This is a genomic window from Flavihumibacter sp. UBA7668, from assembly GCF_002483205.1.
Lineage (GTDB): Bacteria > Bacteroidota > Bacteroidia > Chitinophagales > Chitinophagaceae > Flavihumibacter.
Map to the genome: position 1 here is coordinate 489,841 of NZ_DLHM01000001.1, position 57,671 is coordinate 547,511.

At 42.2% G+C, this 57,671-nt stretch carries 45 protein-coding genes and 1 pseudogene; 16 read left to right on the forward strand and 30 right to left on the reverse strand.

Features of this window, described 5'->3' with window-relative positions:
• Positions 1-42: 42 nt before the first annotated feature.
• From B2746_RS02100 to serS, 4 genes are all read right to left on the reverse strand, one after another.
• Complete coding sequence (locus B2746_RS02100; RefSeq protein ID WP_290790495.1) at positions 43-1,239, reverse strand: DUF1501 domain-containing protein; 1,197 nt, start codon at positions 1,237-1,239, stop codon at positions 43-45.
• Between the two features lie 14 nt (positions 1,240-1,253).
• Positions 1,254-2,669 (reverse strand): DUF1800 domain-containing protein, encoded by a 1,416-nt coding sequence (locus B2746_RS02105; protein ID WP_290790496.1) that lies wholly within the window; start codon positions 2,667-2,669, stop codon positions 1,254-1,256.
• A 50-nt stretch (positions 2,670-2,719) separates the two neighbouring features.
• Positions 2,720-3,331 (reverse strand): outer membrane beta-barrel protein, encoded by a 612-nt coding sequence (locus B2746_RS02110; protein WP_290790499.1) that lies wholly within the window; start codon positions 3,329-3,331, stop codon positions 2,720-2,722.
• 161 nt (positions 3,332-3,492) lie between these two features.
• The gene (gene serS / locus B2746_RS02115; protein WP_290790502.1) at positions 3,493-4,761 is read right to left on the reverse strand and encodes a serine--tRNA ligase; all 1,269 of its coding nucleotides are present in this window, start codon (positions 4,759-4,761) and stop codon (positions 3,493-3,495) included.
• Positions 4,762-4,813: 52 nt separating this feature from the next.
• Between serS and B2746_RS02120 the strand changes: the two genes are divergently transcribed.
• The 6 genes from B2746_RS02120 to B2746_RS02145 all read left to right on the forward strand — a co-directional run bounded on the left by B2746_RS02120 (position 4,814) and on the right by B2746_RS02145 (position 8,133).
• Entirely contained in the window at positions 4,814-5,158 is a 345-nt protein-coding gene (locus B2746_RS02120; protein ID WP_290790505.1) for a hypothetical protein, read from the forward strand.
• Positions 5,148-5,846, forward strand: coding sequence for a peptidylprolyl isomerase (locus tag B2746_RS02125; RefSeq protein ID WP_290790508.1), 699 nt, complete (start codon positions 5,148-5,150; stop codon positions 5,844-5,846). The genes B2746_RS02120 and B2746_RS02125 overlap by 11 nt, the downstream gene beginning before the upstream one ends.
• Positions 5,847-5,918: 72 nt before the next feature.
• Positions 5,919-6,296, forward strand: coding sequence for a glycine cleavage system protein GcvH (gene gcvH, locus B2746_RS02130; protein ID WP_290790510.1), 378 nt, complete (start codon positions 5,919-5,921; stop codon positions 6,294-6,296).
• An 8-nt stretch (positions 6,297-6,304) separates the two neighbouring features.
• Positions 6,305-6,847 carry an RNA polymerase sigma factor gene (locus B2746_RS02135; protein WP_290790513.1) on the forward strand — a complete coding sequence of 181 codons (543 nt, stop codon included), beginning with the start codon at positions 6,305-6,307 and terminating at the stop codon, positions 6,845-6,847.
• Complete coding sequence (locus tag B2746_RS02140; protein ID WP_290790516.1) at positions 6,844-7,692, forward strand: anti-sigma factor; 849 nt, start codon at positions 6,844-6,846, stop codon at positions 7,690-7,692. The genes B2746_RS02135 and B2746_RS02140 overlap by 4 nt, the downstream gene beginning before the upstream one ends.
• Positions 7,693-7,701: 9 nt before the next feature.
• A complete protein-coding gene (locus B2746_RS02145) occupies positions 7,702-8,133 on the forward strand; it encodes a VanZ family protein (protein WP_290790518.1) in 432 nt (143 codons plus the stop codon).
• A gap of 485 nt (positions 8,134-8,618) precedes the next feature.
• Here the strand turns inward: B2746_RS02145 and prfA are convergent, their stop codons facing one another.
• Positions 8,619-9,683 (reverse strand): peptide chain release factor 1, encoded by a 1,065-nt coding sequence (gene prfA, locus B2746_RS02150; RefSeq protein WP_290790521.1) that lies wholly within the window; start codon positions 9,681-9,683, stop codon positions 8,619-8,621.
• A 77-nt stretch (positions 9,684-9,760) separates the two neighbouring features.
• Between prfA and B2746_RS02155 the strand changes: the two genes are divergently transcribed.
• On the forward strand, positions 9,761-10,903 hold the full coding sequence (locus B2746_RS02155) for an amidohydrolase family protein (RefSeq protein ID WP_290790524.1): 1,143 nt from the start codon (positions 9,761-9,763) through the stop codon (positions 10,901-10,903).
• Here the strand turns inward: B2746_RS02155 and recO are convergent.
• On the reverse strand, positions 10,900-11,637 hold the full coding sequence (gene recO / locus B2746_RS02160) for a DNA repair protein RecO (RefSeq protein WP_290790527.1): 738 nt from the start codon (positions 11,635-11,637) through the stop codon (positions 10,900-10,902). The two genes, B2746_RS02155 and recO, sit on opposite strands and share 4 nt — an antisense overlap.
• A 5-nt stretch (positions 11,638-11,642) precedes the next feature.
• Positions 11,643-13,874: a two-component regulator propeller domain-containing protein gene (locus B2746_RS02165; protein ID WP_290790530.1), complete on the reverse strand. Its 2,232-nt coding sequence runs from the start codon at positions 13,872-13,874 to the stop codon at positions 11,643-11,645.
• 96 nt (positions 13,875-13,970) lie between these two features.
• Between B2746_RS02165 and B2746_RS02170 the strand changes: the two genes are divergently transcribed.
• The 4 genes and pseudogenes from B2746_RS02170 to B2746_RS02185 all read left to right on the forward strand — a co-directional run bounded on the left by B2746_RS02170 (position 13,971) and on the right by B2746_RS02185 (position 22,800).
• Positions 13,971-16,301: an efflux RND transporter permease subunit gene (locus B2746_RS02170; RefSeq protein WP_290790533.1), complete on the forward strand. Its 2,331-nt coding sequence runs from the start codon at positions 13,971-13,973 to the stop codon at positions 16,299-16,301.
• Positions 16,302-16,538: 237 nt separating this feature from the next.
• On the forward strand, positions 16,539-19,658 hold the full coding sequence (locus B2746_RS02175; protein WP_290790535.1) for a SusC/RagA family TonB-linked outer membrane protein: 3,120 nt from the start codon (positions 16,539-16,541) through the stop codon (positions 19,656-19,658).
• A 17-nt stretch (positions 19,659-19,675) separates the two neighbouring features.
• Positions 19,676-21,274, forward strand: coding sequence for a RagB/SusD family nutrient uptake outer membrane protein (locus B2746_RS02180; RefSeq protein WP_290790538.1), 1,599 nt, complete (start codon positions 19,676-19,678; stop codon positions 21,272-21,274).
• A 314-nt stretch (positions 21,275-21,588) separates the two neighbouring features.
• Positions 21,589-22,800 (forward strand): annotated as a pseudogene (locus B2746_RS02185) (transposase).
• Between the two features lie 442 nt (positions 22,801-23,242).
• On the opposite strand, the gene B2746_RS02190 reads toward B2746_RS02185, so the two are convergent.
• The 6 genes from B2746_RS02190 to alaS form a co-directional block, all read right to left on the reverse strand.
• The gene (locus B2746_RS02190) at positions 23,243-24,736 is read right to left on the reverse strand and encodes a RagB/SusD family nutrient uptake outer membrane protein (protein ID WP_290790541.1); all 1,494 of its coding nucleotides are present in this window, start codon (positions 24,734-24,736) and stop codon (positions 23,243-23,245) included.
• Positions 24,737-24,755: 19 nt separating this feature from the next.
• Positions 24,756-27,968, reverse strand: a complete 3,213-nt coding sequence (locus B2746_RS02195; RefSeq protein ID WP_290790544.1) for a SusC/RagA family TonB-linked outer membrane protein — start codon at positions 27,966-27,968, stop codon at positions 24,756-24,758.
• Between the two features lie 433 nt (positions 27,969-28,401).
• Complete coding sequence (locus B2746_RS02200) at positions 28,402-29,586, reverse strand: TlpA family protein disulfide reductase (protein WP_290790547.1); 1,185 nt, start codon at positions 29,584-29,586, stop codon at positions 28,402-28,404.
• 10 nt (positions 29,587-29,596) lie between these two features.
• The gene (gene gatB, locus B2746_RS02205) at positions 29,597-31,072 is read right to left on the reverse strand and encodes an Asp-tRNA(Asn)/Glu-tRNA(Gln) amidotransferase subunit GatB (RefSeq protein WP_290790548.1); all 1,476 of its coding nucleotides are present in this window, start codon (positions 31,070-31,072) and stop codon (positions 29,597-29,599) included.
• A 135-nt stretch (positions 31,073-31,207) separates the two neighbouring features.
• Positions 31,208-32,266: a PDZ domain-containing protein gene (locus B2746_RS02210; RefSeq protein WP_414655269.1), complete on the reverse strand. Its 1,059-nt coding sequence runs from the start codon at positions 32,264-32,266 to the stop codon at positions 31,208-31,210.
• Positions 32,267-32,386: 120 nt separating this feature from the next.
• Positions 32,387-35,002 carry an alanine--tRNA ligase gene (alaS, locus tag B2746_RS02215; RefSeq protein ID WP_290790551.1) on the reverse strand — a complete coding sequence of 872 codons (2,616 nt, stop codon included), beginning with the start codon at positions 35,000-35,002 and terminating at the stop codon, positions 32,387-32,389.
• A 103-nt stretch (positions 35,003-35,105) separates the two neighbouring features.
• On the opposite strand from alaS, the gene B2746_RS02220 reads away from it, so the two are divergent.
• Positions 35,106-36,077 (forward strand): M23 family metallopeptidase, encoded by a 972-nt coding sequence (locus tag B2746_RS02220; protein WP_290790554.1) that lies wholly within the window; start codon positions 35,106-35,108, stop codon positions 36,075-36,077.
• 44 nt (positions 36,078-36,121) lie between these two features.
• Positions 36,122-36,751 carry a MerR family transcriptional regulator gene (locus B2746_RS02225; RefSeq protein ID WP_290790556.1) on the forward strand — a complete coding sequence of 210 codons (630 nt, stop codon included), beginning with the start codon at positions 36,122-36,124 and terminating at the stop codon, positions 36,749-36,751.
• 3 nt (positions 36,752-36,754) lie between these two features.
• On the opposite strand, the gene B2746_RS02230 is transcribed toward B2746_RS02225, so the two are convergent.
• Positions 36,755-37,435: a Crp/Fnr family transcriptional regulator gene (locus tag B2746_RS02230; RefSeq protein WP_290790559.1), complete on the reverse strand. Its 681-nt coding sequence runs from the start codon at positions 37,433-37,435 to the stop codon at positions 36,755-36,757.
• 99 nt (positions 37,436-37,534) lie between these two features.
• Between B2746_RS02230 and B2746_RS02235 the strand changes: the two genes are divergently transcribed.
• Positions 37,535-39,211, forward strand: coding sequence for a chloride channel protein (locus tag B2746_RS02235; protein WP_290790562.1), 1,677 nt, complete (start codon positions 37,535-37,537; stop codon positions 39,209-39,211).
• Here the strand turns inward: B2746_RS02235 and B2746_RS02240 are convergent.
• The 7 genes from B2746_RS02240 to rsfS all read right to left on the reverse strand — a co-directional run bounded on the left by B2746_RS02240 (position 39,208) and on the right by rsfS (position 45,424).
• Entirely contained in the window at positions 39,208-40,296 is a 1,089-nt protein-coding gene (locus B2746_RS02240; RefSeq protein ID WP_290790565.1) for a mechanosensitive ion channel family protein, read from the reverse strand. The two genes, B2746_RS02235 and B2746_RS02240, sit on opposite strands and share 4 nt — an antisense overlap.
• Positions 40,297-40,309: 13 nt before the next feature.
• Positions 40,310-41,125 carry a hypothetical protein gene (locus B2746_RS02245; RefSeq protein ID WP_290790568.1) on the reverse strand — a complete coding sequence of 272 codons (816 nt, stop codon included), beginning with the start codon at positions 41,123-41,125 and terminating at the stop codon, positions 40,310-40,312.
• On the reverse strand, positions 41,122-41,880 hold the full coding sequence (locus B2746_RS02250; protein WP_290790570.1) for a UDP-2,3-diacylglucosamine diphosphatase: 759 nt from the start codon (positions 41,878-41,880) through the stop codon (positions 41,122-41,124). Before B2746_RS02250 ends, B2746_RS02245 begins: the two co-directional genes overlap by 4 nt.
• A 16-nt stretch (positions 41,881-41,896) precedes the next feature.
• Positions 41,897-42,307 carry a gamma-glutamylcyclotransferase family protein gene (locus B2746_RS02255; protein WP_290790573.1) on the reverse strand — a complete coding sequence of 137 codons (411 nt, stop codon included), beginning with the start codon at positions 42,305-42,307 and terminating at the stop codon, positions 41,897-41,899.
• Between the two features lie 10 nt (positions 42,308-42,317).
• On the reverse strand, positions 42,318-42,971 hold the full coding sequence (locus B2746_RS02260; protein ID WP_290790576.1) for a LutC/YkgG family protein: 654 nt from the start codon (positions 42,969-42,971) through the stop codon (positions 42,318-42,320).
• 4 nt (positions 42,972-42,975) lie between these two features.
• Positions 42,976-44,997 carry an ATP-dependent zinc metalloprotease FtsH gene (ftsH, locus tag B2746_RS02265; protein WP_290790579.1) on the reverse strand — a complete coding sequence of 674 codons (2,022 nt, stop codon included), beginning with the start codon at positions 44,995-44,997 and terminating at the stop codon, positions 42,976-42,978.
• Between the two features lie 64 nt (positions 44,998-45,061).
• Positions 45,062-45,424 carry a ribosome silencing factor gene (gene rsfS, locus B2746_RS02270; protein ID WP_290790582.1) on the reverse strand — a complete coding sequence of 121 codons (363 nt, stop codon included), beginning with the start codon at positions 45,422-45,424 and terminating at the stop codon, positions 45,062-45,064.
• A gap of 122 nt (positions 45,425-45,546) precedes the next feature.
• Here rsfS and B2746_RS02275 point away from each other — a divergent pair, with 122 nt between their 5' ends.
• On the forward strand, positions 45,547-46,290 hold the full coding sequence (locus tag B2746_RS02275) for a biotin--[acetyl-CoA-carboxylase] ligase (protein ID WP_290790585.1): 744 nt from the start codon (positions 45,547-45,549) through the stop codon (positions 46,288-46,290).
• Here the strand turns inward: B2746_RS02275 and B2746_RS02280 are convergent, their stop codons facing one another.
• The 9 genes from B2746_RS02280 to B2746_RS02320 all read right to left on the reverse strand — a co-directional run bounded on the left by B2746_RS02280 (position 46,291) and on the right by B2746_RS02320 (position 57,044).
• The gene (locus B2746_RS02280; protein WP_290790588.1) at positions 46,291-46,644 is read right to left on the reverse strand and encodes an eCIS core domain-containing protein; all 354 of its coding nucleotides are present in this window, start codon (positions 46,642-46,644) and stop codon (positions 46,291-46,293) included.
• A gap of 159 nt (positions 46,645-46,803) precedes the next feature.
• The gene (locus B2746_RS02285) at positions 46,804-48,498 is read right to left on the reverse strand and encodes a hypothetical protein (protein ID WP_290790590.1); all 1,695 of its coding nucleotides are present in this window, start codon (positions 48,496-48,498) and stop codon (positions 46,804-46,806) included.
• Between the two features lie 31 nt (positions 48,499-48,529).
• Positions 48,530-49,801, reverse strand: coding sequence for a vanadium-dependent haloperoxidase (locus tag B2746_RS02290; protein ID WP_290790593.1), 1,272 nt, complete (start codon positions 49,799-49,801; stop codon positions 48,530-48,532).
• A gap of 81 nt (positions 49,802-49,882) precedes the next feature.
• Positions 49,883-50,746 carry an alpha/beta fold hydrolase gene (locus B2746_RS02295; protein WP_290790596.1) on the reverse strand — a complete coding sequence of 288 codons (864 nt, stop codon included), beginning with the start codon at positions 50,744-50,746 and terminating at the stop codon, positions 49,883-49,885.
• A gap of 29 nt (positions 50,747-50,775) precedes the next feature.
• Positions 50,776-51,423, reverse strand: a complete 648-nt coding sequence (locus B2746_RS02300; RefSeq protein ID WP_290790598.1) for a response regulator — start codon at positions 51,421-51,423, stop codon at positions 50,776-50,778.
• Positions 51,424-51,477: 54 nt separating this feature from the next.
• A complete protein-coding gene (locus B2746_RS02305) occupies positions 51,478-54,546 on the reverse strand; it encodes a ligand-binding sensor domain-containing protein (RefSeq protein ID WP_290790601.1) in 3,069 nt (1,022 codons plus the stop codon).
• A 44-nt stretch (positions 54,547-54,590) separates the two neighbouring features.
• The gene (locus B2746_RS02310; RefSeq protein WP_290790604.1) at positions 54,591-54,746 is read right to left on the reverse strand and encodes a hypothetical protein; all 156 of its coding nucleotides are present in this window, start codon (positions 54,744-54,746) and stop codon (positions 54,591-54,593) included.
• Positions 54,747-54,833: 87 nt separating this feature from the next.
• On the reverse strand, positions 54,834-55,298 hold the full coding sequence (gene bcp, locus B2746_RS02315) for a thioredoxin-dependent thiol peroxidase (RefSeq protein ID WP_290790606.1): 465 nt from the start codon (positions 55,296-55,298) through the stop codon (positions 54,834-54,836).
• 45 nt (positions 55,299-55,343) lie between these two features.
• Positions 55,344-57,044 carry a M23 family metallopeptidase gene (locus B2746_RS02320; RefSeq protein WP_290790609.1) on the reverse strand — a complete coding sequence of 567 codons (1,701 nt, stop codon included), beginning with the start codon at positions 57,042-57,044 and terminating at the stop codon, positions 55,344-55,346.
• 228 nt (positions 57,045-57,272) lie between these two features.
• Here B2746_RS02320 and B2746_RS02325 point away from each other — a divergent pair, with 228 nt between their 5' ends.
• A complete protein-coding gene (locus B2746_RS02325; RefSeq protein ID WP_290790611.1) occupies positions 57,273-57,488 on the forward strand; it encodes a hypothetical protein in 216 nt (71 codons plus the stop codon).
• Positions 57,489-57,671: the final 183 nt, after the last annotated feature.

Here is a 57,671-nt window from a genome sequence, read left to right on the forward strand (position 1 = left end):
GGTCGGGTGGCACCGGTCGGGTGGTACCCGACCGGTGAAAAATCAAATAAAGCCGAGGGGTTCGAAGGCAGCGCCAAGGATCCGCTCCGCTTTTACGTTTAGCCATCGCTCCAGGACAGTTGCATAAACCCGTCGGAAATCAATTTTATATTGAAGATCGCCGGCACGTAAACTGGTGAGATCATCCAATTCATTCAATATTCCCTGCTGCTTTAAACCGCCTGATATAAAAAACATATTATTGGCAGTTCCATGATCGGTTCCCTTGCTTGCATTTTGGGCTACCCTTCTGCCAAACTCAGAAAAGCTCATAACCAATACATCTTCGAAACGATTGTTCTTTTTCAGGTCCTCAACAAATGCCTTCAACCCTTCATTTATCTGCTTGAATAGACGGGTCTGCTGCACATCCTGGCCAACATGCGTATCAAAACTTCCGATTGAAACATAATACACTTTGGTATTGATATCCGAAAGTATCAGGGATGCTACCGTTTTTAAATTGCGGCCAAATTCATGGGATGGATAAACACCGGTTGCTACCTGCCTGCTTTGCTCAAAAATATAGGAAGTACTCTTTTTTGTATCAGCCAGTGTTTTATATAAATAAGAAGCCGTGTGCTCAGCGTGTTCCCTATCATGTGCATTCAAAAGATCATCCAGCAATGGAGATCGGCTCGCCTGATACAACCTGCGGGGATCTTTAAATGCAAAGCCATTCCTGTTATTGCCCTTTAGAGCAAGACTCAGCATATCATCGATTTCCACAGCCTGCGTGGAATGTTCACAATTCTTACATTGTTCATCCAATAATCTTCCTAACCATCCGGTCTGCCAGTATGCTTTGGATCCACTGGCAGAATGCCAGATATCCATACTTCTGAAATGAGAACGATCCGGTTCCGGATAACCCACATTATTCAGTACACCTAACTCGCCTTCCTGAAACAGATGTCCCAGATAATCCAGAGAAGGATGCATGCCTGCTTCGTCCGTTAGCCTTATTGCTTTTTCTTTTGCAATTCCAATAACTGGTCTGGACTTGTAATAAATATCATTTCGATATGGTATGATTGTATTAAGTCCATCATTGCCTCCGCTCAGCTGAAGTACAACCAACACTTTATTACCAGGTGGAACTTTTTCTTCCGTTCCAAATGCATGCAGAAAACGAGGCATCAACAGAGATGCCGTAGCCAGGCCCGAGCCCTTTATAAATGATCTTCTTTTAATCAACATGGTTCATGTGTTGGTTAACAATATTGGTATTCCGGACACTGCATCAGTAAAAGAGTACGACTTGAAATCATTGCTTCCCTGCTGACTTCCTTACTATGTTTTTTCAATACAGCTTCCGATGGTGTTGATAAGGTCTGTAACAAAAAAGAATTGATGGTTTCAGGCAGATCTTTCAAATCAATTCCTGAATACGTCTGAAAATAAAGTGGCCATCGAATAGTGGCTGTCAACCCTTTTATGGGTTTAACCGCCTTACCCATCTGCGTATCATCATCTGCTTTCGGAAGAACAGTAAAATCAGTTCCGGCACTTAATATTTTTGGCAATTGTAATCTGTACATAAGAGAACTGCTGTCTATCCAGGCATTACCGGAAGGCCAGCCCGCCACATTCGGCGGATTAAAAAGCACCTGTCCCATTATTCGTTGAAATCCTAATGCAGCGTCGGGATTACCAAATTGCATGGGTAATTGCCGATTGATGCCAACCCATAATTCAATGGGAGATTTAATCCTGTTTCCAATATTTTCTGTTTTATAAAACCAATCAGATGAAAAAATAGTTTGCAACAATTGGCCAATATCATACCCCGATTCATAAAATTCCTTCGATAACCTGGTAACTATTTTTTCATCCGGCTGCTCATTGACGAAAAAACGGTAAATCTTCTCCGTTATATGTTGAGCAGTTCCTCTTTGATTCAATAAAATAGTCAACACATCATCACCATTGAATTCACCGGATTGCCCCAATATTTTTTTTGAACCCGTATCATGCTGACCCGGATTGAATACAAATTCTCCAATATAATTGGCATTCCATCCGGTAAGTGCACGAGCTGCTTCTTTTATATCAACTTCGGAATACTGTCCTTTTCCAACTGTAAACAATTCCATTACTTCTCTTGCGAAATTTTCATTCGGCTGGTTCTTTCTGTTCTGATTGGCATTAAGATAATTTATCATCGCAGCAGACTTACTTACTTCCATCAATAGATCAGAAAATTTTCCAAGGGCATGCTTTCGCAGTATATTCAAATATTTTTGAAGATGTAAGGAGTTTCCGGATCTGCAGGAAAAATGATCGTGCCAGAAAAAAACCATTTTTTCTCTAAGCTGAGCTTTGCTGTTTATCATTTCCTGAATCCAGAACTGATTCAATGATTTAATCCCATTCTGGTGAAAGGTTCTAAGTGATTTGCGCTCTTCCTCTGTGGCTTGCTTTAGCTTTTTCGATACTTCCTGAATGGTCATCCCTTCAAAAGGATTTTTGACCACTTCAATTTCCAAAGGAGCTTCCCGGGAGGCCATCAAAAACCGACTCCTGAATTCCTTTAGGCTCGATTTTCTGATTGGACGAAGCTCTGCAGCAGCCGGACCAAATCCCGCTCTCCAGCAGAGGTGCTGTATATTAATTTGCGAATCTGTCAATTGTTCTTATTTGATTCAATAGGACCAACTCTATGCCAAAAAGTTTAATCTTATTTAATTATAAAATCAAACCCCAACTGAAAGGTTTGAAATAAGCTTAATCCCAGACTCCGGTTTTTAGTAATCCGGTCATTGGTTTCATCCTCTGATCGGCTGGTTTGGTATTGCAAGCCACCAAACTCCACATTGATCAGCATTTTTTTTCCTGCCTGGTAGTAAAGTCCCGGGGTTACACCCGTAGTAAACTCTCTATTATTAGTTTCGACAATTTCTCCGATTACATTTCGATAATCATTTTTCCCTGCTGCAATACTGGCACCAACTTCGGGATACCATCCAAAGGCATTTTTAATTGGTATGAGCTTTTTCGCATAAAGTCCCAGGCTAAAACCATTGTTTTTAGCTTTATCCCCATTGTAATATTCCGTTTGGCTAAAACCAAATCCTGTTTTAAAACTTAGTAACGTATTTGTTGCAATTGCATAACTGATTCGCGGAGCTATTGAAAAATTAGAACTGCTGGTATTTGAACCGGAACCTGATGAGGAGGTGTTAGACCCTAAACCTAAACTTCCTCCAACTAATAAACTTCCCTGGGGAACCTGTGCATTAGCACTAAAAACAATTCCTGAAAAAGCAAGGCAAGTAATCATTTTTTTCATAACATAAAATTTTGCTCAAAATCTACATTCCATTCCAGAAATACAATGCCCGGCTTCCTTTTAACCTCGAATTATGTTAGATGGAATACAAATTTCGAAACCCATGCAGCAAAAAAAATCCGTGGATGTCTCCACGGATTTTCAAACTATTAAAAAAGGTATCAATTAATAAACTCTGCGCCAAAATAAGGCTGCACTGCTTTTGGCAATCGTATGCCAGCTGAAGTCTGGTTATTCTCCAACAAAGCTGCAACAATTCTTGGCAACGCCATGGAACTTCCATTGAGAGAATGCACTAACTGTGTTTTACCGCCACCATCTTTAAAACGGATTTTCATCCGATTGGTCTGATAGGCTTCAAAATTGGAAACCGAACTCACTTCCAGCCATTTTTCCTGCGCTGCACTATATACTTCAAAATCATAGGTGAGTGCAGATGTGAAGCCCATATCACCACCGCATAAACGAAGCATGCGATAGGGCAGCTCCAGATTTTGCAACAGTTTTTCTACATGCAGCACCATCTCTTCCAATACCTCATAACTTTTATCGGGATGTACCAGTTGAACCACTTCCACTTTATCAAACTGATGCAGGCGATTCAATCCCCTTACATCTTTACCATAACTACCGGCCTCACGACGGAAACAGGGCGTATAGGCCGTCATCATTACCGGGAGGTCATTAGCATTCAGAATTTCATCGCGGTAAATATTCGTCACGGGTACTTCCGCAGTAGGGATCAGATAAAAATTATCTGCTACGGCATGGTACATCTGTCCCTCTTTATCGGGCAACTGTCCGGTTCCATAAGCCGATGCTTCATTCACCATATGCGGGGGCAAATATTCTGTATAACCGGCAGCCGTATTATAATCCAGGAAATAACTGATCAGTGCGCGCTGCAGTTTGGCTCCTTTGTTTTTATAAACAGGAAAACCGCTTCCGGTAATTTTATTGCCGAGTTCAAAATCAATCAATCCGTATTGTGAAACCAGGTCCCAGTGTGGCTTTGACCCCGCTTCCAATACGGGTATTACACCGCCTTCCCGAACCACTACATTATCTTCCGGAGTACGACCAATAGGTACAGATGCAGCCGGAAGATTAGGCAACTGCACCAATATGGCATGCACCGCAGATTCCAATTCAGCCAGTGCGGAGGTATCTTCGATCTTCACTTTAATGGCCGCAACTTCTGCCTTAAATGCTTCTGCTTCTTCTTTTTTCCCTGATTTCATCAACAGTCCAATTTCTTTCGAAGCAGCATTCACTCTGCTTTGCAGCTCATCGCGTTCAAACTGGAGTTTTCTTCTTTTTTCATCAAGGTCAATCAGCTCATCGATCAGATTCAACCGGGCAAAATGTTTTACTGCCAGTCGTTCCTTTACGAAATCAGCGTTTTGCCTGATAAAATTCACCTGTAACATCTATTTTGAATTTGACGCAAATATAAGCGACCCACGCGGTTATCTTTGTACCATGAATGTACAAGACGATTTACAGGTACGTTGGTGGAGCCTGGAAGCAAAGCTGGTGGAGCGTTTCGGAAAGAAACCGGATATGGAAACCATTTTATTCCTGATTGGAATTCAGGAATTCGGAGATATAAAAGACAAATTCAGCAAGGAACAGAAGCAGGACCTTATGCATATAGCCGTTTGTTCACTCCTGGCACAAAGTGGTTTTTATGAATTGGAAGGGGTTGATGGCGATGGCTGGCCTCATTTCCGGCAACTAAAAGATCTTCCCATCCAGCCTCCACATGAGCAGGAATTATTTCTGAAAGATCATGTTTTACTTTATTTTGATAAACATGGAATATAAATGGCTTCTCTTTTTAATCGTGCTGGCAGTTGGCTGCAGTCCGAAAATCGGACAGCCACTCCCCAACCGGCTTAAAAACAGAGATGTTGAACTCATCACTACCAAAGGAACCATCCGCCTTCGTTTATACGATGATACGCCGCAGCATCGGGATAATTTTCTGAAACTTGCACGCTCCCATTTTTATGATGGAATTCTTTTTCACCGGGTGATCCAGGACTTTATGATACAGGCCGGAGATCAGAAATCAAAAAATGCGGGTGAAACCACCCGACTGGGAAATGGTGGCCCTTCCTATACTATACCGGCAGAAATTCGCCCGAACTATTTTCATCATAAAGGCGTGTTGGCAGCAGCCCGAACCGGTGATCAGGTGAATCCCCAACGAGCCAGCAGTGGAAGTCAGTTTTACATTGTTCAGGGCAGGGTTTTCAATGATCAAAGCCTCGATTCGGTAGAAACCCACCGACTGAATGGAAAAAAAATTCCACAATCGCACCGGGATATTTATAAAACGATCGGAGGCGCTCCGCATCTCGACCAGGCCTATACTATTTTCGGAGAGGTAATCAGCGGAATACCGGTTATAGACTCTATTGCCGCGGTAAAAACCAGTGGGCAAAGCGGCGGCGATCGCCCCCTTGAACCGGTTAAAATCATCAAAGCCCGACTCATCCGCAGGAATTAACTTCCAACTTCCAACATCAAACTTCCTAATTCCACAATTTCGTCCTTTATTTGCAAGACAAAATTTCATAGTATGAATATCCCCGCAACATTACGCTTTACCAAAGATCACGAGTGGGTTAAACTGGAAGGAAATATCGCAACCATCGGCATTACCGATTTTGCTCAGGGCGAGTTGGGCGATATCGTATATGTGGAAATTGAAACAGTTGGCAAAAACCTGGAAGCAGAAGCTGTATTTGGTACAGTCGAAGCGGTTAAAACCGTATCGGATCTTTTCCTGCCGGTTTCAGGTACCATCAACGAAGTAAATCCTGCTTTGTCTGCCAATCCGGAATTAGTAAATTCAGATCCTTACGGTGAGGGCTGGATGATTAAAATGACGGTTGCCAATCCGGCTGATGTGGAAGCATTACTGGATGCGGAAGGATACCAGACACTGATCGGATAATCCACCCATTGACAACTGCTATCACATATCAGGAACCAGAATTGGTGGCCTTATTGAGGCAAAAAGAGGAAACGGCTTATCGTTACCTCTACGACCACTATGCGGGTGCTTTGAATGGAGTAATCCTGCAGATTATTCCTGACCAGGCCCTTGCTTCTGATGTGTTGCAGGAAGTATTTTTAAATATCTGGCGCCGGATCGAAACCTATGACTCCACCAAAGGACGGCTATTTACCTGGATGCTGAATATTGCCCGGAATGCGGCCATTGATATGACGCGTTCAAAAGCCTATCAGAATAACCAGAAAAACCGGGAACTGGATTCCAACGTAGATAGAAATGTTGACGGAACAACCAACAGTCAGATAGATCATATCGGTTTATCAAAAGTGATTGGCCAGCTTAAAGAGGAACATCGTGTTCTGATTGACCTGTCCTATCTTAAAGGTTATACGCATGATGAAATAGCAACGCTGCTACAGATACCCCTTGGAACCGTAAAAACAAGGATTCGTGCTGCCTTGCTGCAACTTAGAAAATTATTAACGTGAACGTGCAGGAATACATAGAAAGTGGCAGCATTGAAAGCTGTGTGCTGGGACTGGCGGATGCCGCCGAACAGCAGGAAATGGAGCGCATGTGCGCAGCCTATCCTGAAGTTCAGGCTGCCCGTGAAGCCTTCGAAGCCAGCCTGGAAGCCAGTGCTATGGCCGGGGCTGTTGCTCCGCCCGCTGCGCTGCGCGATTCACTTTTTACTGCTCTTCAAAAAGAAAGCCAGCAATCGGGATCTACTCCTTTAGCTTCAGCAAAAATTACTCCGGTTATTTCTGAAAAGACTAGTCCAGTTATTGAAATGAAGGCCGTTAAAGAATCCGGCTGGAAAAAATACCTGGCAGCAGCCAGCATTATTTTATTGGCCGGAAGTGCTGCACTTAATATTTACCTTTACAACAGATACCAACGCTCCTCCCTGCTGTACCAGGATTTACTGGCGCAGCAACAACAGCTGGCCGAAAATAACAGCACCATCCAAACCCGGGTGAATGAACTCGAAAACGATTTGGGCAGGATCCGAAACCCGAATGTGCAACCCATTAAAATGACAGCGGTTAACAATACCAATAGTCTGACGACCGTATATTGGGATTCCACCTCCGCTGAAGTATATCTTTTGGTAAACCAGTTACCGAAACCTGCTGCTGGTAAACAATATCAGCTCTGGGCAATCGTTGATGGTAAACCAGTTGATGCCGGCATGATCGACCTCAAACCGAAAGAGGGCCTTGTGAAAATGAAAAACATTCCGAAAGCGGAAGCATTTGCCATCACCCTGGAAGAAGCAGGGGGCAGTCCCAGCCCGACCCTCACTGCCATGTATGTGCTGGGAAAAGTATAACTAATAGCAATGTTGCATTCGTTTTTTGAGAAAAGGAACTTTCCTCTGATTTGGCTGGTACTCGTTCATTTTCTCCTCTTATTGCCCGGAACAAGTTTCTCTGAAGAAAAAGTTGTTTTAATACCGCATGCAGATAAGCTGGTACACTTCGGACTTTATTTTGTGATGGTAGCCAGTTGGGTATTATTCTTCAATCTCAAGGATGATCTTACCAATAATCAGAAAAAGACCTGGAATTTGATTGTCGTATTACTCGCTGTAGGCGATGGCGTTATCATTGAATTTATTCAGGCATCCCCCCTGATTCACCGCGATTTCGACTGGTATGATGCACTTGCTGATTCCGCGGGTGCAATTGGTGGATTATTCGGCGGGCTCTGGATTACCAAAAAAATCAAGCGAACCGAATCCAACATCTCACCTCTAACCTCTAACCTCTAACTTTCACCTTTACCTTTCACGTCTCACCTTTCACTTTTCACCATAAGAAAGGCCCCTGTGGAAACAGGGGCCGTAACCAAAACTAACTGCTTATGAGAAAATTGACTGCTTAAGTGAGAGTCAAAAATTTAAATCTGCTTTGTTTAATATAGAACGATTAAAACATCCAAATAGTGTGCTCCGAATCGTTAAAGAACTTTGAAATTTACCGTCTTCACTTTTTCTCTCTGCTCTCTTTCTTTGATAACACAAAGTAACGACAGTATCTCCGCTCTTTAATCAGTGCCTGTTTGATTTTTAAAATAATTAACACGGAGCCCGCACCACGACTGCTTTCGTAGGGATTACGCAAACGATTGATATACCCTAAACCGGGTATTAGCTACCCAAAAAACAAGATTTAGATGTAAATAATACAGTTAATCTGTATCAACCTGCTTTCCTATTGAATTTACCACAATTGAGTTGAAATAGCAAAATTTATTTTACTGCTGCTGCGTCATTTTTTCTGCATTTTCAGCAAACTGTAAGCGATCTATGAATTCCTGAATATCTCCATTCAAAACCGCATCAAGATTGTAAGAAGTATAATTAATCCGATGATCGGTTACACGACCCTGAGGGAAATTATAAGTGCGGATTTTAGCACTCCGGTCGCCACTACTAACCAAACTTTTTCTATGTCTTGAAATTTCATCTTCCTGTTTACGCACCTGCTCCTCATATAATTTGGTACGAAGCATCTGCATGGCTTTTTCACGGTTGGCCAACTGCGTTCTTTCTGTCTGACAGATAACCACCGTCCCGGTTGCCAGATGGGTCAATTGCACTTTGGTTTCCACTTTGTTTACATTCTGTCCGCCTGCTCCACCACTTCGCGAAGTTTCCATTTTCACATCCGCATCCCGGAGCTCAACATCCACTTCTTCAGCTTCCGGCATCACCGCCACCGTGGCTGCACTGGTGTGTACCCTGCCACTGGCTTCCGTTGCCGGTACCCGTTGTACCCGATGTACCCCGGATTCGAATTTTAAGATCCCATACACATCCTCTCCAATTACCTCAACGTTTACTTCCTTATAGCCTCCAACAGTTCCTTCACTCTCGCTTAGAATCGAAGTTTTCCATCCCTTGCTGTTGCAATAACGTAAGTACATATTCAGAAGAGATCCGGCAAATAGCGAAGCCTCATCACCCCCGGTTCCCGCCCTGATCTCAAGTATAGCATTTTTATCATCCTGCGGATCCTTTGGAATCAGCATTTGCCGGATAGCCGCCTGCAGCGATTCTTCTTTTTCCTCCAAAACCGGAAGTTCTTCTTTGGCTAATTCACGCAATTCTTCATCATCCCCATTAAGGGCTTCCCGGTAGGTATCCAGATCGGCCAAGACAGCACGATAGGTATCATATTGCTTCACAATCTTTTCCAGACTCCGGTATTCCTTGCTGAGTGCACTGAACTTTTTATTATCGCCAACAATCTCCGGGTTGGTTAAGGCAACACCCAAATCAATAAATCTTGCCTTGATCGCTTCCAGCTTATCTAACATAGTGCTTACTTTTATACCCTGGTTACCGGAAATTTGATCCGGTTAAAAAGGATGGCAAAATTAACAGAAAAGCAGGGATGAGTTATCGAAAGTTCAAAGCAGCGCAAATTTTTACCGGAAATTCCTGGGCCCCGCCCGAATCCGTGCTGATAACCAGCGAAAACGGACAGATTGAAGCTATTATTCCAATGGCTGATGCAGGAGAAAATGTACTTGAACTGGATGGAATTTTATGTCCCGGTTTCATTAATGCCCATTGCCATCTTGAACTAAGCCATATGAAGGGCCGGATCGCTCCTTCCACCGGCATGGTTCCCTTCCTGCTGCAGGTGATGAGCAGGCGGCAGGCTGCAGCAGAGGAAATCGAAATCGCCATGCAAGAGGCTGATCAGGCCATGTGGAACAATGGAATTGTTGCAGTGGGAGATATTGCTAATACAGCCGATAGTCTGACAGTTAAAAAAAACAGTAGGATCCATTACCATACTTTTATTGAATGCAGTGGTTTTATTGGTTCAACAGCATCCATACGTTTTGATCAGGCTAAAAAAATCAGGGAGGAATTCAACAAAATCGGGCCATCGGGAATTGTACCACATGCTCCCTATTCTGTTTCTCCGGAATTGTTTAGACTGATAAGGGAATATGATTCCGAAGCTATCCTGAGTATGCACAACCAGGAATCAGTTGCAGAACAGGAATTTTTTCTGAGCGGCTATTCAGCCATGAATGATTTATACAATTCAATTGGTGTTGACATCGGTTTTTTTCAGGCTCCCGGAACAACAAGCTTGCGAGCTGTCTTTCCTTTTCTGAAAAACAGCAGGAAACTTATCTTAGTTCATAACCTCACCACTTCAGAGGAAGATTTGAATTTTATTACAAAGGAAAGCAGTAGTACTATATATTTCTGTTTATGTCCATCTGCCAATAAATACATCAATGAAAAATTGCCTCCTGTAGATTTATTGCAATCATATAACGATAACATTATACTTGGAACAGACAGCCTGGCTTCCAACTATCAGTTATCAATAATTGAAGAAATAAAATTGCTGTCAGTTTCCTTTCCAACAATCAAGCTGGGTCAGTTATTAAAATGGGCTACACTGAACGGAGCAAAGGCGCTTGATATGGATCATACCCTGGGAAGTTTTGAAAAAGGTAAACTGCCTGGTATTGTTCAATTGCAGGACTGGAAATCAAAACGGGTGATTTAACTCAGAACTTCCTGTAACACCAGCATGGAGCGCAATTGCCCAAAATCTGTTACATGCAATGCATAATACAGTTCAAGCTGTTGTAATAAATACCTGCGTGTATTTACAGGCATATGAATCTGCTCCAATTCATCCGGTTGCATAACACGTAGAAACTGCGCAATCACTTCACTGTTGAAGCCGTCCAGATAGTATTGATGAACAGGATGTTCTTTAACAAAAATTCCTTCCTGTAAATCAAGTATTGAATTTTTATTATCAAACTCATCCACCATGCGGAAACCGAAAAAATTGGCCAGATGCAGAGAGAAAAACAAGGGATAATTGGCCACAATTTTAGGCGATGCCTTATCCAGATGCAGCAACGCATCTTCCATAAAATAAAATAAATCGGGATGAGGTTCTGGCTGCTTCAGGCATTTCTGCAACAACTCCACCATATATGTGGCAACAGCACCTTTAAATACATCAAAAAACAACTGCTGATACAGAGTGGCCCAGCGATGTTCTTTTATTCGTTGCAGGTTTTTTTGTTCATTGTGATACACAACAAGATCCAGCAAAGCCACTGGCTGAAAAAGATTCGCTTTGGTGCCTGCTTTTTTTGAGGAAGTTCGTACACCATTTACGATATAAGACTGCATACCAAAGAGCTCGGTAAAAATGGAAACGATCACACTCGTTTCTCCATACTTCACGGTTCTTAATACGATTCCTTTGGTATGAAAATTCATGCTTACTATTGAATAAAAACAATTTTTGTAACGGCCTGTTCTTGCCTGCTATCATCACTGATCCAAACCAGGTAAACACCGGTCGAAACCCTCTTGCCGTTTAAATCCAAACCATTCCAGATGGCTTGTCCACCCAACGCTCTCCCCTGATAAACCAGTCGCCCGTTTAATTCTGTAATCTTAACAACCGCATTATTCACCAGTCCGCGAATAGCAATTGGTCCGGTATAACCCGGTGTTACCGGGTTCGGATATGCAAGAACATTAGAGCTAGTTGTTCCTCCTTCGGTTGCGGTGGATTGATAACTGACCAAACCCTGTGCTGTTGAAATAAGCACGGTTCCTGTTTTGGGGTCGATGGCAATTTTATGAATATCATTATCGGGCAATGGACTATTAGCTGTTGTAAACCGTAGCAGGGTTTCATCGCCACTTGCACTGATCAGCCATATTCCATTTTTGGTCCCGATCCATTTCCGGTTGGCACCATCCACCGCCATCGCCTGTACTGCTTCGCCCTTAAAAAGATAACCGGCAAAATTATCGGTTTGCACTACCGGCAACAGCACTTCACATCCCTGTCCGGAAAAAACCTGTTCCGGGCATTGCAGAATTCCGATTCCATCGCTTGTGCCCAGCCAGATAAAACCAAATTTATCCTTCACCATACTCAGTACCTGATTGGATGGAAGATTTCCTTTTCCGGAACCTGCCTGATAATAGCGCCACTGATCATCACCGGTATTTTCAATGGAAGCTCCCTGATTAAAACAAAACAATCCATTGCCCGGAGCCGCCAACCATTTCTGATTCAGGTCATCTATAAGAAGCTCGCTTAGCCGAAGAGAAGGATAAAAAAAAGGAATCTCAAACGACTTGCTGTTTCCATCCGGGAATCGAACCACCAATCCTTCTGTGGCACCATCATTGGTAATCCAGAGCCGCTGTTCTGCATCCAAGGCCAATCCGCCAACTTTATAATTACCGGGCTCCTGAACCGATGCAGAAAGAATGTTTTCCTTAAACACCTGAAATCCTGACTCATGAAGATAACAAAGTCCCTGGCTGGAAGAGCCGGCCCAGAGGGTGCCGTCCAATGCTTCCACCAACGGACCGATGGGGCCAAATCCCGCAGGCCAGTTTTGATCGGCAGCCTGATAGCCTTTCCAGTTCCCTTCGGTGAACTGATTAAGCTTCTCCCCTGTTGCCATCCACCAACCTTTTTTTCCGGCAAATAATCCTCCGCTTCCAATACCGGCCGGAGAATTGGGGATAAGTCTGTTGAGATTATTTCCATCAATCTGCAATAAGCCGTTGATAGAATCGGCTACCCAATACTGCTGCTGAAAAAAAAGCGACTGTTTAGGCCATTGGATTAATGGATGCTCTAGTTGATTTACCGGATTGGCTGATTCATTTAACAGCAGCACCCTTGCATTTCCTGCACTCCGTTGTGAAATCATCAGCGCAGTTTCCGAGACATCAATTGTATTCCATTGCCATTGATCCTGATACCAGAGAGAAAAATCAGTTCCCACCTGTTTATAAATCCGGTTGTTTTGCTGAACATAAATGGAGCCCTTCCAGAAAAGTACCTGCTGAAACTGGCCGGAAGGCAATCCATTTTGTCCACTTAACAGTGTCCAGTTTCTGAAATCAGCGAGGTTTAGTCCGGCACGTGGTGCGCGGTAAAATCCGGATTCACCGGCAGAATAAAAATATTGCTGATCAGCAGTTACTGCATTCATTTTCGAAAAGGCACCGCCGGAGGCAATCAGGTACACATCCCCAATTTCTGCTTTTTCCAGATTCAGGACAGCCAATCCAAATCCGGTTGCAAGCAGGCATTGGGCATTCTCCATCCAGATATCGTAAATGCGTTTATCGGCTGTAATTGAACTGAGTCGTATGGTATTAACGGAACGGGTCGTATTGTTTTCAAGCAGATCCAACTGACTGTTTCTATATGCTATCACGGTCAGCGATTGGTTATTACTGATTGTCTGAATACCTGTTTCTGACAAGCCATTTATTTTGGTAATCCGTTTGAATTCTTCTGAAGAAGGGTCATACTGAAAAAGGGCCTGCGGACTGGCGGTTATCAGCTGATTACCGTTGGTACCAACCGAAATGGCAGAATGAAAGGAAATATGTTCCTGCCAGCTTCCAATTGGTTGGGTATAGCAGCTAAGGGAAAGCAGGAAATTGATCACAAATAAAAAGCAGCCAGGGCGCATATTAGCTCAAAGTTAACCGCTTCAGTCCTGCTTTTAACCGGTTAATAGCGGTAAAATGGCTTTCTTTGCGGGCAGTAACAGCAAAACCTCGTGTTAATGTGGCAACAACTGGGCTCCTTTGTTTTAAAAAATAGATTGGTTTTAATCATCGGGTTAGTTCTGGCAACCGCTTTTATGGGATACCATGCCAGTAAAGTGCAGATGAGTTATGAATTTGCAAAAGCGATTCCCACCGATAATCCGAAATACAAGGCCTATATCGCCTTTAAAAAGCAGTTTGGAGAAGATGGAAATCTGCTTGTTATTGGAATTCAAACCGACCGCTTATTCCAACAATCGGTATTTGAATCCTATCGCCTGCTTCAAAAGGAACTGAAACAGGTAAGGGGAGTTGAATCCATACTCGGTATTCCGGGTGCGGTGAATCTGGTAAAAGACAGTGCTTCTGAAAAATTAAAATCTGTTCGCATATTTCCTGATAGCAGTGCCAGCCAGGCCACCCTTGATAGTGCCTATGCATTATTCAGGAGTTTGCCATTTTACCGCGGACTCCTGTACAATCCGGAAAGCCAAAGCTGGCTGATGGCATTAGGAATGAACAAGGATATCATGGCATCTCCGGAACGCACCAAGGTGATTCAGGAGGTGGTGAGCCGGGTGGATGCATTTGGAAAGCAGCACCAGCTGGATATACATTACAGTGGATTGCCCCTGATCCGGACCCAGATTGCGGATCGGATTGCCAAAGAAATGAAATGGCTGCTGATTGGCTCCCTGCTATTATCGGCAGTTATTCTTCTGTTGTTTTTCAGGAGTATCAGTGCCATGCTGATTTCACTTGCAGTGGTGATAATGGGAGTAATCTGGAGTGTGGGATTGCAGGTACTGATTGGTTATAAAATTACGCTGCTAACCGCTTTGATTCCTCCGTTGATCGTTGTGATCGGGATCCCAAATTGTATTTATTTCCTCAATAAATACCATGTATCCTGGAATGAAACCGGGATACAGAAAGAAGCCATACGCACCATGGTAGGCAAAATGGGGATTGTAACGCTGTTTTGTAATATTGCTGCTGCTATTGGATTTGCCGTATTTGCCCTTACCAAAAGTGCCGTACTGAAAGAGTTTGGAGTGGTTGCCGGCATCAGCATCATGATCATCTTCCTAATTTCTTTCATTTTTATCCCGGTTGTACTCAGTTATCTGCCTGCGCCAAAAACCCGGCATACGCGATACCTGGAGAACAAATGGCTGCAGGCTGTGCTGGATCGGCTCGAACGCTGGTCGCTCAATCACCGGAGGTTTATATATGGAGCAACCATAGCTATAACCGCAGTAGCTGTTATTGGGATAATGCGATTGAAATCAGAAGGATTTATCGTAGATGATCTTCCCAAAACAGATAAAATCTATACCGATTTAAAATTCTTTGAAGAACATTTCAAGGGGGTCATGCCGCTTGAAATTGTGGTGGATACAAAGATCAAAAACGGGTTACGTCGTCAGCCCTTACAATTATTTGAGCGGATTGATTCGCTTACTACTTATATCAGCAGTTTACCTGAAATGGCCAGGCCCTTATCGGTTGTGGAGGGCATGAAATTCGCGCGACAGGCTTATTACGATGGAGACAGCAGCAATTATGGATTGCCGAATAGTTTTGATATCAGTTTCCTCGCCGGATATTTAAATATGAAGGGGTCGGACAGTAAAAACGATCAACTGGGACAGTTGGTACGCTCCTTTATGGATGAGGACAAGCAACAGACCCGGATCAGTGTGAATATGAAGGATGTGGGAAGCAAGCGGTTGCCAGAACTGCTGGATTCTATTGAAGCCAAAACGAATCAGTATTTCGATACCAGTCATTATAAGATAACTCTCACCGGCAGCAGCATTACTTTTTTGGAAGGGAGCACCTTCATTATAAATGGATTGAAGGAAAGTATCTTCTGGGCTTTTCTGTTGATAGCGCTTTGTATGCTTTATCTCTTTAAAAATGGCCGGATCCTGCTATGTTCATTGATTCCCAATCTGGTACCGCTGGTCATTACGGCCGGTGTAATGGGTTGGGTTGGAATAGCTTTGAAACCTTCTACTGTATTGATTTTCAGTGTGGCCCTTGGGATTGCGATTGATATCACCATACGTTTTCTGGTGAATTTCAAGCAGGAACAGGGAGGTTCGGAGATGGACAGGCAGCAGGTGGTAATTGAAACGATTCATTCCACCGGGATCAGCATCATATATACTTCCCTTGTATTGATAGCCGGATTTGTGATTTTTTGTTTCAGTGGATTTGGGGGTACCCAGGGATTGGGCTGGCTAACTTCACTTACCCTGGTAATTGCTACGATTACCAACCTTGTTTTGCTGCCAGCTTTGTTAATTGACCTAACAAAACCGCGAAAAAAAGCCAGATAAGATTAGAATCTCATTAGAAAAAGAGGGGTAATACATTTATTGTGCTACCCTTTATTTTTTAACACTATTTTAATTTATTGGATATCAATAATCTATATATGTGATATTATATATACCGCATTTAATTTACAATTCACCGAATTTTTCTACAATTTACCGTTGATGGTGCATCATTAACCGTTCATCAATTGTCTTATTTTTAACACTTCATTAATTAGTAGTCAAAAATTAACGCACATGAGAAAATTAGTCTTGTTACTACTGGGCATACTTATGCTCGGTGGTGAGCTATTGGCCCAGTCACGTACAGTGACGGGTAAGGTTTCAGATGCATTGGGAAAACCTGTACCAAATGCATCCATTCTGGTTAAAGGCAGCAGTATTGGCACATCCACGCTGGAGGATGGCAGTTTTTCGATCAATGTACCTGAAAATTCAAAAACGCTGGTAATTACAGCAGTTGGTATGCTGCAACGGGAAATAAATATTACCAACAAAAACACTGTCAGTATTGATCTTCAAACAGACAACCGGGATCTTCAGGAAGTTGTGGTAGTTGGATATGGAGTCCAGAAAAAAAGAACAGTTACTGCTGCAATCGGTAAAATCGGAGGAGATAAAATCTCCGATCTTCCAACAACCTCATTTGACCGACAGCTGGCAGGTCGGGCTGCAGGTGTGCAGGTAACTCAATCCAGCGGACTAGTAAGTGCACCTCCAAGAATCAGGATCAGGGGTGTTAACTCCATATCTCAGGGTCGGGATCCGCTGTTTGTAATTGATGGCGTCCCCTCATATACCGGCGGAGCTTCCAGTTTTGCCAATACCAACGTGTTGGCTGATATCAATCCAAACGATATTGAATCCATTGAAGTATTGAAAGACGGAGCTGCCACTGCAATTTATGGCAGCCGGGCTGCCAATGGCGTGGTTATGATTACAACCAAAAAAGGGAAATCAGGCCGGCTGAATGTAAACTATGATATGTATATGGGAGTAAGTTCAGAATTTAACTCTCCCGACTTGTTGAATGGCGAACAATTTGTAACAATTGCCAATGAAAAACTAACAAATGCAGGTCTTGCTGCAGGGGCCAATATGAGTGCAGAAGGAACCAATACCGATTGGCTTCGCGATGTGATTTATAAAAAGAACCCATTTGTCCAGAGTCATACCATCAGTGCAGCAGGAGGAAGTGACAAAAGTACCTATTACATGAGCCTGAACTACCTTTCGCAGGAAGGGATTATTCAAACAAACAAAAACCGTCGTTTCAATGTCCGTGCAAACATGGAACACAAAGCAAACAAATGGCTCAAAATTGGAAATAACATTACGCTGAGCAGAACGGAAGATTTTGATCAGAATAATGGAGGTAATGCATTGAGTGGGGCAATGGGTGCAGCACAAAGAGCGTTGCCCAACGTTCGAGTCTTCAACGCTGATCATCCAACCGGCTACAATATAACACCGGATAATTCAGCACTTGGTTCAGATGCCAATACACGAAATATTGAAAACAACTATGTGAATATTGCATATGTACTTGCAAAAAATAAATTCAGCAATGATCGATACCGCATAATCAACAACTTCTTCCTGGAACTTAGCCCGATTCGCTCTGTTCAAATTCGCACACAGGCATCCGTTGATTATACCAACTCAATAGATTTTCAATCGCTGGATCGTGTACATGGAGATGGCAGAGGTGCACAGGGTAGTTTAACCAATCAGAATATCCAATACAGCATTTACACCTGGCAAAATTATGCAACCTGGACTGAACAATTTGGTGATCATGGTGTGACAGCAGTTGGTGGAGTAGAAATGCAGCGTGTAACAAATCGATCCTTTTTTGGACAGGGAACAACCATCTCAGATCCATTTTTTCAATCAGACAACCTCATCAGCAACACCATTGCAAATCAGTTTTCAGGCGGAGGAATCACCAAAACAGGATTTCAGAGCTATTTTGGCCGTTTGAATTATGACTATGCCGGAAAATACTTTGCACAATTCTCTATCCGAAGAGATGGAAGTTCAAGACTTGCTCCTGACGTTCGTTACGGCAATTTCTTTGGGGCTTCAGCAGGCTGGAATATCAGTGCTGAAAAATTCTGGTCGCAAAGTGGCATCGCCAACGTAATCAATGATTTTAAGATCAGAGGAGGTTATGCCGAAGTTGGAAATGAACTGTCAGCTTCATTCCCCTGGTTAAGTACCTACGGACCGGCACAATATGGTGGTGTGGCAGGTAATGCAGCCAATAGAATTGGAAATGCACAATTACAATGGGAGGTTAACAAAAAACTGAATCTTGGTGTGGATCTCGCTTTTCTGGATGACCGTTTTAACCTGAGTTTTGATTACTTTATTAATCAGAATGACGGACAGGTGCTGGACGAATTGCAACCTGTTTCCCTTGGTGTTCCGGGAAATATAATTACCAAGAATATTGGTAAGATGGAGAACAAAGGGATAGAAATTTCAATTGGTGGAGATATTATTCGTAAAAAAGATTTCACCTGGGCAGTAAATGCCAACTTTACCAAAGTGGCCAATAAAGTAAAAGCACTGGCTGACGGACAGCAGGAAGTGCTGGTAGCCGGACCTAACAATGGAACATTTAATATTAACCGAATTGGTTCTGATATCAATTCTTTTTATGGATATGAGTGGGCTGGCGTTAATCCGGCCAATGGTAACCCTATGTGGTACAGAAACGGATCGGATACTATAGTACAATACCATAACGTGGCCGGAGCAGCAGCCAATTACTATTTATTTGATCCGAGTAAACCCAATACACTGGGAGATGCAACAACCTTAGGAAACCGCTCCATTATTGGAAGTGCATTACCAACCTGGTTTGGCGGAATAAGCAATACCGTAACATACAAACGATTTACAGTTGATGTATTCTTTCGCTTTGGTGGCGGCAACTCAGTTTATAACTTAACCCGTCAGGAAGTATGGAATAGCATGGGATTCGTGAATAATGGAACTGAGGTATTAAACAGATGGACACCGGATAATACAGCAGGAACCAGCCCCAAACTTTACTATGGTCGGGATAATCAGGTTAACCTGCAGGGACTTGCCAATAGCCGGTTTCTTGAGAAAGCAAATTTTTTACGCCTGCAAAATTTGCAGTTAGGCTATTCCATTGACACAAAAAAACTCGGAAATCTGGGTAACACGATAAAATCAGCCCGCTTTTTTGTTCAGGGCACCAATTTGTTTGTATGGACCAACTACAATGGAATTGATCCGGAAAACTTTAGTGAAATCGGAATCGACAACAGTTCCGTACCACAGCTAAGAACATTCACTTTTGGTTTAAATCTTGGCTTCTAATCTAAAAAACGCAGAAAATGAAAATGAATATTAATAAATCAATCGGGGTGCTGGGAATAACTGTAGCACTTTCCCTTCTGACTCCTGGTTGTAAGAAAGCATTGGATGTTTTACCCTTCAGTTCATTTACGGATGCAACAGCATTCACTTCTCAGGAAAGAGTGGAGGCTGCCATTAACGGAGTTTATGATGCAGCACAATCCGGATTTTATGCCGGTGGAGCCGTACGTGGTTATCCATTTGGAGCTGCCAATATTACACAGGGTGATATGAGAGGAGAAGATATGCTAAATAATGCCCTGTTTTATCAGGTTACATATGAAGCAACATATAATCCAACTTCTGCAAATCAGGATTTTATGTTTCAAACCCTTTATGCATTAATAAATAAAGCCAATCTTACTATTGAGGGAGTTCAGGGGGCTATAACAAATAATATAGTAACCGCTGAAATTGGAAATGCATATATCGGAGAAGCAAGATTTCTTCGTGCACTTGCTCATCATGAACTGGTAGTGAATTTTGCTCGCCCATACCGCGATGGGAATGGAAGTCAGATGGGGATTATTTATAGGGAAAAAGGAATTAATGGGCAGGCAGCCATTGAAGAAGCCAGAGCACAGACCAGAACATCTGTTGGTGATAACTATGCCAAAATTCTGGATGATCTGAATTTCGCAGAAACTAATTTGCCAGAAACCCAAACTGGTGCAAATAAAACCTACAGAGCATCCAAGGCTGCAGCGATTGCACTCAAATCACGCATATATCTCCATATGGGAGATTGGCCCAAAGTGGTGGAAGAAGGAAATAAACTTGTTCCAGCAACAGCTCCATTTCAATCTGCCATAGGCGGATGGCGTTTGGAAGCAGATCCTGCCACTCCATTTACAACAGGTGGCTGGCAGGGGAATGAAAGTATTTTTTCTGTAAGAAATGCATCTACCGACAACCCCGGTGTAAATGGAGCATTGGGTAATATGCTGGGCACTACTGCTACTGGTGGACGTGCTTTGGTTCGCATCAGTCCAATTCTCTACAATTTACCAGAATGGCTATGCACAGACAGACGCAGGAACATGATGATTACAATAACAGAAGGAACAAAAGTGAATTACCTGAGCAATAAATACAAGGATCCAACTACCAGTACTGATCCGGCACCTCAAATCCGGTATGCTGAAGTACTGCTAAACCTGGCAGAAGCAGAATCAAGAATTGGAGGAGGTGTATCCGAACGCGGACTTGCCTTATTGAATGCAGTTCGTAATCGCTCGGTAGATGCAGATGCACAATTCGGCATTGGTGATTTTGCAAATAAAAATGAATTGATCAGTGCCATTTTGGTGGAACGCAGAATTGAATTTGCGGCAGAAGGAAAAAGATGGATGGATATTCATCGCAATGCTGTAGACCCGGATTTTTCAATTGGAGGAATTCCTGCAAAGATCGGAACAGGAGTAGCTGGTACAAGTTTCTATGAATGTGGAGCCGGCAGCACGCCCTATACAACAGCAGTGGCAGCACTTCCGTACAGCGATCACCGCTTTATATGGCCAATTCCATTAAGTGAATTACAATCAAATAAAAACTACGAGCAAAATCCGGTTTATTAAATTAATTAATCCTCTGGTATAAAAAAGGCTGCCCCCAAAATGGGCAGTCTTTTATTTGTCAAATCTTCTCTTTTAAAGAATCGGAGTATCTCTTAAAATCTGCGTCTATCATATTCCCCCTAAAAATGGAAACAAAAAAAGAGGCTGTCTCAAAAGTAATTGAGGCAGCCTTTTTTCATTTTTCAGGGTAGGGTTATTCACATTTTGATGTTTTTTGGCGTGGAAATAACTTTTTTTGTTTTTGTGGCTATTTCTGCATCGTAAGAGGTACCTCATTAACCGTTGTTTTCAAGCAGAATAACCAATACCAGGCTATGCTGCTTCCACCAAGTCTGGATGAGTTGATTGCACCCAATCATCCGGTACGCGCCGTAGCTGCGATATTAGATCAGATTGATATCGGGCCGATCGTAAAGCTCCACAAACCGGGTGGCACGAGCAGTTACAATCCCGGGATGCTACTAAAAGTGTTGGTGTATGCATATATCAACAATGTTTATAGTAGTCGCAAAATTGAAGAGGCCGTTCTTCAAAACATCCACTACATGTGGCTGGCTGGTATAAGTAAGCCGGATCACAACACGATTAATCGCTTCAGGGGAGAGCGTTTGCAAACAACACTCAAGCCAATTTTTCACCAGATTGTTTTGTTGTGGTGTGAAGAAGGATTACTCAATATCAAAGACTTCTATACCGATGGCACCAAGATCGAAGCTAATGCCAACCGGTATACTTTTGTACGGGGCAGAGCCATCAAACTATCTGTTGCTGCGAGTGAATTAGATGATTCAGACCCTGCTGGTTTTGATAAAGTGGATAGCAAGCAGGTGGAGAAAACAATTGAGACGATCAATGCAGACCTTAAGAACAAGAAAGTTAAACCAGCTGTAAGGCAAAAATTAAATTATGCCCAAAAGCACTGGCCTGCAGCTTTAGATAAGTAGGAAGCACAGGAAAAAATCCTTGGAACCAAAAGGAGCAGTTTTAGTAAAACGGATCCTGACGCAACCTTCATGCGTATGAAGGATGATCACATGCGGAACGGTCAACTCCCCCCCTACAACGTTCAGATCAGCACGAACAATCAGTCTATTGCCTCTTATTCTATTCACCAGGACACTACCGATACCAATACCCTGTCTGAGCACTTGCAAGACCACCTGCGCAGCTATCAACAGAAGCCTCCAGTATAACTGCTGACGCAGGTTACAGAAGTGAACAAAACTTTACAAGGCCAGTAAATGCCAGGGCTGCCCCTTACGACAAGACTGTCATGATCAGAAAGGTGATCGCATCATCCAGTTAAACCATAACCTAAACCGCTTAAAGGCCCAGGCTGACAAGAGACTTAAATCAAAAAAAGGTGTTGAAAAAAGAAAGAAGAGGTGCTGGGATACCGAACCGTCTTCGCAAACATCTAACACAACCACCAGTTCAAGCGATTTATGCTCCGTGGAATAAAAAAAGTGAACATTGAAACGGGTTTGCTGGCAATCGCACACAACTTAAGAAAGAAAATTGCCTAGCAACCTTTGCCTCTTCACAAAAACGAATCAGCTCAACCCGCAAATCAGTATTTTTTACGCTGGATTTACTACCACAGTCAAAAAAAAAAGGCCGCCCTTATACTTTTAGGACGGCCTCTTTTTTAAACGCCATAGTACTTCTCTATTGATACAGTTCTATAAACAATGTTCTCATGAATCTCATTGAATCCGCCAATTAAACATAATTATGTGGAAATTTAAGGAAGTAGAAACACAGATTAAATTAATAATCGATGAAAATTGAAGAATCTGGTAGGAGAACATTTCTTTACCTAATTGATAAAAAAATCCTGATGCCGCACCATGAAATAAATTCCAATCCAAAAGTCCAACAACACAACCCAGGTTTTATACATATACTAAAAAAAGGGCTGTTGCAAAACAGCAACAGCCCTTTTAATTAAAATAAAATATTCCTGAATTAGTTATTCAAATTCGGATTGTTGATCACTTCCTGTTGTGGAATAGGGAAGGTCAGCTTTGGATCATTATAAGGGAAGGTATTTCCAGCTTCGAATATATGATTTGATCCACGGGTTACCGCTTTTTTACTACGCTTGAGTGCCAGATAAGACTTACCCTCTCCCCAAAATTCAATTCTGGTTTGTTTGTAAATTTCATCTTTTAAGGCATCACCAGAAAGAGCATCCAGATAATCGGTATCAGGCATACGTTCAGCCAGATAATTTTTTAATACCTGACGAGCTTCACCGTCTTTCCCATTCTGCGCTTTTGCTTCTGCGTTCAATAAATAGAACTCATCAGCACGCATATAAACATAATCTGCATCAATCAGACGCTGGCCGCCAATTCTGCGATTCGGATGAAAGAATTTGTTAGTTGGCCAGAGATCCACATCAAATTGATTTTTTCTGATATCATTATCTGGAATGGAATTATAAAGACCCGCATCTATGATTTTAGGATCACCTGCCCATGCATAGCTATAGGTATAATAATCCATCTGTCCCCACCAGGAAACCAGGTCGAGGCCATAGTCAGTGATAATATCAACACCCCATATCCAGCTTGGAGTAGCTACATTATTAAACCCGGACTGGGGATTGGTAAGTGTGTTACCATTCAACACCGCAACGGTTTCAAGTTCTGTAGTCATTGGATATGCAGCCATCAGCTCCTGGGTCAGGGTTTCAATTCTTGTCCAGTCTGCAGCCGCACCGCGGGCACCTAAGGCATACACCAACAGTCCTTTTGCTACATTCTGGTCAATCTGATTTTTAGCCCCTCTGTTGAATGACGCGAGTAATTCAACTGCCGCTTCAAGATCAGATATGATCAGATTATAAACTTCTGTAGAAGTAGCTTTGGGCAAATTAACCTGACCGGGTGCAGTATAAAGAGGAACCGTTTTTTCTGAACCGGTTCCATACTCCAGTGAATACAACTGGCTCAAATAAAAATAGGCGTAAGCACGGATGGCTTTTGCCTGCCCCATAGAGAATTTATTTGCCTCCACTTCAGGAATGGCATCATTTCCGCCCAATGCATCTATTACAAGATTTGCTCCGCGAATCACTCTGTAATAATAACCCCAGGGAATTCGTGTTTCTGCACGTGTAAAATCCGTTGTTGCCTGTAAACGGGCTATTGGAGAATACCACCCATAATTTAAGGCACCCAGTACCATATCACCGGATAACATGTCAGTATAAATATCAATGCCTTTCTGCCCAAAATCATCGTGACGGTCATCCAGTGCATTGAAAATAGAATACATCAGGGTGTACAATCCAGATATACTTCCATCAAGAAGTGACGGATCAATAGCAGCCTGTTCAGCCAGATCAGCGGTAGTAATTTCCCGGGTAGGTCTGGTTTCCAGGAAGTCTTTTTTACATCCCGATAACACCATGGTACCCAGCACCATTGAAGCTATAATGTGTTTATATCTCATTTGATTTTAATTTATTGATTTACAGTTTTACACGCATGCCCACTGTAATGGTGGATAAAGGAGCATATGTATAAATATTCGATGCCCCGGATTCAGATATGGTTGGATTCAAACCTCTACGAGCCGAATTTATGTAGAGGTTATCACCTGATACGAAGAATGAAGCTTCGCTCACATTTAGTCTGCTAAGCATAGTAGATGGCAGGTTATAACCAATACGAATATTATTAAGAGACATGAAACTTGCTTTGGTAATAAAACGGCTTGAGAGAGACGCTACGTTTGCATCTTCTTCATTGGAAATACGCGGAACATTGGTAACCTGACCGGGTGTAGTCCAGCTTTGACGGATGTCTTTATGCCAGTTGTTACCACCAATCAGATCATTTGCCATCAAATTTGCATAAGCTCCGTCATATGTATAACCGCCGAGACTGTACAGGAATTGAATAGCAATATCAAAACCTTTGTATCCTCCTCTCAAATTGAAAGCGCCACGCACTTTTGGAATAGCTGATTTGCCAACATAATATTGGGTAGCGTCAGCATATTCTTTGGTGGTGGATTTAAGCAGGGATCCTCTTTTATCAGGGTTTTCAGCAAGATATTGTTCCAGATTCAACACTTCCTCATCTTGTTGGTATTGTCCGTCACTATTTTCATCATCATAAAATACTACCCAGGTGGATTTTCCATCTGCAGGGTCAACTCCTGCAAAATCACGTACATAAAAATCAAAGATGGAACGATCTTTTCCCCATCCATAAGCCCCCTGGATATCAATTATCTTTTCTTCATTATTATTCGAAGGATCCAATGGCATCCTCAGGATCTTGTTAGTGAACATTTCTCCATTCACACCAAAATCAAAATAGTAGTCTTTCTTCTTCAATAAATGTGCAGTAAGATCAAATTCAAATCCCTGGTTTCTAAGTTTTCCATCATTTACCCTTAAAGAAGGGAAACCATTTGAAATACCGATCTGACGTCTAAAAATAAGGTCGTTGGTATTTTTCACATAGTAATCGAGGGAACCGGTTAAATAACTACCCAAACGGAATTCAATACCAGCCTGGTACATCTGGGAAGTTTCCCAGGTAAGATCAGGACTTTGACCGTCGCCCGGGGTTAAAGAAGGTTGGCCGTTTAATTGACTAACGGTGTAAAAGTCATATCCAGGATAGAAACCAACACCATCCTGATCGCCCATGAGACCAAAGCTGGCTTTCAATTTCAGATAATCAAAGACCCGCTGTTTGTCCATAAAACCTTCATTCGACACGATCCATCCCAGACCAATTGAACCAAAGTTGCCCCATTTGTCTTTTACGAAACGTGAGGTACCATCCCGACGAACAGTTGCAGATAAATAATATGTTCTGTTGAAATCGTAATTAACCTGAGCAAAATAACTTTCCAATGTATAATCTTCCATATATCCACCTGCAAGACCAGCAGAAACCACACCATTTGTCAACTCAAGATTATCATTTGAAACCAGGTTTACGTTTCCGGCAGTGGAAGTGTTTCTTTTCCAGTCTGTAGCTTCATGAGCAGCTAACACTTCAATGTTATGATCTCCAAAATCTTTGGCATATCGCAACATTTTAAGAAAGTTCAGGTTCGTTAATTCTGTACGGGAAAGGTAAATGGCCCCCTTTTGACCGGCTGCTGAGCCATAAAATTTGTTCAGGCGATTGGTATTCACACTATTAAAGTATTGAACCCCCAATCTTGTTTCAAATGAAAGTTCCTTGGTGAAATTCACTTTAATTTGCCCGTTACCGTTCAGCTCATTCCTCTTTGTACGGTCTACATCATAAGTTGCATCTGCTATGGCATTGGTCAGTGATCCGAACTTACGCCCCGCTTCACCATAGTCAAATACATTGCCGCCATAAATATTGTCGGGGATATTATCTCCATTTGCATCTTTCCTAAATAATGGATAAATAGAAGGAAGATTATCAACAAACCAAAAAATGGAATTGGAGCTGCTACCCTGACCATTCTGATTAGTGGTGGTATTCGCATATCCAATATTCATGGAAGCCGTCAGCCAGCTTCTAATCTCCTGATTGATATTCATTCTCGCAGAGAAGCGTTTGAAATCGGAATTGATGGAATAACCTTTATCCTGCAGATATCCAACAGAAGTATAGTAGTTAGTCTTGCCTGTTCCACCACCCAAACGAACAGTAGCTTCTGTGCGGTTGGAAGGCTGGAAGGCATAATCTTCCCAGCTTTCCGGATTGAAGCGACGAGTTACACCCGCCCTAACTTTGCCGGTGGCAGGATCTATCAAGTCTGCTCCATTAGCAACATTCCACATGTTATAATCTACATCAATACCCGCATTTCCAAACAAATTCGCATTTGCATAAGCCACCGGATCAGCCGCACCTGTAGCAAGTCCCTGGTTACGCATAGCTCTCCAGCTCAGTTCAATATATTCTTCCGGATTGGTTATTTTATCATAACGGGGTAAATAGGAGAAGTTGGTACCAACTTTCAGATCTGCTTCAATAAAAGGCTTTTGACTGCGACCATTTTTTGTGGTTATGATAATCACACCATTCGCACCTCGGGCACCATAAATTGAAGTTGCTGCTGCATCTTTTAATACGGTTGTTGACTCAACGTCACCCATATTAATTGAATTCAGGACACCTGTAAACGGAACTCCATCAATTACATATAAAGGAGAACGGTTTCCGTTTACTGATCCCAAACCACGAATCCGTATGGTGGCTGCTGCACCTGGCTGCCCAGTGGCATTGATCACCCGAACACCTGCCACTTCGCCAGCAAGTGCCTGTGAAACGTTAGATGTGTTTTTATTGGTTAGTGCATCACCAGATACCACTACGGCAGATCCGGTAAAGGCTTCTTTTGTTGTATTACTATAACCAACTACAACAACTTCCTGTAGATCCGAATCCGATTTTTTTAATACAGCATCAATGGTGTTTCCTTCACCAATCCGCTGTTCAAATTCTCCAAAACCAACCCCCGAAATAACCAATATCCGGGCGGTTCCCGGAATGGTAATTGAATACGTACCATCGTCCTTGGTAGTGGTACCTGTAGTGGTACCTTTAACTACCACCGATGCATTAGCAACAGGATTGCCAGATGCATCTGTAACCCGACCTGTGAGCGTTCGGGTCTGTGCCCATAGTTGTCCCGCCAGGACAACCATGCACAAAAGCATGCAGAGCATTTTTCTCATGTACATTGTGTGTTTAGATTAAAAAAAATCTTTGTTAAATAGTATGACAGGTTAGATCATGAAAAGCTGCATTAAAACTTTGAGAGTTTTGCAGAAATTTAGTTCATGATAATTTTACAGGGCGCCTTTGCATCGGAACACTTAAATCTTTACGGCTGGGCTTTCTCATTGTGCTACTTTATTTAGAAGAATTAACAAATTAAACACAGGAAGTTTAAAATTAGGTTAAATAAAAATGGTCATTTTCATACTATTTACTATAATTATTCTTTTTATACCTTTATTAATATATATTTAACCGTTAATTATAATAATAAGTCATTTATTACTTAATATTAATATTTGTTAACTATTCACCAATTCCCTGACAATTATATTCAACAAAAAAAGGAACCATAAAAGGCTCCTTTTTTACATAAACGGTTTGACCTGATCACTTTAAGAGCTCATTTAATCTCGTCTCCAGATCAATTCCCCGCAAATTTTCTGCTATTATCATCCCCTGCGGATCAATCAATACATTATAGGGGATTCCTTCAAAACCATAGACATCCACCGAAGCACTGCTCCAGAATTTCAAATCACTCATATGCGACCAGGTTAACTGATCATCTTTAATTGCCTGTAACCAGTCTTCTTTACTCTTATCCAACGAAACTCCCAGAATGGTAAAATTTCTTTCCCTGAACTTATCATAGGCCCGAACTACATTGGGATTCTCCTTTCTACACGGACCACACCAGCTTGCCCAAAAATCAACCAACACATACTTTCCTTTAAACCCGGATATCGATAAGGGTTTGCCATCCGTTCCCGGCATCATTAACTCCGGCGCAGGTTTACCTACCAGACTTTTGGAAGATTGCCTTCGCTCCATCTCCTCCAATTGCGCTTTCTGCTGATCAAATGTTTTTTTCACCGATTGCAACGTGCCATATTCCGGAAAACGATTCACCGTGGCAACCAATACCTGCTCAAATTCAGCACGCGGAACGATTTGAGAAGCGAGACCAAGTGAAAACATACTTACAGCCGGACTGGCAGATTTCGTTACCACATCTTTTACATACGCGCTTAAATCAGCAATCTGTTTATTCTTCTTTTCGGTTAGAAAAAGTTGCATGGTATCCGTGCCTGGAAATTGCTTTAAACTATCCAACTGAGCAAACACTTCATTAATTTCCAAACTACGATTGCTGTACTCCTGAATCAACCCCTGAATCTGCCTACTTGCAGGAGACCCCTCTACTTTGTAGTGTTGCTCCTTCTTTGCCATATCCAGATCCACAGAAATTGATGCTGCATCATTCACAACAAGAAATACAGGGCCGTTCTCCACAGATATTTCATATACCCCTTCATCCTTTGCCTTTGCCTGTAATGATACAGTTCCCTCTTTACCCTTTATAGTGGTAGAATCCAATATAACAGGCGCTGCATCCGAACCAAACGGAATTTCTTCAATCTGGATTCTCCTGTTCTCCATCGGCTCCAGCTTATCACCATTTATAAAATTAATTTTTACAGTAAAATCACCTCCTGCTTTCTTCGTCTCACAGGATACCAACAACACCAACACCAACAATCCTGAACCGTAAAGAATCCGAGAAATCCTCATAAACAATTATTTATTGATTTAATTTTTGCTCCAATAAGGCAGTAGTCGTTTTTGGATCCGCTTTGCCTCTTGATACTTTCTTCACTTCCCCCATAAACAAACCTATCAAACCCTTTTTGCCTTTACGATATTCAGCCACTTTCTCCGGCATTTTGCTCAATACTTCCATTACCCATTGTTCAATTTCATCTGTACCCGCATCCTGTAACAACTGAAGGGAAGATGCAAGTTCGGTAGGATCCATTTCGGGCTGTTCCAATAAGCGTGGAAATAAACGGGAAGATGCAGAAGAAAAACTAATCTTGCCAGACTGAACCAACTCAACCAAACCGGCAAATTGTTTCGGTGTTAAAGGAAACTGATCAAGCAATTGATTGGTCTCATTCATCCAGGCTTTTATTGGCCCCAATAGCCAGTTGGCAACTGCTTTGTACTGCTGTGTATATTGAATACTTGTTTCAAAATAATGCACCATTTCTTTTTCGTCACTGATGAGTCGTGCATCGTAGATCGGTAACTGATAGTCAATAATATAACGTTGTTGAATGGCATCCGGTAATTCCGGCATGGATAACCGGATCGATTCAAGCTGTTTTGCTGATACAATAAAAGGAGGTAAATCGGGGTCAGGAAAATACCGGTAATCATTCGCTTCTTCCTTGCTTCTTAATGCAAACGTAATCATTCGGTCTGCATCGAAACTTCTGGTCTGCTGAATGATAGGCTCCCCTTTTTCTGCCATCTCCATCATTCTTTGTGCTTCTATTTCGATGGCTTTTTTTACATGTCGGATAGAATTCAGGTTCTTTACTTCCACTTTGGTACCCAACTCTTTTTGCCCCCTTGGACGTATTGAAATATTGGCATCGCAACGCATGCTTCCTTCCTCCATATTACCATCGCATATACCCAGAAAGCGTACCAATTTGCGAACCTCAGTTACATAAGCATATGCCTCTTCAGCACTGAACATATCCGGTTCTGAAACGATTTCAATCAGCGGAACTCCGGCCCTGTTATGATCGATGGCCGTTTTATTTTCATGCGCATCATGGATACTCTTACCCGCATCCTCTTCCAGATGGATATGGTGTAGTTGAACCGTACGCTCTTCCCCATTCACCTGGATCCGTACACCACCACCCTGGCAAATAGTATTGATATGCTGTGATGTCTGATACCCCTTTGGTAAATCGGGATAGAAATAATGCTTTCTGGCAAACCAGTTTGTTTCGGTAATACTGGAATTACAGGCCAGTCCCATTTTAACTGCCGCAACCATGGCTTCCTTATTCAATCTTGGTAAGGTACCCGGATATGCCAGCGTAATTGGACTGATATGTGTATTGGGAGCCCCGCCAAAACTGGCGGAATCGGCGCAGAATAATTTCGTTACGGTGGATAGCTGGGCATGCACTTCCAGGCCTATCACCAATTCATATTTTTCTTCCAGTGGAGCCTGGCCGTCAACAATCCTTTCTTCCATGGCGCAAAGGTAGGGAAAGGGGGACAAAGGAGAAGGTGAAGCAACGGGGAAAAAGGAGACAAGGGGAAAAAGGAGGGAATGCTTCCCCTTTCCCTTTGCCTACTTTTCCTCCTTTGTCACCGTTGTTATCTGTTCTTACAGCTCCGCTGTACGAAGCTTTCTCGGCATTTTCAATTCCACTTTCTGTACCTGCCCATTGCGGAGATATTCAATCGGAATACTTATTTTTTTGGCCTCCCTGGCTAAGCTGTTTCCATCCAGGAGTTCATTTACACTGTTGATGGCTTTACCGTCAAAAGACGTGATAATATCGCCTTCTTTTATACCGGCTTTTTCAGCAGCCGATTCCTCATCCACTTCCAATACTTTCACCCCTTTACCATCATCGGTATCCTGTGCCTTTATTCCCAGTTTTGGCTGTCCACCATTCCAGTTAAAATGGATATCATTATTGCCAAATCCGTCAAATTCAAAATTTTCTTCGTTGAATGGCAGCACAAATGGCTCGCGACTATTAATTGTATAGGTAGCTGCCCTTTTACCCAGACTCGCACTTACTTCAGCCGCTTTACCCTCCCTTAAATAACCAACTTTCACCTTTTCCTCCGGCTTGAATTTACCAATTGCTTTTGTCAGACCATCCGGATTCTCAATTTTTATATCATTGATCTTTGTAATGATATCCCCATTTTTTAATCCGGCTTTTTCTGCTGCACTTCCCTTGGTTACCTGCATAATCAAGGCTCCTTTTTCTGATTTTTCTGTTGAGACTCCAAGAAATGCCTTATTTACATTATTCAATTCAATAATACGACTCTGTCCATTCCAGGACTGAACTCCACCATCCTGAAAAGGTGAACGCGGTTGACGGGGAACCGTAAACCTCATCGTATTGCCATCCCGAACAATAATGTTTTTCTTCATTATGGCAACCCTGTCATTATCAAACTCCGCCAACGGCTTGCCATTCACCTCTACTTTATCATCTTTAATTACAATCGTCAACTTCACCTCCTTATCTCCCTTTCCACCTTTTTCCCCCTTTTCCCCTTTTTCCCCTTTTTCTCCCTTCCTTTTAATAATAATCTGATCATATTCCCCCAATCCTTCCTTTTCTTTCTGCTGTGCCTTTACCGGCAGCCCCAGTGCCAGGAAGATCCCCATCCCGGCAGCAATAAGTTGAATAGATTTCATGCTATTTTTCATTTACGGTGATTTTCGTAGATCAAATATAAGAGAAGTTTTCAATCTACGAAATATTTCGGAAATGTTAAATCCTCTGCACCGGTCGGGTGGCACCGGTCGGGTGAACCATCAGAGAGATGCCCGAATAGCAGCAATTACCGCAGCAAGGTTGCTGGCATCCTGGCCTCCGGCTGTAGCCAGGTTCTTTTGTCCCCCACCCCCGCCTTTGATCAGAGGCGCAACTTTTTCCTTAATCAGTTTTCCGGCATCCAGGCCGCGGGCTGCTACTACGGTATCAGCAATAGAAATGGCTACGGATGGCTTGCCGCCTATATTCGCAGCCAGCACTACCACATAGTCATTCAGGTTATTCTTCAGATCAAAACAGAGCTTTTTCAATGCATCTGCGTTGGCTACCTCAACAATATCGCCTATGAATGTGATGCCATTCAGGATTTCATCTTTTTGCAATAACTCATTCCTTATGCCCACCAACGCACGGTTCTCCAGACTCTCCAATTGTTTTTTCAAATGAGCATTCTCCGCCAGCACTGCATCAATGGATTTACTTAATTCCTTCGGATTCCGGAACGCAAGCTTCACCGCATCCAACTGCGCTGTTTGATCAGCCAGCCATTCGGAAAACGCACTACCTGCCACTGCTTCCATCCTGCGCACCCCAGCTGCCACGGCCGATTCTCCAACAATTTTGAAAAAGCCCAGTTCGCCCGTCGCTTTTACATGGGTTCCACCACACAACTCTATGGAATAAGAAGGATCAATCGTTACTACCCGAACCAGATCGGCATATTTCTCACCAAATAATGCCATCGCTCCCATACCTACCGCTTCTTCTTTTGCCATTTCGCGAATTACTACCGGCCAGTTCTGGCGGATCTTTTCGTTAACCAAAGCTTCAATCCGAACCAGTTCATCCTCTCCAACCTTGGCAAAATGAGAAAAATCAAATCGCAGGTGTTCGGCATTTACCAATGATCCTTTCTGCGCCACATGAACACCCAATACCTCTCTTAATGCAGCATGCAATAAATGCGTGGCCGAATGATGTACCGCTGTATGTCGCCTGCGAACCTGATCCACCCGGGCTGTAACAATACCACTTATATTAACCGGTAATTTATCCACCATCTGAATAATCAGGTCATTCTCTTTTCGGGTATCCAGTACCGTAATTTCTTCCCCTTCAAACGAAAGAATCCCTGTATCCCCAACCTGTCCGCCACTTTCGGCATAAAACGGCGTTTCGGCCAGCACCAGCTGATAGGCTTCCTTACCCTTTGCTGTAACCTTTCTGTAACGAATCAATTTGGTTTCCACTTCCAACTGATCATATCCAACAAACAAGGATGCCTGATCTTCCTGAAAACTTACCCAGTCCTCCGTATCAACCACAGTTGCTGCGCGACTACGATTCTTCTGTTCCTGCATTTCTTTTTTAAAGCCATCTTCATCTACTTCCAACTTATTTTCCCTCGCTATAAGCATGGTCAAATCAAGAGGAAATCCATAGGTATCATACAATTCAAAAGCAGCTGCACCATTAATTGAAGTGGCGGCAGAAGCAATGATATCATCCATTTTCTTCAATCCTTTATCCAGCGTGCGCAAAAAGGCATCTTCTTCCTCCTTCACCACTTTACTAACAAAATCAAGCTGCTTCATCAATTCCGGAAATACCGCTTCAAACTGCTTAGCCAGAACCGGCATCAATTGAAATAGCAATGGTTGTTTGTAATCAAGATAAGAATAGTAATATCGAACAGCTCTGCGCAATATCCTTCTTATAACATAACCTGCCCCTGTATTCGAAGGCAGTTGCCCATCTGCAATAGTAAATGCAATGGCGCGAATATGATCTGCAATTACCCGGAAACCAATATCCGCACGGCTATCACTGAATCCATAGGTTTTACCGGTAATTTTTTCGGTAGCAGCAATTGTTCCGGTAAAAACATCGGTATCGTAATTGGAGCTTTTGCCCTGTAATACCCGAACAAGTCGCTCAAAGCCCATTCCGGTATCTACGTGAGTAGCAGGCAAAGGTTCCAGAGACCTGTCTTTTTTACGGTTGAATTGAATAAATACATTATTCCAGATCTCGATTACCTGAGGATGATCTTTATTCACCAAGTCGCGGCCTGGCAAAAGAGCTCTTTCAGCTTCGGACCTGCAATCAACATGAATTTCGCTACATGGACCACAGGGTCCGGTATCCCCCATCTCCCAGAAATTATCCTTTTTATTGCCAAATACGATATGATCCTCCTCAACCAATGTTCTCCATTTTGCCAAAGCAATAGTGGAGGCAGGGAGGTTCTCAGATGGATCTCCCTCAAAAACGGTGACGTATAACCGATCTTTAGGAATTTTATAAACAACGGTTAATAACTCCCAACTCCATTCGATTGCTTCATCTTTAAAATAGTCTCCAAAACTCCAATTACCCAGCATTTCAAACATGGTATGGTGGTAAGTATCCACACCAACCTCCTCCAGATCGTTATGTTTGCCACTTACTCTAAGGCATTTTTGGGTATCAGCCACTCTTTTATAGGGTGCGGTTTTGTTACCCAAAAAATAATCTTTGAACTGATTCATACCGGCATTGGTAAACATCAGAGTAGGATCATTTTTCACTACAATCGGCGCTGATGGCACAATTGCATGTCCTTTGGATGCAAAAAAATCTAAAAAAGCTTTTCGTATTTCGGCGCTTGTCAACATAATTCGGAATGATTCTTGAGCGTATTTTTAGCTTCGCCCGCTATATTTGCGCATAGCCGGTGAAAGTGGTGCAAAGCTAAGGAAATGGGCTGTGCAGGCATATATGAAAAAAATCAAATACTACTATAACCCTACAACCCTTCGGTATGAGAAGCTGGAAACCCCACTGCGGGTGAAATTGCTGCGTGCGCTTGGATTTATCGCCGGTTCTCTGGTAACTGCCCTCATTATTGTTTCCATCGCCTTTCAATACCTGGATTCTCCCAAGGAAAAAATCCTTCGCCAAAATTATGAGCGGGCCCGCGACAATTACGATCTGCTCAACATGCAGCTTGGCAAACTAAAGCAGCAGATGACTGAACTGGAGAAAAGAGACAATGAAATTTACCGGTCGATTTTTGAAGCAAGTCCCATCCCTGATAGTGCCCGCGTGAAAGAAATGGAGAAGCAGAAGGAAATACAGCTGGTACAGGCTATGGACGCCGATGCGCTTTATACAGATATCGTTGGAAACCTGAACAACCTCATAAAAAGAGCTGCTTTCCAACATAAATCCTACGATGATATCGATGGTTTTATCAAAAACAAGGAAATTCTGCTGGCTGCCACCCCTGCTATTCAACCTGTCAGCAATTCCGACCTTCGAAGAATTGCCTCTGGCTTCGGATACCGGATTGATCCGGTATATAAAACGGTGAAAATGCACGCCGGACTTGATTTTGCTGCACCACAGGGAACACCGATCTATTCAACCGCAAACGGATCTATCAAACTTGCCGGCAATACCGGTAATGGATATGGAAACCATGTCATTATCAATCATGGCTATGGGTATGAAACGCTATACGGACATATGTATAAGATCAAAGCCAAATCCGGACAGAAAGTCAAACGGGGTGAAATCATTGGTTATGTAGGCAGCACAGGGAAATCAACCGGCCCCCATTTGCATTATGAAGTCCATAAAAACGGAAAACGACTCGACCCTGTGTATTTCTTCTATAACGATCTCACACCCGAACAATACGACCGTCTCCTTAAAATGGCTGCGGCAAGCAACCAAAGTTTTGATTAATCGTCCTCTGAATTGCGGCACGACCATTGTATCTTTATGCACTGATGTCGAAGGGATTTCAACAAATAACGCTTGATTTTGGCCTGGAACCTACAGGCCCTCCTGCTGTTAGTGAACCTGATCAACCCGCCCTGGTTGCTCCACAATCAATTGAACCGCCTGTTAAAAATGCGGAAGCTCCAATAAAAATAGACCTCACCACCGATTCAACCGCTGTTAGCATCCGTCGTAAACCCGGCCGCAAACTCAAAGAAAAGGTCTGGAAATCAGCCACTCCGGGAAAAAGAGGCCGGAAATCATTAAAAGAAATTGCAGCAGAAGCTGACCTTGTGGAAATTCCATCGGACGAGGAACTTTTTACCAAACAATATTACAGCATCGGGGATGTGGCCAATATGTTTCGGATGAACCCTTCGCTGATCCGAACCTGGAGCAATGAATTTGAATCCATGCTTAAACCCCGCAAAAACAGAAAGGGGGATCGGTTTTATCGCCCGGAAGATGTAAAATTCCTGCATCTTATTTACCACCTTGTAAGAGTTAGAAAGTTCACACTGGAAGGTGCGCGGGAACATTTAAAAGGACAAAAGAAAAAAATGGAATCACAGTTCCAGGTAATTCAAAAATTGCAACAGTTAAAAGCCTTCCTGTTAGAATTAAAAGCGAATTTATAAGGGTTATTCTGCTGAGAACTTTGCCAGTTCAAAAGGCCTAATAATGCCCAGCTTTTTTTGCTCTGTTTTTATTATTCTGGCTCGTACCAATTCAGTAAAAATCTTGAATACAGTTTCATATATTGTTCCGGCATATGATGCGATATCCTGACGGGAAATAGAAATATTGATAAACCCATTATCATCCTTTCCGAATTTTTTCTCCAATTCAAAAAGACTCAGAGAAAGCCGGCCCTTTACATCCATCAAAGCCAATTGTTTCATCCTTTCTTCCGCAATTTTCAAGTCATTGGAAAATACATTTAACAGGGCATGGCAAAATCTGGCATTTGAAAGCAAACTTGCTTGCAAAAAATCCTTGTCAATAAAACAGGCTTCAACCGGTTCCAGACAAGTTGCGGAAACCGGATATAATTCCGGAATCCCATAACCACGGTGACCAATGACATCACCTACTGAAGCCCATCGTATTATCAGATCTTTCTGATTTTGCCAGTTTTTATGAACTTTTAATCCGCCTTTCCTTATAAAAAAGATTCCTTCGAACGGATCACCTTCTACTATTAACTGCTGGCCCTTTTTATACTTTTTAACCTCTCTTTTGAGCATAACCAGCTCTTTCCATTCGGCATTACAAGTCTGACAAATCAGGCAGGCAGCCGAAACAGTACAATCATTAACCATATATATAAATAGTTTTAAACAATATTATTCATCTGTTTTTTATCTAAATATTCATTTTTTTATTGCATAAACAATATTTTTGCCAAATAGTTAATTAGTATGGCCAACAAATATCACCCATTTTCAATTGCACCATCCTTACAATTTCTAACCGCAAGAATTCAATCCTTTTCTAAAAAATCAATCAATAAAAGGGTTGTTTATCTTTCACTTCAGGCTATACTGAATGCAATAGTGATTGGCATAATTGCAAAAGGCCTGGTTTTACTCATTGATCTGATTACCAACCTATCCTTTTTTGGAAAATTTTCTTTTGAACCAGCCTCACCCGCCGGTAATGCATTAGGCCGGTGGGTACTATTAGTTCCAATTGCAGGCGCTTTAATTGTAGGATTAATCGCGCGATTCGGCTCCAAAGCTATTCGTGGCCACGGAATTCCTGAAGCGATGGAAAAAATCATCAGCTCAGATAGCAAAATACCCCCGGCCTTAACCATTCTTAAGCCGGTTTCTGCCGCAATTTCAATTGGTACTGGTGGACCATTTGGAGCAGAAGGACCAATAATTGCAACAGGTGGTGCATTTGGTTCCTGGATTGGTCAAATGATTCATATTTCCTCCCGCGAAAGAAAAACATTACTTGCGGCAGGTGCAACAGCTGGTATGGCCACAATTTTTGGAACTCCAATGGCTGCAATTCTGCTTGCCCTCGAATTATTACTCTTTGAATTTTCTCCCAAGTCAATAATCCCGGTTGCACTTGCATGTATTACCGGTGCCGCAATGCATTTGTTACTTTTTGAAAGCGTGCCTGTGTTTCATTCCGCTTCCATTGAAGCCGCAACGCTTTCTTCCATTTGGATTTACATTTTAATAGGTGCAATTATTGGAATTGTATCAGTTATTATATCAAAATTAATTTATTGGATAGAAGATCAGTTCGAACGACTTCCCATCCATTGGATGTGGTGGCCGGCAATAGGGGCAGTAGCTGTTGGTATTGCAGGCTATTATGCTCCTAATACATTAGGCGTTGGTTATGAAAATATACATGGCGTTCTCAATGGTAAGTTTACTCCAGCTATGTTGATATCCCTTTTCATTTTTAAGTTGATCTCATGGTCAATTTCACTGGGTAGTGGTACTTCAGGAGGTACTTTGGCGCCCCTCCTAACAATCGGCGGTGCACTGGGTGCTCTTTTGGGGCTTTTATTTATTGAAATTTTTCCATCAACTGGGATAAGCATTGTTACCTGCTCGCTGGTTGGGATGGCTGCTCTTTTTGCCGGAGCATCAAGAGCAGTTTTTACATCTGTTGTGTTTGCCATAGAAACAACGGGACAATTTAATGGCCTCTATCCTGTACTTGCCGGTTGCACAATGGCTTATCTGATTTCAATGTTGCTTATGAAAACAAGTATCATGAGTGAAAAAATTAATCGAAGAGGCATTCTTACCCCTGATACCTATGAACCCGATATACTACAATATGCACCTGTTACTGCTGCAAGAATAATTGAAGAAAATCATGCTGTTTCAGAAACAATCGGAGAAAAAGAAACCATTGGAATAGCGATCAATAAAATGGTAAAAAAGAAAACTGACAGACTCGCAATTTTGTCTGAAAAAAACAATTCAGAAATTCTTGGACTGATAAGCAAAGAGTCAATCATCGATTTTTACCATCTTTCAAAAAGAAAGGATACAAGTTATCATTCTCCAAACAAAACAAAACGGATCATCGTATTCTGGAGAAAAACACTGAAAATTCATTAATTCGATTTCGCAATCAGCACCTCTTTTGTTTCTCCTGCCAACTCCACATCCATAGATTCCAATAAACGCAAAACATCCAGATTGATGGTCTGCTTCAATTGATTGAACTCGGTTATCGGTATCATACCACTGTAATATTCAACATGAATCTGAAATGAATTTGCCGTGATATCACTTAAAAAACAGGTATAATTTTCAATTGCCGGATGACTTAAAATATTCTTGATCCCCGCCACAACATGATCCAGTTTTACAGAAGATGTTTTTAAAGAAAGTTCCAGCTTCAGATCAGCCCTTCGCTGTGAACGTAAACTGAGATTATCCATGATACTATCCACCATCTGTTTGTTCGGAACACTTACATAAGTTTTCTGATCGGTTCTCAGACGGGTGCTTCGAAGTCCGATTCGTTCAATGGTGCCGGTTATATGTTGCACTTTTACAGTATCTCCTACATGAAAGGGTTTATCAAAAAATATGATAAACGAAGCAATCAGGTTTTCCAGACTTTCCCGGGCAGCAAGGGCAAGCGCACCCGCTACGATTGAAAGTCCCGCCAGGTAGGTAGTTATATCTTTATTAAAAGAAAAACGGATCACCAGCAATATTCCAAGAATCACCAACACCGCCTTAAAAAAATCCTTGAAAAAAACCACCATCTGGTTATCTGCCATATCTTCCGTGAGATTGGCTTTCTGTTCCATCAGCATGGCAATGAACTCGATCATTCTCCGCATGAGCCAGATAAAGGTAATAACCCAGATTCCTTTGGCAACGCTGGCAACTATTGTTCTAATTTCAACCTGATAAATTCTCGCATTCAGAACTTGTGGAAAACTGAGATTTTCTAAAGAAATCATCGTTATAGAGATAATCAGAAAAACCTGCATTGGCTGAAAAACCAATTCCACAAAAGAATACTGATCAATTTTCCAGGATCTGCTCTTGATGATCTTAAAAATTATCCTTGATAAAACACGTGATAAATAACGTTTAAAAAAGATAGCCAGCAGAATAGCACCGAAACAAATAAGATATGCCCGAACCGTGTTTTCCAAAAATATGTAGTCCAATACATCCCTCATATCTCTTGCTTATTTATAAACTGTAAATATGTAATTTACCTGATTTCAAAACATATAGAAACTCCATTGATACCTGCACTTTTACAGCCCCTTCCAAAATTTCAGGAACTGCCTGTTCTTTTAATTCAAGCGTTCCCGGAATATAACTTTCCAGCAGGTTGTTTTTTCTTCCCATTACCCTGCCTCCTATTACCTGAACATCTGTCCAGCCGAGTAAAGCAACTTTATTTCGGAGTGTTCCAAAATAATCCAGCACAAACAATCCCTTAACCGGATCATATAAATAAACCAGACGACCTGCATCTGTGATAAATTCAGGCGAAGGTGCGTCATCAAAGATTACCCTGAAATCAACTGTCTCACCTTTAAGATTCCCTCCATCATCCAATCGTTTTAACCTGCCTTCCAGTTCATCATATACCCAAACTCCATTATCAAAAGATTGTGCAATTGCTTTTGCCTGGAAAATCTGATGTTTTCGAAGGTCGATGGTTAAACGATTATTCAAAAACCGGTCCAATACAACGATCGTTCCAAAATCTTTGTAAAATAACAATACCTTTAATGGATTAGAGACATCCATTGAAAACAATTTTCCGTATCGTCGTACATCATTAAATACACCAACTGAATCACCGTTGGGAGAAAGTTTTTTCAATTGTCCGGTTGCATCTAACAGATACATATAACCGAGATTATCTACCGCAAATCCGATCAGGTTTTCACCTACAACAGTTTTTAGTTGAAAACTATCAGTCAACAATTCCTTTCCAGCTGAATACGCAGTCAGCTGAAACAGGAAAAGCACGAATAAAAGCAATTTCTTCATGGTGTATAATATTCAAGACGTATTTCCTTCCCATCAAATACAGCATAGGAATCATAACGCAGCCAATCACCAAGATTTATATATCGGCTTTCTTCATTCAGTTTGAAATCAATGGGCAGGTGCCGGTGGCCGAAAATAAAATAGTCAAATTTTTCTTTTTGCAAAACTTCCCGGCAATACTGAATCAGCCATTCCTTATCCTCACCCAGAAAAATCTCATCCGACTGTCCGGTTGCTGCCCGGCTCTTACGACTCATATAATTGGCTATCCCAATACCCCAGCTCGGATGTAACACACCAAAGAACCATTTACAAACAGGATTACGAAATACTTTCTTAATGAATTTATAACCATGATCACCCGGGCCTAAGCCATCCCCATGGCCAATCAGAAATTTCTTCCCATTGAATTCAACTCTTTTTTCTTCATGGTAAACAGGAATATTCAGCTCTTCTTCGAAATAGCCATTTACCCACATATCATGATTGCCAACAAAAAAATGAACAGGTATACCTTTATCGGTTAAGGAAGCCAGTTTTCCCAGCAACCGGACATAACCTTTGGGTACCACTGTTTTGTATTCATACCAGAAATCGAAGAGGTCACCAACTATAAAAAGCTGTCCCAATTCCGGCTCAATCCGTTCCAGAAACTGAACGATTTTTTTTTCCCGTTTCAGACTTTGGGCGTGATCCGGCGCACCCAGATGAAAATCTGAGATAAAATAAATTTTCTTTCCGGCTTCCAATTGCATGGTCGCAAATATACTATTATCCCTTATCGCGACGGTATTGTAAAACATCACCGCTGGTAATTGCCGGCTTTCCGGTAATATCTCCGTTATACCAGTAAATCCAGGCCTCAAAACCTGAACCATCTGCACAGTAGACGCGGGTCATTTCTCTTTTATACAAAGCCGGCTCCCCTTCTTCCGGAGCAACACCTTCGTAATCGTCCAACTGTGCAATCGCCCAATCCCATTCTGCTTCAGGCTTCAGCTGATATAATTCACCCAGTATAAATCGCTCCTCCTGGCTGGGAACTGCAGCGGGATATTCACCCATGTCATAAAGTTCTCCCCTCACTTTTGCATCGGAAAGAAAGTCAAAATGCTGACTGACATACGCATAGGCTGGATGGTGAAACCCCTTGCGTAATGAACCATAAACGAATAATAGCATGGGTAAAGGTTTAAGAGTTATCGACCAGAAAAAGATAAACTTCTTTTGGTCCGTGTACGCCAACTACCAATGTTTTTTCAATATCTGCCGTGCGGCTGGGTCCGCTTGCGAAGCTTATGAAAGAGGGCAGGTTGGATCCGTATTTTTCTTTCAGAAGACGAAGTCCGTCTTTTATATCATAAACCAACTGGCTGGTGGTTGCGATACAAATATGAACAGGAGCATATACACTGGAAGTACGTCCACTTTCCTGTGCACTACTCAACACAATAGTACCGGTTCGTGCAACCAGACATTCACAACCTGTAATGGCAGCATCGCAATTTTTAAGTGCCTCAGGAGATGTATCATTCATCAATAAACCAGCGAGTGCATCACTGCTGATGGAAGAACGAAAACCTGTTTCCCGGCAATAAATTTTTTTGAATCCCTCCTGCTGAGCCAATTGTTCTAGTTGAAATTGCATCTCCAGTTCATTCAGGCAGAATACAAACTTGCCCTGTAATTTGCCGAACTGTTCTGCGAATAACATATCAAGTTCATCTGATGCTGGCTGATAAACAGACTGATTTCCTTCACTTGATGGAAATGGAATAGGCGTTGATTCACTCAACGCCTTCCTTATTTTTTTTAAAATACTTTCTTTTGCTGTTGATGCTTTCATGGCCTCATGCAATACTCGGTGTCTCGTCTACTTCAATGGTCTTTTTTTCTTCGTACGGACGTTTACCGATCAGATGTTCCACATCACTTTGGAAAAGTACTTCTTTATCGAGCAGTTTCTCCGCTAAAATTTCCACCTGTTGCTTTTTGTCAGTAAGCAATTGTTTAGTGCGCTCATAGGCTGCATCAATCAGCTTACGTACTTCTTCATCAATGATTTTGGAAGTCTCTTCTGAGTAAGGCTTGGTGAAGGAGTTTTCATTCTGCGGGTCATAAAAACTAACGTTTCCAACTTTATCATTCATACCATATACGGTCACCATTGCATAGGCCATTCGGGTAATCTGCTGCAGATCGTTTTGTGCTCCGGTTGAAATTTTACTGAAGAAAATTTCCTCTGCCGCTCTTCCGCCCAGGGTCATACAAATCTGATCCAACAACTGATCCGTGTTATAGAGATATTGTTCTTTAGGTGTATACTGCGCATAACCAAGGGCAGCAGTTCCTCGGGGAACAATCGTAACCTTCAACAACGGGTAAGCATGTTCCAGATACCATCCACAGATAGCATGACCGGCTTCATGGTAGGCGATGATTTTTTTCTCATCAGGAGAGATGATTTTATTCTTCTTCTCCAATCCGCCTATTACACGGTCCACCGCATCCTGGAAATCACTCATATCAACTGCTTCCTTGCCTTTACGGGCGGCAATCAGTGCGGCTTCATTACATATATTGGCAATATCCGCACCAGCAAATCCCGGAGTCTGTTCAGCCAGTTTATGAATATCAACCTGCTCTGAAACTTTGATTGGTTTCAAGTGAACTTTAAAGATTGCTTCTCTTCCTTTTACATCCGGTTTGTCAATAGTGATCTGACGATCGAATCGGCCCGGACGCAGCAGGGCGGTATCCAACACATCCGGACGGTTGGTGGCAGCCAGCACAATAATTCCACTTTCTCCACTGAATCCATCCATTTCAACCAACAACTGGTTAAGGGTGCTTTCCCTTTCATCATTGCTCATAATGGCATTTTTACCACGGGCACGACCAATTGCATCAATTTCATCAATGAATATGATACAAGGTGCTTTTTCACGGGCCTGTTTGAACAGGTCTCTTACACGGCTTGCTCCAACACCAACAAACATTTCCACGAAATCAGAACCACTGAGGCTGAAGAAGGGAACCTGGGCTTCACCTGCCATGGCTTTTGCCAACAAGGTTTTACCGGTACCAGGAGGACCTACAAGTAAAGCTCCTTTTGGAATCTTACCACCCAGATTGGTGTATTTTTTGGGATTTTTAAGGAAATCCACGATTTCCATCACTTCCACTTTTGCTTCATCCAGTCCGGCTACGTCATTAAATGTGATATTCACTTTTGTTCCTTTATCAAACAACTGAGCCTTGGATTTTCCGATATTGAAAATTCCACCCGGACCGGCACCGCCACCGGCACCGCCGCCCATTTTACGCATGAGCAATACCCAGATCAGCACTATGATGAATATTGGTAATACAAACTGGAAAATTGGCGCCAGCCAGTCCCCTTCTGTTTCGTCATAACGCGGAACTTCTTTGATTTCGGGATTTTTTGTATAAAAATCACGCAGGTCATCGGTAAAAATTTCCGGTTTAGCTATGGTAAACTCAAATTGAGGAGCTTTATCGCTGGAAGCCGGATTATACCCTTTCGGAAGTTTATCCTTATAGAACGGTTTTTTCAGACTCTCCGGTTTGATATAAACCCGGACAAGGTTTTTGTTGCTGATCAATTCGATCTTGGCAACATCGCCCTTTGCCAGCATTTCATTTTTAAACACATCAAAATTGATGCGTTTGGCATCTGGAGCAAAGGAACTGAACAGGTTAAATCCAAGCAGAATTACGGCCAGCGCCCCCCAAACCCAGTAAATATTAAATCTGGGTCCGCGCCGGGGATCATTCCCACTACCATCCATTCTTGGCCGCATCCGGTTAAATCCGCCCCTGTCGTTTGATTTCTGATCTTCTTGTGACATATTTTAGATAGCTATAGATAATTAATGCTTATACCCTGCCTTTGTTCAAAAGAAAGGTAAAATCTTAGGATTCAAAGTTCGTCATGGGCGCATCGCTCCACATTTCCTCCAATTTATAAAACCGGCGGGTTTCTGGTTGCATTACGTGTACCACTACATTTACATAATCGATCAGAATCCATTGCGCCGCCTGCTGCCCTTCATGCCGGTATGGCAATTCACCCAATTCTTCTTTAACAGCATACTCAACGGAATCAGCAATTGCTTTTACCTGAGTGGTTGATGATGCTTCGCAAATCACAAAAAAATCGGAGACAGCTTCATGAATCTTCCTGAGATCCAGGGAAACGATGTTTTCTCCCTTTTTTTCCTGGATAGCCTTGATAATGGTGGTCAGAATCTTGGCATTTTTTGTAAGGCGGGTCACACTACTGCGTTGACGTGAAGCTAAAGCTGACAATGGTTCCAATAATCTAATCTTTTAGTGAACTAAAAACTGAAAATACTACATTCGTCCCGATCAAAAGTACTAATCTTTTGCGCAAACCAATGCCCATTTATCCCATCGGACATCAGCTTACGATACTGGAGACGGTTGATAGCTCCAACAACTATGCCATGGGCCAGCTGCAGGAACAGAAGGCAGTACATGGCCAGGTCTATTTTGCCCTGGAACAAACTGCCGGAAAAGGACAGATGGGAAAACAATGGATCAGTGAGCCTGCCTCTAATATTATGGTAAGTATTGTTCTGGAAACCAGACAGCTGGCGCATTCTGACCAATTTTACCTTAGCATGGCTATGGCCCTGGGTTGCCAGCGTTGGTTCGGTGAATATGCAGGTGATGAGACCCGGGTTAAATGGCCTAATGATCTATACTGGCGTGACAGAAAGGCAGGTGGAATTTTAATTGAAAACAAATGGCTGGGTCCAGAATGGCAGTTTGCAGTGGTGGGGATAGGGATCAATTTGAATCAGACCTCATTTCCGGAAACACCCAGAAAAGCGGTATCTCTCCGTCAAATTACCGGGAGGAAAATGGATTTATTGCAGGAATTGCGATTACTCTGTCAGACACTGGAATACCGATGGCAGCAGCTATTAAATGGAAAGCACAAAGAAATCCATCGGGATTATCTCTTGCATTTATTCGGCCGGGACCAGCTCTGCCGGATGCGTAAAAACAACATTGTGTTCGAAACCCGGATTTTAGGCGTTACAGAAACAGGGGAATTGCAAACTCGTGATAGTCTGGACAGGCAATTCAAAGTAGGTGAAGTAGAATGGCTTTGATCAGGCTATCCTTCTTTCCTGACCGGTTCGGGGACTAAAGGAATAGCGTTCCTCCAAATAAAAATCCTGCTCTGCTTCCCGGGCTTCAACCTCAAATCGATTTTTATAATATCCCTTTTTTATTGATTCAATCAGGTATAAAAATAAAAACCGGGCCCAGCCATATTGCTGAAACTGACGAACATGAGCCAATTCATGCCTAAGCCAGCGTCGGTTTTGCAACATTTCCTGATAAGATGTATTGTATAAATGTATAGTATTGCCCAATACCATGGCCAACTTTTCCGATTTCATTCGCTTAGCCGCCAATTTCGCCCATATAGAATTTTCCTTAATACGATAGACGTCAGACATACATTAGGACAGTGTTAGAACATGTCAAGGGAGATGTCAGAACACCTGTCTGACACTTCTGGTAGGTTTTGATGTTGTGGACACTAAACCTTATGCAAATTCATGAGCGCATACTACCCTGGGTGCAGTTGGTACCAACATCCCCCTTGTCATGTTTCTTTATTTCAGTGTGATATCCGCCCATTTCCAGGCTTTATCAAACCTCGCCTTCACTTCTGTAGCGGCGGCTTTTTTGCCCTGGGCAAGGAGAGCTTTATACAATCCGTGTAAAGCCCATCCATTTTCTCTAAAGGTCTGTAAATCTTCGGAATAAATTTTCTCCGCAGCTGAAAAATCCCCGGATTTTAACAACCAGCTTCCCAAACGGAGGCGATTGGAGAAAAACCAATCCGGTGGTTCGTTGTAATTCAACTGATCTTCCAATGCAATCGCTTTTTTTAAAGCGGGTATAGCTACCGGTATATTACCTTGAAGAGCATCCAACTCAGCGGTCAGCACCAGTTGGGCCATTTCCACCAATTGTTGAGCCGTATTCAGATCCCATATCAGTTGTTTCTCCAGTGATTTACCGGATACTATTTCCTCCAGTTCCTTTAATTCAGCTGCAGCCATCCTGAATTCTCTCTTACCCCCATATGCCATACCTCTTGCATAATGCCAGAGGGCACGAGGATAAGTTAAACTTTCCCCAGGCATTGGTAAACGAAGAATCTCCTCCCATTTTTCCAGTTGTACCAATACGTAAAATGGAATACTGTAAAAGTGCTGAACGGTGATATTATCCGCAAGGTATTTTTTATCTGCCTGCCGTGATACCATCCAGGCAGCTTTCATGGCTTTCTCCGAATTTCCTTCAAGAAATGCACAGGCTGCCAAAAAATGGATATTGTGCGGATACAATAACATAGGATAAAAACCATTCGCATTACACTGGCTGATGTATAAACTATCCGATTCGGAAGCTGCTTCATTTACCAGCACACCTTTATGATAATCGCCGGTCCGGATATAGGTATGGGATGGCATATGCACCAAATGTCCATTCCCGGCAACCATTGCCCCCAAACGATCGGCATATTGCAGCGCAATTTCCGCATGTTGTGATGCTTCTGTTGCATGAATATAATAGTGAATGGCACCCGGATGATTCGGCCATTGTTTTAAAACTGATTCTATTGTTGCAACTGTTTTGGCTGTCCAGGGTTGTGCTGTTCCATCCTTCATCCAAAAATTCCAGGGATGTTCATTCATCAGTGCGTCAATATAAAGCACGGCAAGATCTGCCTGACCGGGATTGGAACGATAAAGCTTTTCCATTGCGGCTGAATAGGCCTCATTATAAGGGCTCATATCAGTTACCGGTTCATTCGGAAATCGCTGACCCAATGCTTCAACCAATGCTTTTTCAACAACTGTTGCAGCACCCGATTTTTCTTTTGCTTTTTTAATTGTTGCATTGATTTCATCCAATGCTGCCGGATTTAATCCGGCATTGTAATTGGGACCAAGCACCATTGCCAATCCCCAATAAGGCATTGGAGCTGATGGGTCTAACCGGATAGCCGTTTTAAACGACCGTCCGGCTTCTCCATGATTGAATGCATACAGCTGACTTAGCCCCTGATCAAAGTAAAGTTGTGCTGAATCCACTGAACTGCTGATCTTAAAATTCGTAAGGGTGAATGCTTTGATAAGAGGACCGTGATCATCCTTCATTTTTGACCAATCCATTGATGGTGCACAATAGACAGGGATTGGAGTTGCGGGTAAAGCGGAAAATAGACTGGGCTCATCGTTCGCTATAAAATAATAGCTCAAACCAAGGCCCAGCGATAAGGCTAATAGAAATTTCATGACTGGTTGGTTTTAGAATGCAAATATCTGATTAAAGCGGTTTCAGGTGATTCTTTACGATATATTCTCCGATTTTATTTCCGAGCTCCTGTCCGGCTTCACTGGCAAAGCGAAAATGAATACCGGCACTCACGCGTGAATCCGCATTTTCATCCGCCGCTTCAAGAAAGTTTTTAAATGACCTGGTTACACCTTCGGGAGCTGTTGGAGATCCCATGGTGAAGGGAGTTTTATTACCAATCAGACTGGTTAAAACAGTTGCACCTGCATTGCCAAGAACACTGTGTGTAGAGGGATAATCCTGGACAGGTGGAGTTGGTAGAACAGGCTCCCAGTTCAGGTCTGCGATTGTTTCTGTATTGCCATCAATGGCAGCTTTTCTGATGGCAGTATATGGTCTCCATAAATTGTAATAAAATTTGGCATCCCAACCTGCAGTGTAAGAATCAGCTAGTGCCATATTTACAAGGGCCATTATGCGGGCCGATTCTATCAATCCAATCTTTTTTGAAGCAATGGCAATCCTGGCTACGCGGTTCCATCCCATTTCTGAAAATTCATACCAGAACTGAGCCTGCTCTGTCTGCTCTGCTGAACGGATGGTGCTCCCCAATTGTCCAACAGATTTTACTTCGTTAAATGCAATGGTATATGCTTCACTTGTTAAGGCCGGAGGAGCAACGGGACGAAACTGATCCTGTTTTTGCAAGCCGAATAATTTCATTGTTTTCCAATGGGGGGCAAAAATGAAGACAAAGGGCGGAACGGTCTGATAAACACCTGCCTGTTCAGACGGCTCAACCGGTGCAATCGGATCCAATAATGCACCATCATCAGCTCTTAAAGCCAAAATTGATTGAGCTGCCCCTGTTCCAAGTTCCAGCCCCGCCAGTTTTGCATCTTCCCCTTTTACATCATTCAAAGAAGCCAGCAGAAGGGAGTCCAGAACTGCTGCATGTTCAACGAACAAACTTCTCAATACTCCATGTGCCGCACCAGCAGCAGCAGCTACCGGATCTGCCTTTTCATTTTTTCCAAAGTAAGCATAAGAAGTAAAGGTAGGTCTTGCAGCATTTACTGCATCATGCATGGCAAGATGAACCATCGCGCCTACCCTTGAAGCAAGTAAGGAGTGTTGATATTGTGGTCCACCCATCGCTGTTATGATAGCTTGATTCCAATCCAACACTACCTTATTGGAGTAAATATCCTTTTTCACTTCTGGAGAATCATTTCGATTACAGGCTGATAAGATAAGGCTGCCTAATACTCCAAACAAAATAAATGGTCTCAACTTTTTCATACTTGAAGGTTTAAAAATTAAGACACAAATCTGCTTATTTGAAAGACTGAAAACAATGCCCGAACCTGTGTTTGTTCTACCCTATTCCGGTGAAGACTGGATAAATTCAAGAAAGCCTTTGATATCTCGGGCAACACGATCAGGAGCCTCCCAATGCACTGCATGACCGATACTTTCATATCGAAGGAGACGTACATTGGGAAAGGCTTTCAGGAGTCTTTGCTGATCATCTTCAAGTGCCATTTGATCTGCATCTCCCCAGATAAGTAAAACAGGTTTAGTATAAGCAGATAGTCGATTTTCATAATCAGCTTTTATCAAACTTTGAATAGTTTCTTTCCAAACAGACGCAGTTAATTTTCTGCTTTCGTTTATTACATTTTTCATAAATGCAGGAGGTACCGGCTTCAGAATAGTGCTTTCCTGAAACTCCTTAATAAAATTAATATCAACGGGGTCTTTTAATTGTTCGATGGCTTCCACGAAAGAAGGCATAAATGTTTTATCATTAAAAGTGGCAAAGGCTGCAAGCAGAATAAGCGCATGGGTTCGTTCCGGGTATCTGATAGCCAGTTGCATAGCCACCGTTGATCCCATTGAATGCCCTACCACAATCACTTTGTCAATTCCTCGTTTGTTCAGAAAATGAACAATATCCTTTGCCATATCATCCGGACTATAACCTGTTGGTGGTTTGGGTGAATCTCCATGGCCCCTTAAACTAAGTGCGATAGAATGGTATTTCCGTGGAAGCTTGTCCAAAATTTCTGAATAGGAAAACCAGGAATCGGAAAATCCATGGAGAAATAAAATGGTAGTGGGATTCCCTTTTCCTTTTTCCCGAAAATCAAGCTGTACTTGTGTAGAAACGGGAATTGATTGCGCATGCAATTGTTGCCCCATGGTTGCACAAAAAAGCAACCAGGAGAATAAAATTGATTTCATCCTGATAAGATTTAATTATATAAAAAATACTACACTATACGTTGATTGATAGCTTTGGCAACCATCTCTGTGAGTGATGCCACATGAAGTTTTTCGTAGATTTTTTTCACATGTGACCGAACTGTTTCATAGCTTATATTCAAATCAGCAGCTATCATTTTATAACTGAGTCCGTTTACAAGACAGGATAATACATCTTTTTCTCTTGGAGTGAGGTGGTAATCGGGAGCAGCCTCCGGACGAATATGCTGCGGGATAGATTGCAGCTTATTCATCACCTTTCTTGCTATGGAAGGTGACATGGGAGATCCGCCAAATTGTAATTCTCTAATAGCATCCACGAGTTTGGTATTTAACTGGTTTTTCAGAATATATCCGGATGCTCCGGCACAAATACTGTCAAAAACCCGCTCATCATCCTCAAAAACAGTTTGCATCAACACCTGGATATTTGGAAATTCCCTGCGCAACCTGATCAGAGCGGCAATCCCGGTCATTCCCGGCATTTCAATATCCATGAGAATAACATCGGGTCTTGACTCCTTCACATCCTCCACACAATCCAATACATGGCAATAAGAGCCCACGACCTCAAAATCCGGAAGTGTTTCCAATAACATCCGGATACTTTCCCGAATATTTTTGTTATCGTCAAATATGGTAATGCGAAGACTCATAAACCTGTGTTCCTACAAATCTAATGGAACTGATTCTTTGTTCATATCCCCAAATCAGGTGAAAGGAAAGCTGAACTGAAGACTGGTTCCCTGTCCCGGTGCAGAATCAATAATAAGCTTTCCATTCAGTTCCTTTGCCCTGTTTCTCATATTCCGCAGCCCATTGCCGGATAAACTGAGTCGGTTTGCATTTTTATTCAACGCCGGATCAAACCCCTTCCCGTTATCCTTTATATCCATAATCAGAAATTTACCGTTACGCGCAATATTAACCTGCATTTCTGATGCTTCACTGTATTTTATTGCATTAGTTACACTTTCCTTAAAGATGAGGTATAGATTTTTACGCTGCTCCATTTCCAGTACTATTGGTTTTATATCGGGAGAATGCTGTAAATCAAAAGAAATACAAGCTGCTTTCAGCAATGGGCGGGCAAAAGAATCCATGCGCTGAATAATCTTTTCCATATTATCATTCCTTGGATTGATTGCCCATACAATATCATTCATTTCAGATATCATTTCGCCGGATGTGGATCCTATCCGTTGGAGGGTATCATTCAATTCGGTATCTTTTTGCTGCTCTTTATAAATTTTTGCCACCTGACTATAAACTGAAATACTGCTTAAAGTAGAGCCAAGATTATCATGCAGATCCTGTGCTATTCTATTTCGGATTGTCTGCCTTTTAACCAATTCGTTTATTCTATACCGGTAGATAACATAAATTAAAGCACTTATTGCAGCAGTTAGAATAACAAAAAACCACCACCGTTGCCAGAAAGGCGGTACCAGTTCAATTATTAAAATGGATGGATTTGAATTCCAGATACCGGGAATACTGGAAGATCTTACAAGAAACCGATAAGTTCCAGGAGCCAGTTGCTGATAGGCAGTTTTTTGTTGCGTTCCGGCATCAATCCAGCCAGGATCAACTCCCTCCAGTTTATATTGATAGTACAATTTCTGACGATACCAGGGAGCTGAATAATGAATGGACAGGTAATTTTGATTATGCGCCAAACGAATTCTTTGCGAAGAGCTAAGCTGATGATAAAAAGAAGTATCAAAAACCTGCAAATCCGTGAATTGTACAGAAGGGTGAACCACCGGTTGCTGAAGTGAGTCAGGGTGAACACGAATAAAAAAATCTTTACCACCTATCAGCAGATAACCATCCGGATCAACCTTAAGCCAACCACATAACTGTCCTCTGTTTACACCCAGCGCATTTGCAAAGGATCGGATCTGATCAGAAGTTGGATCATAGGCAAATAATTCCCCGTTCCCCAACATCCAGATGCGTTGTTTATTGTCAACACATAAGCTCTCCAATAAATTAGGACTATTCCGGATATAAGTAAAAATGCTGGAGACAGGATCATATTTATTTAATCCGCCGCCATAGGTTGCCAGCCATATTTTTCCGGAGCTGTCGGCTATGATATCATTCACATGATTATTGGTAATGGAACTCGGGTTTCCCGGATGATTAATATGATATTCAAATTGTTTTTTTGATCTGATCCATTCCCCTAAACCATTTTTGGTTGTAGCAAGCCACAAATGACCTGCGGGATCTTTATAAATTTTATGAATCAGGTTATCTTTAATCTGAAAGTCCGGAACGATTCGAGTAACCGTATCAAACCGGCTGATCCATCTGGATTTTGCATTATTATAATAGGTTAAAAAATGGCCGTAGGGTGATGCAATTATGGCTGCAGATCCATCAATAGAGTCTTCTTCAATTGAAACAATTCTGGATGCGATTAATTGTTTCATGACGATGTCTTTGTCTGTATTTGGCAGCAATTTTATTTTCTGCGTTTGGCTATCCCACTCAAATAAAGAATAATCAGTTCCTATATAACGTTTTCCATTGGCCGAATGAAATAGAGAAGTTGCTGCAAGTCTTTTATTCTTCCATCGAAGGGGAATATAATTCAGCCGATTATTCTGCCATTCATATAAACCATCGTTTGTTCCAATCCAGATTTTTTTATCTGTCAATGACAGGAAATCATGTACCTGTTGATTACCCGTTCCGGCAACATCTGGCAAACGAACAGGGCTAAGTTGGGAACCCGTTGGAATATAGAGGCTGATACCTTTATCGGTCCCAATCCAGATATGCTCATCTTTATCTCTATAAAGGCAGTAAACAGTATTGGATCCAAGACTGCTAAAATCATCTGCTTGTGCTTTGATTTCCTCCCACCTGTTTTCCGATGATCTGAAGATCCGAATGCCGGATTTTTTAGTGCCAACCCAGAAATCCGAACTACCTGCATCAGTAAAAGAAGTAGGTTCATTTCCTGGTTCCAGCTTTCCAATGATGGTAGTGTGAACACCCTGTTTATTTTGATCTGGCACACCCACCTGATAAAGAACAGGATCCCATGATGCTAACCAGATATTGTTACGTTTGTCTTTGTATAAATTGGTGACTGCTACATGTGGAAGCTTATCATATGGATTGCTATACTTTTCATCAAACCAGATTCTTTGGCTGCCCGGATCAAGTTTTATATAACCACCGCCCTGAGTACCCGCCCAGATCATACCAAATTTATCGAAACATAGATCTGTTATGGTTGTTCTTGGTAATCCACCAATACGTATAAATTCATTGGTTATGGTATTAAAACGAAGGATGCCGGAACCACTTGTTGCAAGCCAGATAAATTGTTTGCCATCCGGCAGCATTGCATTTATGGTGTTAACCGGAATAGAAGCGGAATCACCCGGATTATGACGGAAATTTTTGAATTGGCGGGAGGGGGCTGCTGAGCGATTAAATCGGCATAAACCACCATCTCCCGTTGCAATCCATAAAACACCATTTTTGTCTTCACAGAGATCAAGGATAATATTGCCGCCCAAAGTGGCGGAATTGCCAGGTTCATGCCTGAAAATGGTAAATGCATTTCCATCAAACCGGTTTAATCCATCATCAGTGCCAATCCAGGTAAAACCTAGATGATCCTGCAGAATACAATTGACCCGGTTATTGGAAAGTCCATCTTTTACAGTAATCTGCCTGAAAATATAAGGAGAATGCTGGGCAGAGGCAAAATAGCTGTACAAAAAAAACACTGTGAAAAACCGCAGCCTGAACATAGTAAGTTGAACTTATAGACTGAAATTAACCAATTCTAATCCGTTCATTGTAAAAGAAACAGGATAATCGGTTCCACCTGAGGAGCTTCAGACGGAACAACCATTTTCTGCTGCAGACGGTTACTGATCGCATCCCCGCTGGCGGAGAACACCACCAGGAGGGCCCAGCACCATTTTTTTAGTAAGGAGGACTTGTTCATATACCTATTTTGAAGCCCAAAACTAGTTTGGTTAGGTGTCGTATACAATCCCCCCTTTACCTTAATCTAATCCCCTAAAGAGGGGATTCAACTGCAGAATGAAGCAATTATTTCTTCGGCATGTTGCTTGCTTTTGGGTTTAAGAAATACTTTTTGAATGATCCCTTTTTCATCTATCAAAAAGGTAGTGCGATGGAGTCCCATGTATTTTCTTCCATAGAGTTGTTTCTCACCCCAAACACCAAATTTCTCAATGATAGCATGTTTTGTATCAGCAATTAACGGAAAAGGGAGTTGGTTTCGTTCTTCAAATTTTTTGTGACTGGTACTGTCATCCGGTGAAACACCGATTATCTGAATCCCGTTTTGCTGAAGCAATGAAAAATTATCGCGAAGATTACAAGCCTGCACCGTACAAGTCGGTGTCATATCCTGCGGATAAAAATAAAGAGCAATTTTTTTTCCTTTAAAATCGGAAAGACGTATCGTATTTCCATTCTGATCTTTGCCATTAAATGCCGGTGCTTTTATGCCCGCCTCAAGTTTATTCATCGCGTAGTTGTTTTCTCCTTTTCACCTCTTTCCCCTCCCCTCCTCCTATCTCCTCACCTTCCACTTCACGTCCGTTTCATTTCCTGCTTCATCAACTGCCACCACCCTCAATTCATGTTCGCCAACACTGAAGCGTTCATCAAATATGTAAACAAAATTTCGCCCTTTATCATTGGTAAACCGAATCCATGATCCATCGAGTTCGGTTCGGGTAACTTTCCATTTTCCCAGGTTATCGCGTACGGTAAAAACAACACGGGAAGCTGCGGAAAGGCTGGAACCGTCTTTAAATCCAACCGGAATAATTTCAGGGGCTGTAGTGTCAACCACCAATTGAAAGGCACCAAAATCACGGAAACCAGCCATGGCCCAGTTTTCATCCCAGCTCACTTTCTGTACTTCCTTTCTGGAACCGGCAATCCGTTGCATAACAATTTTTGATCTATCCGCATTATTAACCGAGTCTGCAACTTTTATGCGAACCAACATGGCATCTTGTAAAGGGACAGACAAAGATCCGATTGTATGCAGGGCAGAAATAGTACCGGATCCGATTGCTGCCTGTCTTTTATATGATATGCTAACGGAATCATACAAAGTTCTTTCCCCAATGATGAATTCACAATCTTCCGATTCAAAAATATCCAGCATGAGAGGGTAAAAGCGTTTTCCAGATGCTGTTATGGCAGTTGACTGGTTGCCACTGTATTTAATCGGCAGTTTAACTGTTGAAGCATTTCCATATGCATCCTTAACAACGATGGAAAGTTCATGAACCAAACCGTCTGATAAATCAATTACGCCATCTCCATTGAACCGGGTATATATGGAATGCATATAACCCGGTAATTCACTCAGATGCTGAAGATAAGGGCCTCCGCGTTGTTTGGTTTTATAATCAATATGTGCATTAAGGTAACGGGTAGCTTCGTAGCTAATCTGATCCATGCGGAATCCGACAATAGCTTCCAGTTCATCATATAATACTGCCTCGTAAACACCATTCAGATTGGAGGAGCCTGTATGTGTATCATAAGTGGTTAATGCCAGACTTATTTTGGATGAATTCACCGTTTGAAGTGGTGCAGTATAATTTCCGTTTCCTTTATTAGCCACGGATAGTACTCTTGGGTTTTGTTCAAAAACCGATTGGTTTCTATCATATATGGCTACCCGAAGAATAGTTGGAAGCGTGTTATCCGTGATGGGAAATCCGAATAACATGGGATTCAGATTCACTTCATCAGCTGTTCGTCTGATTTCAAAATGCAGGTGGGGTGCCTGAGAACCGCCTGTATTTCCACTATATGCCAGCAATTGTCCTTTTTGTACAGGAAATTGATCTGCCGGAACTACTTCATTAAGGTACCAGGATTCTTTCTGGTACTGCAGGCTTTTCACCCAGTTTTCAAGGCCCGGGAAAAAATTATTCAAATGACAATAAACAGTTGTAAATCCGTTTGGATGGTTAACATAAATCGCTCTTCCGAATCCACCCGGTTCAACTTTGATCCTGCTTATATAACCTTCTGCAGCTGCATAAACTGAAAGATTTTCCCTTCTTTCCGTTTTAAGATCCAGTCCCATGTGGTAATGATTGGGACGGAGTTCACCAAAATTACCACTTAGACTAATCGGGATACCAAGAGGATTTCGGAAATACCCTTTTGGATAAGTTGGATTTTCGGTAAACTGAGCCTGGCTTATACTACAAATGAATAGGGCAAGAAGGGTTTGTCGAATCATCCTTATTTTTTTGATAAAGGGACAAAGGTAAGTGAGAAGTTAGAAGTGGGAAGTGGGAAGTTCGAAGTGGAAAAGTTTTAGTTGTTTAAACAACTTGTTAAATTAAAATAAATCTACATTTTAGGTATGTCTTTTGCAAACATGGAACAGCGTTTGTTGTTATATCTGTGTCTATAGATTAGTGCATTGATGTAATAGCAGTATTTGTTAAAGGTTAAAAAGAATGGTATGAAAAGATTCCAACAAAAAGCAGTTGTGATGACAGTAATGGTGATAGGATCCCTGATCGGGGCTTTTAAAGGTCAGGAGGCAAAACAGAAATGGATGTTTAAGATCCTTAGCAAACAGGATGAAAAACAAACCCGGGCGGTCCGCAAGGCCGAGGTTCGGAAAGGGAAGGTATTGCTGGACGATATCGAGATGGCGGCTTATCATAATAGCTGATGCATCTCGTTTACATAATGCAGGCCTTCACTTCGGTGGAGGCCTTTTTGTTTTGTTGCCCTCCACCGGTCGGGTGAACAAAATGAACCCCTCGCAGGCCTCGCCTGCCGTAACTTTAGCGAAGGCAGGAAAATTAATCGGGAAAATTGCCTCCCGGGCCGTACTTTTGCGCAATTTATTTTT

Coding starts and splice junctions, on each gene's coding strand:
- B2746_RS02100 (WP_290790495.1), bottom strand. CDS start 1,239: ATGTTGATTAAAAGAAGATCATTTATAAAGGGCTCGGGCCTGGCTACG.
- B2746_RS02110 (WP_290790499.1), bottom strand. CDS start 3,331: ATGAAAAAAATGATTACTTGCCTTGCTTTTTCAGGAATTGTTTTTAGT.
- serS (WP_290790502.1), bottom strand. CDS start 4,761: ATGTTACAGGTGAATTTTATCAGGCAAAACGCTGATTTCGTAAAGGAA.
- B2746_RS02120 (WP_290790505.1), top strand. CDS start 4,814: ATGAATGTACAAGACGATTTACAGGTACGTTGGTGGAGCCTGGAAGCA.
- B2746_RS02125 (WP_290790508.1), top strand. CDS start 5,148: ATGGAATATAAATGGCTTCTCTTTTTAATCGTGCTGGCAGTTGGCTGC.
- gcvH (WP_290790510.1), top strand. CDS start 5,919: ATGAATATCCCCGCAACATTACGCTTTACCAAAGATCACGAGTGGGTT.
- B2746_RS02145 (WP_290790518.1), top strand. CDS start 7,702: ATGTTGCATTCGTTTTTTGAGAAAAGGAACTTTCCTCTGATTTGGCTG.
- prfA (WP_290790521.1), bottom strand. CDS start 9,683: ATGTTAGATAAGCTGGAAGCGATCAAGGCAAGATTTATTGATTTGGGT.
- B2746_RS02155 (WP_290790524.1), top strand. CDS start 9,761: ATGAGTTATCGAAAGTTCAAAGCAGCGCAAATTTTTACCGGAAATTCC.
- recO (WP_290790527.1), bottom strand. CDS start 11,637: ATGAATTTTCATACCAAAGGAATCGTATTAAGAACCGTGAAGTATGGA.
- B2746_RS02165 (WP_290790530.1), bottom strand. CDS start 13,874: ATGCGCCCTGGCTGCTTTTTATTTGTGATCAATTTCCTGCTTTCCCTT.
- B2746_RS02170 (WP_290790533.1), top strand. CDS start 13,971: ATGTGGCAACAACTGGGCTCCTTTGTTTTAAAAAATAGATTGGTTTTA.
- B2746_RS02175 (WP_290790535.1), top strand. CDS start 16,539: ATGAGAAAATTAGTCTTGTTACTACTGGGCATACTTATGCTCGGTGGT.
- B2746_RS02180 (WP_290790538.1), top strand. CDS start 19,676: ATGAAAATGAATATTAATAAATCAATCGGGGTGCTGGGAATAACTGTA.
- B2746_RS02190 (WP_290790541.1), bottom strand. CDS start 24,736: ATGAGATATAAACACATTATAGCTTCAATGGTGCTGGGTACCATGGTG.
- B2746_RS02195 (WP_290790544.1), bottom strand. CDS start 27,968: ATGAGAAAAATGCTCTGCATGCTTTTGTGCATGGTTGTCCTGGCGGGA.
- B2746_RS02200 (WP_290790547.1), bottom strand. CDS start 29,586: ATGAGGATTTCTCGGATTCTTTACGGTTCAGGATTGTTGGTGTTGGTG.
- gatB (WP_290790548.1), bottom strand. CDS start 31,072: ATGGAAGAAAGGATTGTTGACGGCCAGGCTCCACTGGAAGAAAAATAT.
- B2746_RS02210 (WP_414655269.1), bottom strand. CDS start 32,266: ATGAAATCTATTCAACTTATTGCTGCCGGGATGGGGATCTTCCTGGCA.
- alaS (WP_290790551.1), bottom strand. CDS start 35,002: ATGTTGACAAGCGCCGAAATACGAAAAGCTTTTTTAGATTTTTTTGCA.
- B2746_RS02220 (WP_290790554.1), top strand. CDS start 35,106: ATGAAAAAAATCAAATACTACTATAACCCTACAACCCTTCGGTATGAG.
- B2746_RS02225 (WP_290790556.1), top strand. CDS start 36,122: ATGTCGAAGGGATTTCAACAAATAACGCTTGATTTTGGCCTGGAACCT.
- B2746_RS02230 (WP_290790559.1), bottom strand. CDS start 37,435: ATGGTTAATGATTGTACTGTTTCGGCTGCCTGCCTGATTTGTCAGACT.
- B2746_RS02235 (WP_290790562.1), top strand. CDS start 37,535: ATGGCCAACAAATATCACCCATTTTCAATTGCACCATCCTTACAATTT.
- B2746_RS02240 (WP_290790565.1), bottom strand. CDS start 40,296: ATGAGGGATGTATTGGACTACATATTTTTGGAAAACACGGTTCGGGCA.
- B2746_RS02245 (WP_290790568.1), bottom strand. CDS start 41,125: ATGAAGAAATTGCTTTTATTCGTGCTTTTCCTGTTTCAGCTGACTGCG.
- B2746_RS02250 (WP_290790570.1), bottom strand. CDS start 41,880: ATGCAATTGGAAGCCGGAAAGAAAATTTATTTTATCTCAGATTTTCAT.
- B2746_RS02255 (WP_290790573.1), bottom strand. CDS start 42,307: ATGCTATTATTCGTTTATGGTTCATTACGCAAGGGGTTTCACCATCCA.
- B2746_RS02260 (WP_290790576.1), bottom strand. CDS start 42,971: ATGAAAGCATCAACAGCAAAAGAAAGTATTTTAAAAAAAATAAGGAAG.
- ftsH (WP_290790579.1), bottom strand. CDS start 44,997: ATGTCACAAGAAGATCAGAAATCAAACGACAGGGGCGGATTTAACCGG.
- B2746_RS02275 (WP_290790585.1), top strand. CDS start 45,547: ATGCCCATTTATCCCATCGGACATCAGCTTACGATACTGGAGACGGTT.
- B2746_RS02280 (WP_290790588.1), bottom strand. CDS start 46,644: ATGTCTGACGTCTATCGTATTAAGGAAAATTCTATATGGGCGAAATTG.
- B2746_RS02285 (WP_290790590.1), bottom strand. CDS start 48,498: ATGAAATTTCTATTAGCCTTATCGCTGGGCCTTGGTTTGAGCTATTAT.
- B2746_RS02290 (WP_290790593.1), bottom strand. CDS start 49,801: ATGAAAAAGTTGAGACCATTTATTTTGTTTGGAGTATTAGGCAGCCTT.
- B2746_RS02295 (WP_290790596.1), bottom strand. CDS start 50,746: ATGAAATCAATTTTATTCTCCTGGTTGCTTTTTTGTGCAACCATGGGG.
- B2746_RS02300 (WP_290790598.1), bottom strand. CDS start 51,423: ATGAGTCTTCGCATTACCATATTTGACGATAACAAAAATATTCGGGAA.
- B2746_RS02305 (WP_290790601.1), bottom strand. CDS start 54,546: ATGTTCAGGCTGCGGTTTTTCACAGTGTTTTTTTTGTACAGCTATTTT.
- B2746_RS02310 (WP_290790604.1), bottom strand. CDS start 54,746: ATGAACAAGTCCTCCTTACTAAAAAAATGGTGCTGGGCCCTCCTGGTG.
- bcp (WP_290790606.1), bottom strand. CDS start 55,298: ATGAATAAACTTGAGGCGGGCATAAAAGCACCGGCATTTAATGGCAAA.
- B2746_RS02320 (WP_290790609.1), bottom strand. CDS start 57,044: ATGATTCGACAAACCCTTCTTGCCCTATTCATTTGTAGTATAAGCCAG.
- B2746_RS02325 (WP_290790611.1), top strand. CDS start 57,273: ATGAAAAGATTCCAACAAAAAGCAGTTGTGATGACAGTAATGGTGATA.